At 61.1% G+C, this 55,897-nt stretch carries 55 protein-coding genes and 1 tRNA gene (1 of these 56 cut by a window edge); 28 read left to right on the top strand and 28 right to left on the bottom strand.

All coding sequences use genetic code 11. From position 1 onward, the window contains the following. The 8 genes from recF to mutM form a co-directional block, all read right to left on the bottom strand. Positions 1–844, bottom strand: partial view of a DNA replication/repair protein RecF gene (gene recF, locus MK745_RS12220; RefSeq protein WP_243613583.1) — the 5' portion only. 260 nt of this gene lie to the left of the window's left edge; 844 of the gene's 1,104 nt are visible here — the first part of the coding sequence; its start codon is at positions 842–844; the stop codon falls past the left edge of the window. Positions 845–905: 61 nt separating this feature from the next. After that, entirely contained in the window at positions 906–2,024 is a 1,119-nt protein-coding gene (gene dnaN / locus MK745_RS12215; RefSeq protein ID WP_243613582.1) for a DNA polymerase III subunit beta, read from the bottom strand. 214 nt (positions 2,025–2,238) lie between these two features. Beyond that, positions 2,239–3,612, bottom strand: a complete 1,374-nt coding sequence (gene dnaA / locus MK745_RS12210) for a chromosomal replication initiator protein DnaA (RefSeq protein ID WP_243613581.1) — start codon at positions 3,610–3,612, stop codon at positions 2,239–2,241. 527 nt (positions 3,613–4,139) lie between these two features. Beyond that, complete coding sequence (rpsT, locus tag MK745_RS12205; protein WP_243613580.1) at positions 4,140–4,403, bottom strand: 30S ribosomal protein S20; 264 nt, start codon at positions 4,401–4,403, stop codon at positions 4,140–4,142. Between the two features lie 170 nt (positions 4,404–4,573). Then, entirely contained in the window at positions 4,574–5,467 is an 894-nt protein-coding gene (locus MK745_RS12200) for a glycosyltransferase (RefSeq protein ID WP_243613579.1), read from the bottom strand. Then, entirely contained in the window at positions 5,468–6,391 is a 924-nt protein-coding gene (locus tag MK745_RS12195; protein ID WP_243613578.1) for a glycosyltransferase family 2 protein, read from the bottom strand. A 249-nt stretch (positions 6,392–6,640) separates the two neighbouring features. Beyond that, positions 6,641–7,417: an enoyl-CoA hydratase gene (locus tag MK745_RS12190; protein WP_243613577.1), complete on the bottom strand. Its 777-nt coding sequence runs from the start codon at positions 7,415–7,417 to the stop codon at positions 6,641–6,643. A gap of 64 nt (positions 7,418–7,481) precedes the next feature. Next, positions 7,482–8,333 carry a bifunctional DNA-formamidopyrimidine glycosylase/DNA-(apurinic or apyrimidinic site) lyase gene (mutM, locus tag MK745_RS12185; protein ID WP_243613576.1) on the bottom strand — a complete coding sequence of 284 codons (852 nt, stop codon included), beginning with the start codon at positions 8,331–8,333 and terminating at the stop codon, positions 7,482–7,484. 123 nt (positions 8,334–8,456) lie between these two features. Here mutM and ubiE point away from each other — a divergent pair, with 123 nt between their 5' ends. Both ubiE and ubiB read left to right on the top strand, forming a co-directional pair. Further along, positions 8,457–9,209, top strand: coding sequence for a bifunctional demethylmenaquinone methyltransferase/2-methoxy-6-polyprenyl-1,4-benzoquinol methylase UbiE (ubiE, locus tag MK745_RS12180; protein WP_243613575.1), 753 nt, complete (start codon positions 8,457–8,459; stop codon positions 9,207–9,209). Further along, positions 9,206–10,738 carry a 2-polyprenylphenol 6-hydroxylase gene (gene ubiB, locus MK745_RS12175; RefSeq protein WP_243613574.1) on the top strand — a complete coding sequence of 511 codons (1,533 nt, stop codon included), beginning with the start codon at positions 9,206–9,208 and terminating at the stop codon, positions 10,736–10,738. The genes ubiE and ubiB overlap by 4 nt, the downstream gene beginning before the upstream one ends. Before the next feature lie 115 nt (positions 10,739–10,853). On the opposite strand, the gene MK745_RS12170 is transcribed toward ubiB, so the two are convergent. Then, positions 10,854–11,837, bottom strand: coding sequence for an adenosine kinase (locus MK745_RS12170; protein WP_243613573.1), 984 nt, complete (start codon positions 11,835–11,837; stop codon positions 10,854–10,856). Then, positions 11,834–12,478: an endonuclease III gene (gene nth / locus MK745_RS12165; RefSeq protein ID WP_243613572.1), complete on the bottom strand. Its 645-nt coding sequence runs from the start codon at positions 12,476–12,478 to the stop codon at positions 11,834–11,836. The genes MK745_RS12170 and nth overlap by 4 nt, the downstream gene beginning before the upstream one ends. Positions 12,479–12,610: 132 nt before the next feature. Here nth and MK745_RS12160 point away from each other — a divergent pair, with 132 nt between their 5' ends. The 3 genes from MK745_RS12160 (at position 12,611) to MK745_RS12150 (ending at position 14,891) form a co-directional block, all read left to right on the top strand. After that, positions 12,611–13,459 (top strand): methylated-DNA--[protein]-cysteine S-methyltransferase, encoded by an 849-nt coding sequence (locus tag MK745_RS12160; protein WP_243613571.1) that lies wholly within the window; start codon positions 12,611–12,613, stop codon positions 13,457–13,459. 117 nt (positions 13,460–13,576) lie between these two features. After that, on the top strand, positions 13,577–14,227 hold the full coding sequence (locus MK745_RS12155) for an OmpA family protein (RefSeq protein WP_243613570.1): 651 nt from the start codon (positions 13,577–13,579) through the stop codon (positions 14,225–14,227). Positions 14,228–14,330: 103 nt separating this feature from the next. Then, positions 14,331–14,891 carry an NADPH-dependent FMN reductase gene (locus MK745_RS12150; RefSeq protein ID WP_317275171.1) on the top strand — a complete coding sequence of 187 codons (561 nt, stop codon included), beginning with the start codon at positions 14,331–14,333 and terminating at the stop codon, positions 14,889–14,891. Here MK745_RS12150 and MK745_RS12145 read toward each other — a convergent pair. After that, positions 14,888–15,286: a VOC family protein gene (locus MK745_RS12145; RefSeq protein WP_243613568.1), complete on the bottom strand. Its 399-nt coding sequence runs from the start codon at positions 15,284–15,286 to the stop codon at positions 14,888–14,890. The two genes, MK745_RS12150 and MK745_RS12145, sit on opposite strands and share 4 nt — an antisense overlap. Positions 15,287–15,348: 62 nt before the next feature. Here MK745_RS12145 and MK745_RS12140 point away from each other — a divergent pair, with 62 nt between their 5' ends. Further along, the gene (locus tag MK745_RS12140) at positions 15,349–16,131 is read left to right on the top strand and encodes an FAS1-like dehydratase domain-containing protein (protein ID WP_243613567.1); all 783 of its coding nucleotides are present in this window, start codon (positions 15,349–15,351) and stop codon (positions 16,129–16,131) included. 10 nt (positions 16,132–16,141) lie between these two features. Here MK745_RS12140 and MK745_RS12135 read toward each other — a convergent pair whose 3' ends face one another. Continuing rightward, positions 16,142–17,176, bottom strand: coding sequence for an NAD(P)/FAD-dependent oxidoreductase (locus MK745_RS12135; RefSeq protein WP_243613566.1), 1,035 nt, complete (start codon positions 17,174–17,176; stop codon positions 16,142–16,144). Between the two features lie 57 nt (positions 17,177–17,233). On the opposite strand from MK745_RS12135, the gene mnmD reads away from it, so the two are divergent. Both mnmD and MK745_RS12125 read left to right on the top strand, forming a co-directional pair. After that, positions 17,234–17,908: a tRNA (5-methylaminomethyl-2-thiouridine)(34)-methyltransferase MnmD gene (mnmD, locus tag MK745_RS12130; protein WP_243613565.1), complete on the top strand. Its 675-nt coding sequence runs from the start codon at positions 17,234–17,236 to the stop codon at positions 17,906–17,908. Continuing rightward, positions 17,905–18,771, top strand: a complete 867-nt coding sequence (locus MK745_RS12125) for a DMT family transporter (RefSeq protein ID WP_243613564.1) — start codon at positions 17,905–17,907, stop codon at positions 18,769–18,771. Before mnmD ends, MK745_RS12125 begins: the two co-directional genes overlap by 4 nt. Positions 18,772–18,773: 2 nt before the next feature. Here MK745_RS12125 and MK745_RS12120 read toward each other — a convergent pair whose 3' ends face one another. Next, positions 18,774–20,723 (bottom strand): lytic transglycosylase domain-containing protein, encoded by a 1,950-nt coding sequence (locus tag MK745_RS12120; protein WP_243613563.1) that lies wholly within the window; start codon positions 20,721–20,723, stop codon positions 18,774–18,776. A 164-nt stretch (positions 20,724–20,887) separates the two neighbouring features. On the opposite strand from MK745_RS12120, the gene dapA reads away from it, so the two are divergent. Next, complete coding sequence (dapA, locus tag MK745_RS12115; protein ID WP_243613562.1) at positions 20,888–21,760, top strand: 4-hydroxy-tetrahydrodipicolinate synthase; 873 nt, start codon at positions 20,888–20,890, stop codon at positions 21,758–21,760. 55 nt (positions 21,761–21,815) lie between these two features. On the opposite strand, the gene MK745_RS12110 is transcribed toward dapA, so the two are convergent. Next, positions 21,816–22,634, bottom strand: coding sequence for a sulfotransferase family protein (locus tag MK745_RS12110; protein ID WP_243613561.1), 819 nt, complete (start codon positions 22,632–22,634; stop codon positions 21,816–21,818). A gap of 148 nt (positions 22,635–22,782) precedes the next feature. Here MK745_RS12110 and MK745_RS12105 point away from each other — a divergent pair, with 148 nt between their 5' ends. Further along, complete coding sequence (locus MK745_RS12105; RefSeq protein WP_243613560.1) at positions 22,783–24,360, top strand: DUF5928 domain-containing protein; 1,578 nt, start codon at positions 22,783–22,785, stop codon at positions 24,358–24,360. Here the strand turns inward: MK745_RS12105 and MK745_RS12100 are convergent. Next, positions 24,357–25,289: an ABC transporter ATP-binding protein gene (locus tag MK745_RS12100; RefSeq protein ID WP_243613559.1), complete on the bottom strand. Its 933-nt coding sequence runs from the start codon at positions 25,287–25,289 to the stop codon at positions 24,357–24,359. The genes MK745_RS12105 and MK745_RS12100 overlap by 4 nt on opposite strands. Before the next feature lie 87 nt (positions 25,290–25,376). On the opposite strand from MK745_RS12100, the gene MK745_RS12095 reads away from it, so the two are divergent. Further along, positions 25,377–25,562, top strand: a complete 186-nt coding sequence (locus MK745_RS12095) for a zinc-finger domain-containing protein (protein WP_243613558.1) — start codon at positions 25,377–25,379, stop codon at positions 25,560–25,562. A gap of 82 nt (positions 25,563–25,644) precedes the next feature. On the opposite strand, the gene MK745_RS12090 is transcribed toward MK745_RS12095, so the two are convergent. Further along, complete coding sequence (locus MK745_RS12090; protein WP_243613557.1) at positions 25,645–26,304, bottom strand: histidine phosphatase family protein; 660 nt, start codon at positions 26,302–26,304, stop codon at positions 25,645–25,647. 171 nt (positions 26,305–26,475) lie between these two features. Here MK745_RS12090 and fdhF point away from each other — a divergent pair, with 171 nt between their 5' ends. After that, positions 26,476–29,247, top strand: a complete 2,772-nt coding sequence (gene fdhF, locus MK745_RS12085) for a formate dehydrogenase subunit alpha (protein WP_243613556.1) — start codon at positions 26,476–26,478, stop codon at positions 29,245–29,247. 122 nt (positions 29,248–29,369) lie between these two features. After that, positions 29,370–30,569 (top strand): hydantoinase/carbamoylase family amidase, encoded by a 1,200-nt coding sequence (locus MK745_RS12080; RefSeq protein ID WP_243613555.1) that lies wholly within the window; start codon positions 29,370–29,372, stop codon positions 30,567–30,569. Here the strand turns inward: MK745_RS12080 and MK745_RS12075 are convergent. From MK745_RS12075 to MK745_RS12050, 6 genes are all read right to left on the bottom strand, one after another. Then, a complete protein-coding gene (locus tag MK745_RS12075; protein ID WP_243613554.1) occupies positions 30,566–30,814 on the bottom strand; it encodes a WGR domain-containing protein in 249 nt (82 codons plus the stop codon). The two genes, MK745_RS12080 and MK745_RS12075, sit on opposite strands and share 4 nt — an antisense overlap. Positions 30,815–30,856: 42 nt before the next feature. Continuing rightward, the gene (locus MK745_RS12070; protein ID WP_243613553.1) at positions 30,857–31,375 is read right to left on the bottom strand and encodes a helix-turn-helix transcriptional regulator; all 519 of its coding nucleotides are present in this window, start codon (positions 31,373–31,375) and stop codon (positions 30,857–30,859) included. 12 nt (positions 31,376–31,387) lie between these two features. Beyond that, positions 31,388–31,903, bottom strand: coding sequence for a cytochrome b/b6 domain-containing protein (locus tag MK745_RS12065; protein ID WP_243613552.1), 516 nt, complete (start codon positions 31,901–31,903; stop codon positions 31,388–31,390). Positions 31,904–31,911: 8 nt separating this feature from the next. Then, complete coding sequence (locus MK745_RS12060) at positions 31,912–32,181, bottom strand: PepSY domain-containing protein (protein WP_243613551.1); 270 nt, start codon at positions 32,179–32,181, stop codon at positions 31,912–31,914. A 154-nt stretch (positions 32,182–32,335) separates the two neighbouring features. Then, positions 32,336–33,040, bottom strand: coding sequence for a response regulator transcription factor (locus MK745_RS12055; protein WP_243613550.1), 705 nt, complete (start codon positions 33,038–33,040; stop codon positions 32,336–32,338). A gap of 4 nt (positions 33,041–33,044) precedes the next feature. Next, entirely contained in the window at positions 33,045–34,952 is a 1,908-nt protein-coding gene (locus MK745_RS12050; RefSeq protein WP_243613549.1) for a hybrid sensor histidine kinase/response regulator, read from the bottom strand. Positions 34,953–35,147: 195 nt separating this feature from the next. On the opposite strand from MK745_RS12050, the gene MK745_RS12045 reads away from it, so the two are divergent. From MK745_RS12045 to MK745_RS12010, 8 genes are all read left to right on the top strand, one after another. Then, complete coding sequence (locus tag MK745_RS12045) at positions 35,148–37,118, top strand: AMP-binding protein (RefSeq protein ID WP_243613548.1); 1,971 nt, start codon at positions 35,148–35,150, stop codon at positions 37,116–37,118. Continuing rightward, the gene (locus MK745_RS12040) at positions 37,115–37,930 is read left to right on the top strand and encodes an ABC transporter ATP-binding protein (protein ID WP_243613547.1); all 816 of its coding nucleotides are present in this window, start codon (positions 37,115–37,117) and stop codon (positions 37,928–37,930) included. The genes MK745_RS12045 and MK745_RS12040 overlap by 4 nt, the downstream gene beginning before the upstream one ends. A 14-nt stretch (positions 37,931–37,944) precedes the next feature. After that, positions 37,945–38,946 carry a branched-chain amino acid ABC transporter permease gene (locus tag MK745_RS12035; protein ID WP_411028149.1) on the top strand — a complete coding sequence of 334 codons (1,002 nt, stop codon included), beginning with the start codon at positions 37,945–37,947 and terminating at the stop codon, positions 38,944–38,946. Positions 38,947–38,950: 4 nt separating this feature from the next. Next, positions 38,951–39,232: a hypothetical protein gene (locus MK745_RS12030; protein ID WP_243613546.1), complete on the top strand. Its 282-nt coding sequence runs from the start codon at positions 38,951–38,953 to the stop codon at positions 39,230–39,232. Positions 39,233–39,238: 6 nt separating this feature from the next. Then, positions 39,239–40,315, top strand: a complete 1,077-nt coding sequence (locus MK745_RS12025; RefSeq protein WP_243613545.1) for a branched-chain amino acid ABC transporter permease — start codon at positions 39,239–39,241, stop codon at positions 40,313–40,315. Between the two features lie 82 nt (positions 40,316–40,397). Beyond that, positions 40,398–41,678, top strand: a complete 1,281-nt coding sequence (locus MK745_RS12020; RefSeq protein WP_243613544.1) for an ABC transporter substrate-binding protein — start codon at positions 40,398–40,400, stop codon at positions 41,676–41,678. Between the two features lie 77 nt (positions 41,679–41,755). Continuing rightward, positions 41,756–42,574, top strand: a complete 819-nt coding sequence (locus tag MK745_RS12015) for an ABC transporter ATP-binding protein (protein ID WP_243613543.1) — start codon at positions 41,756–41,758, stop codon at positions 42,572–42,574. 171 nt (positions 42,575–42,745) lie between these two features. After that, entirely contained in the window at positions 42,746–43,966 is a 1,221-nt protein-coding gene (locus tag MK745_RS12010) for a phenylacetate--CoA ligase family protein (RefSeq protein ID WP_243613542.1), read from the top strand. A 250-nt stretch (positions 43,967–44,216) separates the two neighbouring features. Here the strand turns inward: MK745_RS12010 and ykgO are convergent, their stop codons facing one another. Next, positions 44,217–44,342, bottom strand: a complete 126-nt coding sequence (gene ykgO / locus MK745_RS12005; protein WP_012177066.1) for a type B 50S ribosomal protein L36 — start codon at positions 44,340–44,342, stop codon at positions 44,217–44,219. A gap of 76 nt (positions 44,343–44,418) precedes the next feature. Then, positions 44,419–44,493, bottom strand: a tRNA-Val gene (locus MK745_RS12000). Positions 44,494–44,758: 265 nt separating this feature from the next. Between MK745_RS12000 and MK745_RS11995 the strand changes: the two genes are divergently transcribed. Next, complete coding sequence (locus MK745_RS11995) at positions 44,759–45,619, top strand: N-formylglutamate amidohydrolase (protein WP_243613541.1); 861 nt, start codon at positions 44,759–44,761, stop codon at positions 45,617–45,619. A 2-nt stretch (positions 45,620–45,621) separates the two neighbouring features. Here the strand turns inward: MK745_RS11995 and MK745_RS11990 are convergent, their stop codons facing one another. From MK745_RS11990 to MK745_RS11980, 3 genes are read right to left on the bottom strand one after another with little or no spacing between them, the layout of a single operon-like run. Continuing rightward, positions 45,622–46,875 (bottom strand): DNA polymerase IV, encoded by a 1,254-nt coding sequence (locus MK745_RS11990; protein WP_243613540.1) that lies wholly within the window; start codon positions 46,873–46,875, stop codon positions 45,622–45,624. A gap of 27 nt (positions 46,876–46,902) precedes the next feature. Beyond that, positions 46,903–47,601 (bottom strand): orotidine-5'-phosphate decarboxylase, encoded by a 699-nt coding sequence (gene pyrF, locus MK745_RS11985; protein ID WP_243613539.1) that lies wholly within the window; start codon positions 47,599–47,601, stop codon positions 46,903–46,905. A gap of 27 nt (positions 47,602–47,628) precedes the next feature. Further along, positions 47,629–48,360, bottom strand: coding sequence for a phosphatidylethanolamine N-methyltransferase family protein (locus MK745_RS11980; RefSeq protein ID WP_243613538.1), 732 nt, complete (start codon positions 48,358–48,360; stop codon positions 47,629–47,631). A gap of 169 nt (positions 48,361–48,529) precedes the next feature. On the opposite strand from MK745_RS11980, the gene clpB reads away from it, so the two are divergent. Together clpB and MK745_RS11970 are read left to right on the top strand one after the other, a co-directional pair. Then, entirely contained in the window at positions 48,530–51,145 is a 2,616-nt protein-coding gene (clpB, locus tag MK745_RS11975) for an ATP-dependent chaperone ClpB (RefSeq protein WP_243613537.1), read from the top strand. A gap of 198 nt (positions 51,146–51,343) precedes the next feature. Continuing rightward, entirely contained in the window at positions 51,344–51,718 is a 375-nt protein-coding gene (locus MK745_RS11970; RefSeq protein ID WP_243613536.1) for an immunity 41 family protein, read from the top strand. A 103-nt stretch (positions 51,719–51,821) separates the two neighbouring features. Here the strand turns inward: MK745_RS11970 and MK745_RS11965 are convergent, their stop codons facing one another. Further along, positions 51,822–52,265: a DUF302 domain-containing protein gene (locus MK745_RS11965; protein WP_243613535.1), complete on the bottom strand. Its 444-nt coding sequence runs from the start codon at positions 52,263–52,265 to the stop codon at positions 51,822–51,824. Between the two features lie 127 nt (positions 52,266–52,392). On the opposite strand from MK745_RS11965, the gene MK745_RS11960 reads away from it, so the two are divergent. From MK745_RS11960 to MK745_RS11945, 4 genes are all read left to right on the top strand, one after another. After that, entirely contained in the window at positions 52,393–53,892 is a 1,500-nt protein-coding gene (locus MK745_RS11960) for an FMN-binding glutamate synthase family protein (RefSeq protein WP_243613534.1), read from the top strand. A 65-nt stretch (positions 53,893–53,957) separates the two neighbouring features. Then, positions 53,958–54,860: a protein-methionine-sulfoxide reductase catalytic subunit MsrP gene (gene msrP / locus MK745_RS11955; protein ID WP_243613533.1), complete on the top strand. Its 903-nt coding sequence runs from the start codon at positions 53,958–53,960 to the stop codon at positions 54,858–54,860. A 3-nt stretch (positions 54,861–54,863) separates the two neighbouring features. After that, positions 54,864–55,466, top strand: coding sequence for a protein-methionine-sulfoxide reductase heme-binding subunit MsrQ (msrQ, locus tag MK745_RS11950; RefSeq protein ID WP_243613532.1), 603 nt, complete (start codon positions 54,864–54,866; stop codon positions 55,464–55,466). A 242-nt stretch (positions 55,467–55,708) separates the two neighbouring features. Continuing rightward, entirely contained in the window at positions 55,709–55,879 is a 171-nt protein-coding gene (locus MK745_RS11945; protein WP_243613531.1) for a hypothetical protein, read from the top strand. Positions 55,880–55,897: the final 18 nt, after the last annotated feature.

Genomic DNA, 55,897 nt, shown 5'->3' with positions numbered 1-55,897 from the left:
CCTTCTGCTCGCCGGTGGAACAATCGCGGGCCGGGACACCCTTGGCCGCGAATGTGGCGTCAAGGTCGCTGCGATGCGGGCCAATGAGCGTCCGACCGGCCATGAGATCGCGGGGGCGGCTTTCGGCAAAGGCGGCGCGCAGGGCATCGGCGGTGTCGGGCATGTCACCCTCGGCATGGGTCAGGCCCAGGTCAGCGACGGGAAAAGCGGTCTCGGCATTGGCCTGTGCGGCGGCGAGATAGACGATGGTCGCGAGGCGATTTGCGTGAATAACCTCGGCGGCGTCGGCCATCTGCGATTCAAGCGCACCGTACCAAGCGGCATCGCGGACCTGATCCTTGAGGAGGCGATTGCGCTCGCGCATGGATTTCTCATAGGCGAGCGCGGCCTCGGCATGGGCCGGAAAGAAGGAGAGCGCCATGCGGTCGAGGAAACGGCGGCGTCCCTCGGCCCCTTCGATCCAGAGCCGGTCCATCGCGGGGATGAGCCAGAGGACGCGGGCGATGCGGCCAAGGGCGGTTTGCGGGGCGGTCTTGCCGTCGATGCGCAATTGCCGGGCCGCGCCGCTTTCGGACCAGATCTCGATCTCGTGCAGGCGGTCGAGGGAGTGAAGATGCCCCGTCAACTTCCATCCCAAGGCTTCAGGGCGGCGGGTCATGTCCTCGGCGCTGGCGCGGCGCAAACCGCGACCGGGCGAAAAGAGCGAGATCGCCTCGAGGATATTGGTCTTGCCCGCGCCGTTCGGCCCATGGATCGCCACTGGGCGCGCATCACAATCGATCGCGCCTTTGCGGTGCGAGCGGAAATGCGACAGCGTCAGATGGGTGATCGCGAGGCGGGTCATGGGCGCGTCCGTTTTCTTTCAAAGAAAACGGGCCGGAATTCTGGGAAAATTCCGCGCCCCGTCACACGCGCATCGGCATGACGACATAAACCGCGCTGGTGTCGTTGCCTTCGCGCATGAGCGTCGGGTCACCGGCAGAGTTGAACATGAAGACAGCGTTCTCGCGGTCGACCTGGCTCGCGATTTCGAGCAGGTACTTGGCGTTGAAGCCGATCTCGAGGCGCTCGTCGCTATAGGCCACGGCAAGTTCTTCCTCTGCCGCGCCGCTATCGGGGGCATTGACGGAGAGCACGAGGCGATCTTCATCGAGTTGCAGTTTCACCGCGCGGGAGCGTTCGGACGAAACCGTCGCGACGCGGTCCACGGCCTGCGCGAATTCGGCGGCGTCTACTTCGAGCTTGCGGGTGTTGCCCTGCGGAATGACGCGGGTGTAGTCGGGGAAGGTGCCGTCGATGACCTTGGAGGTCAGGGTGATGTCTGGGGTTGCGAAGCGGATCTTGGTTTCCGAGACGGAGACGGCGATCTGCATCTCGTCATCTTCGAGAAGCTTGCGCAGCTCACCAACGGTCTTGCGCGGCACGATCACGCCGGGCATGTCGGCGGCCCCATCGGGCAGGTCGGCATCAATGCGGGCGAGGCGGTGGCCATCGGTCGCGACGCAGCGCAGAACCTTGCCGCCTTCACCGTCGGAGACATGCATGTAGACGCCGTTCAGGTAATAGCGGGTTTCCTCGGTCGAGATAGCGAATTTCGATTTGTCGAAGAGGCGACGCAGCACCGGCGCGGGAGCCGAGAAGTTCGACGCATATTCCGACGAGGCCATGACCGGGAAATCTTCTTTGGGCAGAGTGGCCAGCGAGAAGTTGGAGCGGCCCGCTTCGACGGTCAAGCGACCGGAAGCGCCATCGTCGGTCAGCGTCACAAGTGCGCCATCGGGCAGTTTACGGACGATTTCATGCAGCGTCGTTGCGGCCACAGTGGTCGCCCCGGCGCGTTCGACCATGGCGGGCGCCTTGTCGACCACTTCGATGTCGAGGTCGGTGGCGCGGAACTGCACCGTGTTGCCTTCGGCCTCGATCAGGACGTTGGCAAGGATCGGGATGGTGTTGCGTCGTTCCACGACGGATTGCGCCTGGCTGACAGCCTTGAGCAGGATGGCGCGTTCGATGCTGATTTTCATACCGATATCCTCCGGTTGCCGGGAGGGGCAAACTAGCTGTTTCCCCTTCTGACGCAAGCTTTTTTGCTTTTGTCGGCTTAATCGTCGGGGGCGTCAAGGTGGATGGCGCCTCTGGCGGGAGTATTTGGGCCAAGAACAAGGGGGCAGGGGCCGAAACGGCGAAAGCCACGCCGTTTACGGGCGTGGCTTTCGCGTGTTTGTATCGGGGCGTTGCTCAGGCTTCGAGCGTCCGGCGCAGCATCTCGAGGTCTTCTGCAATCTGGCCGTCCTGCGTGCGCAGCTCTTCGATGCGCTTCACGCCGTGCATGACCGTTGTATGATCGCGCCCACCAAAGCGGCGGCCGATCTCGGGCAGAGAGCGCGAGGTCAGTTGCTTGCTCAGGTACATCGCGACCTGACGCGGGCGGGCCAACGTGCGAACGCGCTTGGGACCGATCATGTCGGACAGGCGGATATTGTAGTGCTCGGAGACCTGACGCTGGATCTCTTCGACGGTGATCTTGCGCTCGGAGGCCCGCAAGACATCAGACAGACAGTCCTGAGTCAGGTCCATGGTGATTTCACGGCCGACAAGCGAGGCGAAGGCGAAGAGACGGGTCAAAGCGCCTTCAAGCACACGCACGTTGGTCGAGATGCGATGGGCGAGGAATTCGAGCACGCCGTCCTGAAGCACGAGTTCGGGATACTGCGCGCGATATTGGTCGACTTTGGATTGCAGGATGCCGAGGCGGAGTTCGTAATCCGTCGGGTGCAGATCGACGACGAGGCCGCATTGCAGGCGCGATTTGATCCGGTCCTCAAGATCCTTGATCTCGCCCGGCGCGCGGTCGGCGGAGATGATGATCTGTTTGTTCTGATCCACGAGGGCGTTGAACGTGTGGAAGAATTCTTCCTGTGTCGAATCCTTGCCCGAGATGAATTGCACGTCATCCACCATGAGAACATCGACCGAGCGGAAAAGCTCTTTGAAGTCCATCATCTTGCGATCGCGCAGGGCCTGAACAAAGCGGTACATGAACTGTTCCGCAGAGAGGTAAAGCACGTTGAGATCCGGACGGCGCGATTGCAGCTCCCATGCGATTGCGTGCATGAGGTGCGTTTTACCAAGGCCTACACCGCCATAGAGAAAGAGCGGGTTGAACGTCACCGGACCGCCCTCGGCAACGCGGCGCGCGGCGGCGTTGGCAAGCTCGTTCGGTTTGCCGACCACGAAGGTCTCGAAGGTAAAGCGCGGATCGAGCGGTGCGCCCGGCAAATCCCCCCGCTTTGCGGCAGGTGCCGGTGTCTTGGAGTCTTCGGACGGAGCCGCGGAGGACACGACACGAGGGCCCGGACGCGCGGTCGAGTTGGCGGCGACGGTGAAATGGATGCGCTGAACCTGCTCGCCAAGGCTGGTCAGGCGATGCAGGATCAAATCCCCGAAATTCTGTGAGACGTAATTGCCGATGAAGTTGGTCGGAACATGGAACGTCGCGACGCCCTCGCTCACTTCGGCAAACTCAATCGGTGCGATCCATGTCTTGTAGTTGTTCTCGCCCACCGTCTTGAGAAGATCCTGTTGCAGTGCACCCCATTGTTCTTTCGTCATCTGTCCCCGTTCCCAGGCCTTAAGCCCTATATATACATGGGCCGCAGAAGCCCCGCGTGGTTGCCCACGATACCAGCAATTCCCGCGTGTCACGGTCTTGGGGCCTTCAACGTTTCAACCTGCACAGGCAAAGCCTTCTTGGCCCCGTCCATGTCCCCACATGGCGGGTAGGCTTAGCGTGCGCGCAGGTTGCGCTTGATGAAGAGAAGACAGACATGACGCCGATGGCGTCGCACAACAAGAACCTCTTGATCCGACTCGAAACTCCGAAGCAGGCATCGGTGCCGTATCGAATAGAGCGGTCTAAATCGACCGTTGTGTGAACCTGTCCCCCCAGGGCGAAGTGACTCGCAGGTCTGAAATTAGCAACTGGATTACGGCTCGGGCAACCGATCTTCGAACTTGACTCTGTGTTTTGTGGAAAAGAATCTCTCGCGCCCTGAAGATGCCTAAAAGATGCAAAAAAGGCGTCCCATGCAGGACGCCTTTTCTATCAACGAGTTGGCCGTAAAATCCGGCCGAACGCCTTAGCCGAGCGCTTTGACGCGCGCTGCGAGGCGCGAGATTTTACGCGACGCGGTGTTCTTGTGGTAAACGCCTTTGGAGACGCCACGCATCAGTTCGGGCTGAGCTGCGCGCAGAGCTGCGGTCGCTGCTTCTTTGTCGCCGGATGCGATGGCTTCTTCAACGCCGCGCAGGAAAGTACGGATGCGCGAGCGGCGAGCTTTGTTGACGGCGAAGCGGCGTTCGTTCTGACGCGCGCGTTTCTTTGCCTGGGGCGAATTTGCCATGAATCTAAGATCCTTGTCGTTTGTTCAGTTCGTTAAATGCGTGCCACGACCCGAACGGGATCTCTCCGTCTGGGGAGAATCGATTCAAGCCTGAGCGGGCTGCACGCGCATGTATGACGGCGGTCTATAGAGGTTTTTGCCAAGGATGCAAACAGGAAACTGTGGCGGTCCTAGTGGTCTGCATCACGGCTATAGAAGACATAGCGTTTGCCGAGACCGCTTAGAATCAGGCTGCGGGCGGTGGCAAAGTCCTTTCGGGCCTGAACAAGGTGCCAATAGCCGGTTGGGATGAGGAGCAGGTGATAGAGGCCGAAGGCAGTTTTTCGAGACGCGCGGGCCAAGATTCGTTGCCACATGCGCAGGGGCGAGACGCCACGGAAACGCATGGCGGCGACCGCGGTGGCGCCTTGGCGCAGGCCGTTGCGCACATAGCGGCTTGGATGAAGTCGACTTGGCGGCACGTGTTCATAGACGAGGGCCGCCTCGCAGTAGACAAACCGGGCACCTTTTGCGCGAATACGGCGGATCATCTCGTCATCCTCGCCACCGACGAGATTGCAATGATCGGAAAACCATTCTCCGCGCGGCGGTAGCGCGGCGGTCTCGATCAGGAGATTGTAGGTGCCGTAGTTGCCCGGTCCCTTGGCGAGATAATCGCCCTCATGAAGCCATTGCGGAATGGTGGCGTTCGGATCGGGCAGAGCCGGGCCACCGACGAGCTGGGCCTTTTGGCGTGTTGCGGTTTCAAGGAGCGCGGCGAGCCAGCCTGGCGCGGGCCATTCATCATCGTCGATAAAGGCAATATAGGCGTGCCCGCCAGATACAGCCATGTCGAGCGCTGCATTGCGGGACACCGAGATGCCCGGTGCGTCGATACGACGGTATTGTACGCCAAACTCGGCAGCGATCTCTTGCATCGATGCATGGCCATTGTCAGCGACGTAAATGACGATCTCGGGGCTGGTTGGATCGTTTTGCAGGGTTGCGAGCAAGTGGCGCAGATAGGCGGGTCTGTCACATGTGCTTAGGGCGACGCCGACGGATATGCGGGGGGGCGATTCCATTCAGGAGCGTGTCCGCTCACGGCCATAGAAGGCAAAGCTCTGTCCAAGCAGGGCCGGGAGAATCGCGGCGGCGGCGGAGAAATCCATGCCTGCGCGCACAAGGTGCCAGCGCGCGGTCGGAGAGAGGGCGATGTGATACAGCCCGAACCCGATCTTGCGCAGCATCTCGCGTAGGGACAGCAACACAGGGCGCAGTCTGCCCTTGTTTTGCAGGCGGGCGGCTTTGACGAAGGTGGTGCCTTCGCGCACACCGAGCGATAGGAAATAGCGGATCGTCTTGCGCCGTGCGGGCACATGTTCGTGCACCAGCGCATCAGGCGCATAGGCCAGCCGGGCGCCGGCCTTTTCCATCCGCGTAATGAATTCCCAATCCCCGCCGCCGCTATGGGCGAACTCATCCTTGAACCAGTCCGTCTCGGAGGGGGGCATGACGGCGGCGCTTAGCAGGATGTTATGGGTGCCGAACAAGAGGCCATAGCGGTCGAGCAGCGCGCCGTCGATGATCCAGCTTGGATCGTTCTGTTGCAGGTCGGCCTTGGACGGGCCAATGACGATATCGGCCTGCCCTGCAAGGCCGGGGGCGCTTAGGCTGGTGAGCCATTGCGGCGTTGGCCATTCGTCATCGTCGATGCAGGCGACAAAGGCATAGCCCGCATCAAAGGCGGCGCGCAGGACGGCGTTTCGGGCCGGTGAAACCCCGGATTGCGCGACGCGAAGATAGCGAATGTCGAACCGATCGCGGAACGGGTCGAGGGTCTTGGCGGCGCTGGCATTGCCGTTGTCGGCGACAAAGATCGTGACCTGCTGACCTTCGAAGCTGTGCGGCATATGCGACAGGAGTTTGTGCAGGTGGGCATGTCGATCACAGGTGCAAATCGCGACGCAGGTCGAGGACGGGGGGGTGCGATTTGGGGAAGGACTCATTGAGCGGTTCCGGCGACGACGATGACAGGACGGCCCGGCACGCGCCTGCATAGCGAGGTCGTTTCTTCCTTCTTACGAGTTTGAAAGCGCGAAAAACAAGGGTCTGTATCGCGTCGGTATCACGTCGGTATTGTGGTGGTGCGGGTTTTCGGTACCGGATCGGACCGAACCCGGAGGTTGCAAGGCCCTCCCGCCAACAAAAAGGGCAGGCCGAAGCCTGCCCTCATGATGGGATTGTCGCGCTTTGAGTTACTTGTCGCGGAATTGCGCGGTGCGCTTTTCCATGAAGGCGGCCATGCCTTCTTTCTGATCGTCGGTCGCGAACAGAGAATGGAAGAGGCGGCGCTCAAACAAGAGACCCTCGGCGAGCGTGGTCTCGTAGGAGCGGTTCACGGCTTCCTTGGCGGCGCGGGTCGCGATCATGGATTTCTCGGCGATCTTCTGGGCGGCGCCCATCGCTTCGTCCATCAGCTTTTTGGCGGGCACAACGCGGCTCACGAGACCTGCACGCTCGGCCTCTTCGGCGTCCATGAAGCGGCCGGTGAGGTTCATGTCCATCGCTTTGGATTTGCCAACAAGGCGGGTCAGGCGCTGGGTGCCGCCAATCCCGGCGATCACACCGAGATTGACCTCGGGCTGGCCGAACTTGGCCGTGTCGGAGGCGATGATGAAATCGCACGCCATGGCCAGTTCGCATCCACCGCCCAGCGCATAGCCGGAGACAGCGGCGATGATCGGCTTGCGGATCGCCACGATCCGATCATTGGTCGAGGCAAAGAGGTTCGAAACGTTCACCTCGGCGTAGGTCATCGAGGACATTTCCTTGATGTCCGCGCCAGCGGCGAAGGCCTTGTCCGACCCGGTCAGAACGATACAGCGCACCTTGTCATTCGCGTCTGCCTCTTCGAGCGCGGTCGCCAGTTCGGTAATGAGCTGTTGGTTGAGCGCGTTCAGAGCGTTCGGGCGGTTCAGTTTGATGAGGGCCACGTGGTCCTCAATTTCGACGATGATCGTCTCAAAAGCCATGAGTGAAGCTTTCCTTTGTTCCGGTCAGGGACGATTCCTTACCATTGTTGCTTCGTGGTTCAAGCTATCTTTGGCATTGCGGGCAGTAGAAGGACGACCGGCCCGATTGGGTGATTCGGGCGATCGTGCCGCCGCATCCCGACCGGTGACAGGGTGCGCCTTCGCGACCGTACACATCGAAACTATGCTGAAAATATCCAAGCTCTCCATCGGCTTGGCGGAAATCGCGCAGGGAAGAACCGCCCGCCTCGATGGCGTCCGAAAGCACCTCACGGATGATCGGGACGAGGGTGCGAATACGCTTTTCCGAGAGGTTCGCGGCCTTGCGACGTGGCGACACGCCGCCCCTGTAGAGGGTCTCGCAGACGTAGATATTGCCAAGACCGGCGACGATATGTTGATCCAGAAGGGCGGTTTTGATCGGCGTGCGCCGGTTCTTGAGTCGCTGGACGAGGTACTCTTCGTCGAATGCATTGCCGAGCGGCTCTGGCCCGAGCGACGCAAGAAGCGCGTGGGTGTCGGCCTCGGCGGTTGTCAGGAGATCCATCGCGCCGAAACGACGGGGATCGTTGAACGTCACCCGGGCGCCGTTCTCCATGTCAAAGATCACGTGGTCATGTTTCTCTTGCGCGGGGTGGTCATGGACGAATTGGCCCAAGGGATCGCCCGAAACCGTCATCCGCCCGGACATGCCGAGATGGATCAGGAGGGTTTCGCCCGTGTCGAGATCCGCGAGGATATACTTCGACCGTCGCCGCAGCATCAGCACCCGCGCCCCGGTCAGGCGCTCGGCCATGCGCTCCGGAAAGGGCCAGCGCAGATCGGGGCGATTGACCTGCGCCCGCGCAATCACCGCGCCTTCCATCGAAGGGGCAAGGCCGCGGCGGACGGTTTCAACTTCGGGCAGTTCGGGCATGAGGGCCTCGTGAGGATGAATTTCGAAAGGGTTTAGCGGCTTTTGAGCGCGCAGGGTAGAGCGGCGCATTGTATGCCTTTGTCCTGCGCTATATGTAGGGCGCGACAAAAGAAGGCGTCTGTCATGAGTGATCCCTCCTCCAACACAACCCATTTCGGTTTCGAGACTGTCCGCGAGGACGAGAAGGCAGGGCGCGTGCAGGGCGTGTTCGGCTCGGTGGCCTCGAAATATGACATCATGAACGATGTGATGAGCGTCGGGATTCACCGCGTCTGGAAAGACGCGATGATGGATTGGCTCGCGCCGCGCCCGGGGCAGAGGTTGCTCGATGTGGCGGGCGGCACGGGCGATATTTCCTTCCGCTTTCTCGACCGTGCGGGGACGGGCCATGCCACGGTGCTCGACCTCACGGAGCCGATGCTTGTCGAGGGGCGCAAACGCGCCGAAGCGGAGCAGATGGCCTCGAGCCTCGATTGGGTCGTGGGCGATGCGATGGCGCTCCCGTTCGAGGACAATACGTTTGATGTCTACACGATCTCCTTTGGCATTCGGAACGTGACGCGACCGCAGGAGGCTCTCAACGAGGCGTATCGCGTGCTGCGCCCCGGCGGACGGCTCATGGTGCTCGAGTTTAGCCAGATCCCCAATGACATGATGCAGAAGGCCTATGATCTCTACTCCTTCAACATCATCCCGCGCATGGGGCAGGCGATTGCCGGGGATCGCGACAGTTACCAATATCTCGTGGAGTCGATCCGCAAGTTCCCTGATCAGGAGACCTTCCTCGACATGGTGAAGGCGGCGGGCTTTGAGAACGCCAAGTATCGCAACCTCTCGATGGGGATCGCGGCGCTGCATTCGGGGTGGAAGATTTGAAGGGGCCGCATAATCTCTGGCGATTGATCCGGACGGGCGCAACGCTCGAGCGCACAGGCGCGATGCGCGCCGTCCTTGATGCGTTCGAAGCGCCCAAGTTGATCCGTATCGCGGCGCGCGCATTGGTCTGGCCGTTTCGTTGGCTCGGGATCAAGGGCGACCCGGCCATGCCGCCGATCACCCGCGCGCTGACGGCGCTTGGCCCGGCCTATATCAAGTTCGGTCAGGTGCTCTCGACACGGCCCGATGTGGTTGGCACGGAGCTTGCGACGCAGCTGCGCGTGCTGCAGGATCGCCTGCCGCCCTTCCCGGTTGCCACAGCCAAGCGCGCCGTCGAGGATGAGCTTGGCCGCCCAGTCGACGAGGTGTTCTCGGCGTTTTCCGAACCGGTTGCCGCCGCCTCCATCGCGCAGGTGCATAAGGCGCAGCTTGCCGAGACCGGCGAAGAGGTCGCGGTCAAGGTTCTGCGTCCGGGGATCGAGCGCGCCTTTCGTAAGGATGTCGATGCGTTTTATTTCGCGGCGGATGTGATCGAGTTTCTCTCTCCCGCCTCGCGCCGCTTGCGCCCTCGCGACGTGATCGAACATTTCGACGGGGTGGTGACGGGCGAGTTGGACTTGCGCCTCGAAAGCGCGAGTGCGAGCGAGTTCTCCGACAATACCGCCGGCGATCCCGGCTTTCAGGTGCCCCGGATTCAATGGGATCTTTCGGGCCGTCGGGTGATGACCATGAGCTGGGCCGAGGGCGTGTCGCTTGGTGACAACGCGGCGCTCGATGCAGCTGGGCATGACCGGCACGCCCTTGGGAGCCGTGTTCTGTCGCTCTTCCTGCGCCACGCGCTGCGCGACGGGTTCTTCCACGCCGACATGCACCAGGGCAATCTCAAGGTCGCGGCGAATGGCGATATCATCGCTTATGATTTCGGGATTATGGGCTATATCGACGAATATACACGCCGGGTCTATGCCGAGATCCTGTTCGGCTTTATCCAGCGTGATTACCAACGCGTTGCTGAGGTGCATTTCGAGGCGGGTTATGTCCCGGCGGATCGCGACGTGGATGCCTTTGCCCGTGCCCTGCGCGCCGTGGGCGAGCCGATCTTCGGCATGGATGCCACGCGGATTTCCATGGGGCGGCTGCTCTCCTACCTGTTCGAGGTGACAGAACGCTTTGGCATGGAAACCCGCACCGAGCTGATCCTCCTGCAACGCACGATGGTCGTGGTCGAAGGCGTGGCACGCTCGCTCGATCCGAGCCTCAACATCTGGGATGTCGCCAAGCCCGAGGTCGAGGCGTACATCAAGAAGAGCCTCGGCCCGCGCGCCCTTGCGCGCGATCTCCTGAAGACAGGAAGGGTCTTGGCCCGGTTCGGTCCGCGCCTTCCGGATCTCGTCGAATCCGCGCTCATCGCACAGGCGAGCCCGCCGCAGGATGAAAAGCGCCGCCTCTGGCCATGGATCACGCTTGGCGCGGCAGGGGGTGTTGCGGCCTCGGGGGTTGCGGTGGCGGTTGCGCTCTTGCTCCTTTGATCTTCCCCTTTGTGAAAATACTCCGGAGCGCGAGGCAGCGCCTCGCATCGGCAGGCCCCATTAGGGCCTGCTAAACCTGTGCGCGCCCTAGGGCGCGCTCCGCTTGAGACCAGCGTTAGACGAGGCCCTCGGCCTTGAACATCTCGAGCAGGTCCGCCTCGGGCCGCGCACCGTAATGCGAGATCACCTCGGCGGCGCAGAGACAGCCCATGCGCCCGGCAACCTCGAGGGTCTTCCCCGTGGCCACCCCATAGAGAAACCCGGCAGCGAATTGATCGCCTGCGCCGGTGGCATCGACCGGGGTGATCTCTGTCACAGGCACCACGGCCTCTTTGTCGCCCTGCACGAGGACAACATCGTGACCCGAGCGCGTGCAGACGACGATACCCACCTCGGCCGCCGCCTGTTCCAGCGCGCTGGAGAGGTCGGTTTCATAGAGCGACTGCCATTCATGTTCGTTGCCGATCACGAAATCGAGCTCTTTCACGAGGCGGCGGAAATCGGCGCGGTGACGCTCGACACAGAACGGATCGGAGAGGGCGATGCCGGCCTTGCCGCCGCCTGCGCGACAGGCGCGGGCCGCGGCCTCGAAGGCATCCTTGCCCTTGGGCTTGTCGTAGAGATAGCCCTCGAGGAACAGGAGGTCGGCTTGGCCCGCCACATCGTCCGGCACATCCTCGGGGCCAAGTTCGGCGGAGATGCCGAGATAGGTATTCATCGACCGCTCGCCATCGGGCGAGACAAAGATCATCGAGCGCGAAGTCGGCAGTTCGCCGCCCGGCACCGGCGGATTGACGAACACGGTGCCGTCCTCGGCCATGCCGTCGGCGTAAAACCGGCCAAGCTCATCGTCATGCACGCGGCCGATAAAACCGGTGGAGAGGCCAAGGCTGCCAAGCCCCGCGATGGTATTGGCGACAGAGCCGCCGGGCGATTGCGTGCGGTTGGTCATCGCGTCATAGAGCATCTCGCCGCGCTCCTGCTCGATGAGCTGCATGACCCCTTTTTGAATGCCGTTGCGGCTTAGGAAGGCGTCATCGGATTGCGAGATGACATCGACAACGGCGTTGCCGATGCCGACAACCTGGTACTTGCTCATAGGGTTTTTTCCTCGAATAGGCAGAGATCGCGGATGAGGCAGGTGCTGCACAACGGTTTGCGCGCCTTACAGACATAGCGCCCGTGCAGGATCATCCAGTGATGGGCGTGGAGTTGGAAATCCACCGGAATATGGTCTTCGATGGCGCGCTCGACGGCGACGACATCCTTACCGGGGCAGACGCCGGAGCGGTTGCCAAAGCGAAAGATGTGGGTATCGACAGCCTGGGCCGGATAACGCCACCACATGTTGAGCACGACATTGGCCGTCTTGCGGCCAACACCCGGAAGCCCTTCGAGCGCGGCGCGAGAACAGGGCACCTCGCCATCATACTGCTCGACAAGGATGCGCGAGAGCTTGATGACGTTCTTGGCCTTGTTGCGGTAAAGGCCGATGGTCTTGATATGTTCGATCAGTTGCTCTTCGCCAAGGTCGAGCATCTTCTGCGGTGTGTCGGCAATCTTGAAGAGGTCCTTGGTCGCCTTGTTGACGCCCGCATCGGTCGCCTGCGCCGAAAGCGCCACGGCCACGACGAGCGTATAGGCGTTGACGTGGTCGAGTTCTCCCTTGGGTTCCTGCTCGGCGGCTTGGAAGCGGGTAAAGATCTCGCGGATCGTGTGGTAATCAAGTTGCTTGGCCATGCGCACTTACATGCACGGGGCGACACGGGCGCACAAGCCCCGCAATGCCGCAGCTTTGCGCAATATTCGGGTCGAACCGTCGGGGGGAGGCGCGTATTGTCGATAGACACATGCCAGCAAGAGGACCGGACCATGAGCGACATGGAGCAGGGCTATCATTTCAATGTCATGCGCCGCGCGATCGAGAGTATCGATGCAGGTGACGAGGCGAAATCGCTCGAGGATCTTGCAGGGGAAATGGGGATGAGCCCGGCGCATTTCCAACGGCTCTTTACCAAATGGGCCGGGGTATCGCCGAAGCGGTTTCAGCAATACCTAACGCTTGGCCACGCCAAGGCGCTTTTGCATGATCATTTCACCACGCTCGACACGTCAAACGCCGTGGGGCTTTCGGGGTCGGGGCGGTTGCATGATCTGTTTTTGCGCTGGGAGGCGATGAGTCCGGGCGAGTTCGCGCGCAAGGGCGCGGGGCTCGTGATCTACTGGGGCTGGTTCCCGAGCCCGTTTGGCCTGTCGCTTGTTATGGGTACGGAGAAGGGCATTTGCGGTATCGGCTTTGCCGCCGAGATGGGCGAGGCCGAAGCAATGCAGGATCTGACGTCACGCTGGCCGGAGGCCGCATTCGTCGAGGCGCCGGAGCGGCTTCGGCCTTGGGTTGAGAGCGCCTATGCGGGTAAGGCTGGTGCGGAGGGCAAGACGCCGCTGCACATGATCGGCTCGCCGTTGCAGATCAAGGTCTGGGAGGCGCTCATGCGGATTCCCTCGGGCGAGGTCACGACCTATTCGGAAATCGCCCGGGCGATCGGCAAGCCCGCAGCGGTGCGCGCGGTTGGCACGGCGGTCGGGCGCAACCCGGTGAGCTGGCTCATCCCGTGCCACCGGGCGATGCGCAAGTCCGGCGGCTTGGGCGGCTATCACTGGGGCCTGCCGGTCAAGCGCGCGCTGCTCGCCTATGAGACCGCGCAGGCCGAGGCGGGGTAGGGTAGGCACCTTCCTGCCGACCAGTTCAGGCTTGCCTCTTGGGAGTTGGCGGGGATTTGCTTATATTGGGCCAAAACCACCGCAATGGTGGGCAAAACGAGCATATGAGGCCCTGTCATGAAGAAATCCATCCTGTCGATTTGTGCGCTGTCGCTTGCCGGTGTCACAGCCTGTACCGATCCGGCCTATGTGACCGGGGATGGCGAGGCGCGGGACGAATACCGCCAAGCCAAGCAGGGCGCGATCTTTGGCGGCATCCTTGGTGCCGGGATAGCGGCTGTCACCGATAGCAACGTCGCGGTGGGTGCGGCGGTTGGTGCCGGGGCCGGGGCGCTTGTCGGGAGTGCGCTCGACAAGCAGGAAGCGGAGCTGCGCGAAGACCTTGATGACGATGTGCAGATTGAGAACACGGGCGACCGCCTGATCGTGACCCTGCCGCAGGATATCCTTTTTGCCTCGGACAGCTACGCGGTGCAGCCGGGTCTGACAGATGACCTTCGCGTGGTGGCGCAGAGCCTGCAGAAATATCCGAACTCTATCGTGCAGGTCATTGGCCATACCGACAACACCGCTTCGGCCGAGTATAACCAGAACCTCTCGGAGCTTCGTGCCGAGGCGGTGGCGGACAAGCTCATGGATGCGGGCGTTGCCTTTGACCGGATCGAGACGATCGGGCGCGGCGAGAGCGATCCGGTGGCGTCGAACCTTTCGGAAGCAGGCAAGGCGCAGAATCGTCGGGTCGAGATCGTGATCCTGCCTCAGGGCTAATCTGCATATTTGCACAGGCACCCCTCATTTTGCGCAGTTGTGTTCGCAGGGCGGGGGTCTATTTTGGTATCAAAGCTAGGACACGCAGATCAGGATGACCAAAATGACCAAGATTGTTGGCCTCTCAGGGGCGCTTCGCAAAAGCTCGACCAACCGCAAACTCCTGCGCGAGGCGGTGCGGATTTACGGCGACGTGGACTTCGTCGAAGCGGACCTCGCGCTGCCGCTCTATGACGGGGATCTCGAGGACGCAGAGGGGTTGCCCGAAAGCGTGAAGACTCTTGTTGCCGAGATCGCTTCGGCGGATGCGGTGCTCATTTCGACACCGGAATATAACGGCGGTATTCCCGGCGTGCTCAAGAACGCGCTCGATTGGATCAGCCGTTCGGATGTGAAGCCTTGGGCGGGCAAGCCGGTTGCCATCATGAGTGCCGCTGCGGGCCGGGCCGGGGGGGCACGCGCGCTTCACAACCTGCGCCTTGCCATGGCACCATTCCCGGCGCGGATTGTGCATGGACCGGAGATCATGGTCGCGGCCGCGATGGATCAGTTCAATGGCGAGGGCCGTATTGCGGACAACTATGAGGTGCTTCTCAAGCCGCTCATGGAGAACCTGCGCGATGAGGTGCACCGCAACGCGGTTGCCAAGGCGACAGCCGCCTAAGTCACGTTGCTGATCTCGATGAGATTGCCGTCGGGATCACGAATATAGATCGACAGGATCGGCCCGGTTGCACCTGTGCGTGTGATCGGGCCGTCTGCTATCGGGATGTCCTTGGCTGCGAGGTGGTCTTGCCACTCGGAAACCGGCGTCTTGGAGAGGAAACAGAGATCGGCCGAGCCGGGCGTCGGAAAGGCGGCTTTGGGGTCGAATTCCGCCCCGGCCCTATGCAGGTTGATTTTCTGTGCCCCAAAGGAAAGAGCCCAGCGCGTACTGCCATCGGCGGGGGAAAAGCGCGTTGCGGTCATGCCAAGCACGTCTTCGTAGAACCGGCAAGTGGCCGGGATATCCGCAACGGTCAGGACGAGGTGATCAAGGGAGGCGAGAGAGGGTGTCATCCGGTCTTGTGCCTCCTGTGGGGCTGACTTAGCGTCTGGCCATGCACAATGCCGAGACTTCAATGCACCGTCAAACCGATCCCATGGATCCCGCCCGCGCGGCGGCCTGCCTGACCTCGCTCGACCTGCCCGCAGAGGTGGAGGCGGGCGACGCCCTGCCACCGTTTTTTCACTATCTCTATTTCTGGGATGCACAGCCGCCCGGCGCGCTTGGCCGGGATGGGCATCCGAAGGTTGGCGGGATCATCCCCGACATGGGATTGCCGCGCCGCATGTGGGCGGGCGGGCAGCTTGAGTTTCACGCGCCGCTGAAGGCCGGGATCGAGGCGGTGAAAACGACCACGGTTGCCTCGGCAGAGCATAAGGAAGGGCGCACAGGGCCGCTTGGATTCGTCAAACTACGTCATGATGTGGAGCAGGCGGGCGCGCTTTGCGTGACCGAGTTCCAAGACCTTGTATATCGCGAAGACCCGATGCCCGGCGCGCCAAAGCCCGTGCCACCCAAGGCGCGGAGAGACGAGATCCATGTTGAGGAGAGAGGGTTCGATTCGACCCTGTTGTTCCGCTACTCGGCGCTCACCTTCAACGGCCATCGCATCCACTATGACCTCGACTATGCGCGCGATGTCGAAGGCTATGAGGGGCTGGTGGTGCATGGGCCGCTCTTGGCGCAGCTTTTGATGCTCATGGCCGAAAAGCGGCTTGGCGGGCTGCGGCGGTTCTCTTTCCGTGCGACCGCGCCGGTCATGCATTTCGAGAAGGCCGAATTCTGTTGGGGCGATGACAATGCGGCCTGGGTCCGGGGGCCGGATGGGCGGCAGTGCATGATCGCCGAGGCGGGTTAGGGTCCTGACCCTAGAGCGACGCCTCGGGTTTGAAGGGCTCGGGGATATTGTCCTCTCCGTCGAGGATCAGGTCGGCCATGACCTCTCCGACTTTGGGGGCCATGCCAAAGCCGATCTTGAAGCCGCCATTGGCGATGAACTGACCCGGTTTGGTCGGGTGCGCCCCAAGCATCGGCGCACGACTCTTGGCGCGGGGGCGGACCCCGGCCCAACGCTCGATGACTTCGGCCCCTTCGAGGGCAGGCACGGCGGCGAAGGCGCGGGCGATCACCTCATCGAGTAGCGCGTCGGTCGTGTCCGGTGCGTCGAAGTCGCGCTCGGAGGTGGAGCCGATGGCGACGGTGCCATCCACATGCGGGATGATATGCACGGCGTCGGCGTAGAGTTGTGGTGCGTCAGGGCGCGAGAGGCGCAGAAGGGCGGATTGCCCTTTGACACCATTGCCGACCATGCGGCCCATCTCCTCGGAAAGATCGACCAACCCGCGCCAGCCGGTCGCCCAGACCACTTTTCCATTTTCAGGTGCGTTAGAGACGATTTCAGTGTCTTTCGCCCGCAGCGCCGCCGCCAGAGCGGTGCAGGCCATACGCGGGCTCATGCGGGCGGATAGCGTGTCGTGGATGAGGTAGCCTGTCGGCGTCAGGGGTGCCCAATCACCGGCTTCCGCAGCCTCGATCACGCGCCATGCCGCCTTGCCGCGCCATAGCTCTCGGGCGGTCTCTTCGCGGGCGCGGGCCAGCTCGAGGCCACGCGCGTTCATGACTGGCTGAAGCCGCCCAACGCGGCCGTAGCCCGAGTGCTGGCCGCTCACGTCTTCGATCTCGGACCAGTAGTCTTCGGCCATGATGAGGCTTTGAAACTGAAACTCTTTCTTGTCGTTCCAGTTCTCGGGCGTGTGCGGAGAAAGCGCGCCGACCGTGCCACCGGACGAGCCGGAGCCGAGGCCATAGGGGTCCACCACGCGTACCGAGGCGCCGCGTTTGACACAGGACCACGCGACCGAGAGGCCAAACGCCCCGGCGCCCATTACGGTCACATCCACCATTGCCAAACCCCTCGCCTTGGACCAATGCTCATCGCGGACGGTTTAAGGCATCCCGACATGAGCGACCAGAGAGCAAATCTGGAATGGCGCGATGGCGCTATCCCTGTATCGACGCGGTTTGACGACCCGTATTTCAGCCTCGACAACGGGCTTGCGGAAACGCGGCATGTGTTTCTTCAGGGCAATGATCTGCCGGAACGGTTCGTGCCGGGATTTCATATTGCAGAATTGGGCTTTGGCACGGGGCTGAACTTTCTGACCACTTGGGCGGCTTGGGAGGGTGCGGGCGTTGACGGGCCGCTTCGGTTCACGAGTTTCGAGGGCTTTCCGATGAGCGCCGATGAGATGGCGCGCGCGCTGGAGGCCTTTCCCGAGCTTGCGCCCTATGCCGCGCGCCTCGTGTCTGCGTGGGGGGAGGACCCGACGCTTGCCACGCTTGAGGGCGTCGAGGCACGGGTGGTGATCGGGGATGCGCGCGAAACGCTGGCAAGACAGGATTTTGTCGCGGATGCATGGTTTCTTGACGGGTTTTCCCCGGCCAAGAACCCGGAACTCTGGGACGCTGACCTCATGGCAGAGGTGGGGCGACATACCAAATCGGGCGGCAGCGCGGCGACCTATACGGCGGCGGGGTTTGTGCGGCGCGGGCTCGACGCGGCGGGGTTCGATGTCACGCGCGTTCCCGGCTTTGGTCGCAAGCGCCATATGAGCGTTGCGAGGAAACGCGGATGAGCGGCACGAACAACCGCCTCGGCATCCTGTTGATGTGCCTGACGACCTTTGTCTTTGCGATGCAGGACGGCATCTCGCGCTATATGGCGAGCGAGTATAACGCCTATCTCGTGGTGATGATCCGCTATTGGTTCTTTGCCGCCTTTGTCGTTGCGCTTTCGGCGCGGCGTCCGGGGGGATTGAGGAAGGCGGTAAAGACCAAGCATCTCTGGCTTCAGGTGTTTCGCGGTGCGCTACTGGCGGCGGAGATCGTCGTCACGGTGGTGTCTTTCACGCTTCTGGGTCTTACCGAGACCCATGCGATCTTTATCTGTTACCCGCTGATGATTGCCGCGCTTTCGGGGCCGATCCTTGGCGAAAGTGTCGGCTGGCGGCGTTGGGCGGCGATCGGGGTCGGGCTTATCGGGGTGCTGATTATCCTGCAGCCCGGTTATGGCGTCTTTTCGCCCGCGGCCATCGTGCCCATCGTCGGCGCGCTCATGTTTGCGGTGTATGGTCTAGCGACGCGCTATGTCGCGACGGATGACGGCTCGGCTGTGAGCTTTTTCTATACGGGCACCGTCGGTATGGTCTGCATGACCGCCGTGGGCGTGTTCTTTTGGGAGCCGATCATCGGCACGGATTGGTATTGGATGATCACGCTCTGTATTACCGGGGTGCTTGGGCATTGGCTCTTGATCAAGACCTATGACCATGCCGAGGCCAGCGCGGTGCAGCCCTTTGCCTATCTGCAACTGCCCTTTGCTTCGGCGCTCGGCATTTTTGCCTTTGGCGAGACGCTGCGCACCAACGTGGCCATCGGCGCGGCGATCATCGTGGCGGCAGGGCTATTCACCCTCTGGCGGGAGCGGCAGGCGAAGTAGGGCTACCGGGTGGCGCGGATGGTGCTTCCGACGAGTTCCTGGCTGAACGGCACGGGATGGGGGTTGCGCCCCAAACGCGCGCGGTAGACCGGCAGACTCTCGGCGACGCGCATGACGTAGTTGCGGGTTTCCGAGAAGGGGATGTGTTCAATCCAGTCGATTATGTCGACGCCGCGTCGGCGGGGATCGCCACGTTCACGCATCCAGCGTTCCGGACGGCTTGGTCCGGCGTTGTAGCCCGCAGAGATCAGGATCACGTTGCCATCGAATTCCCGCGCCAGCCCGGCGAGATAGGACGTGCCGAGGGTCACGTTGTACTCTGGGTTCGATGTCAGCCACGCGTGGCTATAGGGCTGGCCAATGGCGGCGGCGACCTGTCGTGCGGTGCCGGGCATCACCTGCATCAACCCGCGCGCCCCTGCGCCACTGACAACGGAGGGGTCGAATTCGCTCTCACGGCGGGCGATGGCGAGGGCCATTTCCGGCGGCACGGGAAGGCGGGCGTTCACCAGCGGGTGTAGCGCATAGTAGGGCCCCGGAAGGACGATGCCACGCTGGGCCATCTTCTTGCCAAGCATGACGGCAACGTGCGGTGCGCCGAGCTCTTGCGCCATGGTGCCCATCTGGCCAAGCGTTTCGCGGTCCTGTGTCTCGGAAAGGTGGAGCCAGAACCGCTCTGCCAGAGCAAGCTCGCCCCCCTCAAGGAGCAGGCGCGCGGCCTCATGGACCGAGCTTTGGGTGAAGGCGGCGGTTTTCCAATCGGGGAAAACCTCGTCTCCGCGCAGATCGCTGCTTGGGGGCATGCCGGCCTTCTCGGCGGCGAGGAGGCCGTAAAAGCTCGTTTGGTGCTCACCGCCTTCGCGGTAGGCGCGCTGGGCCGCTTCGGCGTCGCCCATCGCCTCATAGGCGCGGCCAAGCCAATACCCCGCGCGTCCAAGCGAGATCGGGGTTTCGACGGACTGTTTGAAGCGGACGAAATGTTGGGCCGCGACGCCGGGCTTGTTGAGGAAGCGCAGGGCGATATAGCCCGCGATCCACTCGCAATCGGAATAGGCATAGCCCACGTCCGGCGAAAGCCCATGCGTTGCGGCGATGCGATAGGCCGTGCCATAGGCACCGTCGCGCATCTTTTCGCGGGCGAGGCCTCGGCGGCGTCCGGCCCATTCCTCAGCACGGCCAAGTTTCCCGGCTTCGCTTTCGGACAAAAGAAGCTCGATGGCTGAGGCGTCGCGGTTCTTGCGCGCGCGCCACAGGAAGCGTTCGTAGTTCAGCCCCGGATGATCGCGCAGATTCGCGGGGACGGCGGCGATCAGATCATCAACGCCATTGACCTGCTGGCGCAGGCCGAGCCGCGCCTTGGCGAGGCGTTTCCAGCCGTCATTCACCAGCGGCATCATGCGACTGGTGTTGTTCTCCCAGCCTTGCCAGAGGACGAAATCCATCCGGTCCTCATGATGGGCGCGCAAGAGGCGGCCATAGCGATCGAGAAAGGCATCATGTGCACCGGGTCCGACGGCCATGCTTGTCCAGGCCTTGATGACAAGCGCCTTGGCCTCGTCTTCGCGGTTCTGTCGCTCAAGGAGACGCGCCTGCAAGAGCACGCCCTCGGCGGTCTGGGCCGGGCCATAGGCAAAGAGCGCGGCGAGGTCATTGGTACTTGCCGAGGCGAAAGCGTCTTCCGATTTCTCGCGCAAATAAGGAAGCCCGGGCCAGCTCGGACGGCGGGCAAGGAAGGCGAGCACCTCTTTCGGGCGGCCTTGTCCGGTGCGCAGGCGGTGCCATTCGACGATGTCACGCGCGACCGGTCCAGCGCCCTTCACTTCTTCGGCTGCGGCGGGCCAATCTCTGGCGCGTACAGCGTCGAGCGCGCGCGCAATCGGGGTCTCGGCGCTGAGCGCAACGGGGATTGCGGTCAGGAAGGTCACGAAAACAACGGGAAGAAGGCGCAACATGTCTTGCATTTTCCAATGTGACAAAGGATAGAACCGAACCATAAATCTGCGCGGGTCGTGCCACAAATCACAAACTTGGCAAGACCACCCCCCTAGGGGTAGGGTCCGCGCGGTTTGAAATCAACCGGGCGTTTCGCCAGTACACCGCAGAAAAGGAGCGTGTCATGTTCAAAGGGTCTATTCCCGCACTCGTCACGCCGTTCACGAACGGCGAGCTGGATATTGAGACGCTCAAGAAACTCGTGGAATGGCATATCGGCGAAGGCACGAGCGGATTCGTGCCGGTCGGCACCACTGGCGAGAGCCCGACGCTCACGCACCGCGAGCACGAGCAGGTGGTCGAGGAAGTCGTGCGCGCCGCAGCGGGCCGGGTGCCGGTCATTGCCGGGGCAGGATCGAACAACACGCTTGAGTCGATCCGCCTTGCTCAACACGCGGAAAAGGTTGGTGCGGACGCGATTCTTGTCGTGACGCCCTATTACAACAAGCCGACGCAGCAGGGCCTCATCGCGCATTTCACCGCGGTGCATGATTGCTGTGAACTGCCGATCATCATTTACAACATCCCCGGCCGGTCGGTCATTGACATGAGCCCCGAGACGATGGGCAAGCTTGCCGAGCTGCCGCGCATTGTCGGCGTCAAGGATGCGACGGGCGATCTTGCCCGCGTGCCGCAACAGCGGATCACCTGTGGCAAAGATTTCATCCAGCTTTCGGGCGAGGATGCGACTGCGCTTGGCTTTAACGCGCATGGCGGTGTGGGCTGTATTTCTGTGACCGCGAATGTTGCGCCGCGCCTCTGTGCCGAGTTCCAGGCGGCGACGCTTGCGGGTGACTACGCCAAGGCGCTTGAGTACCAGGACCGCCTGATGCCGCTTCATATCGCGATCTTCGCCGAGCCGGGGCTTGTCGGGGCGAAATACGCCATGTCGAAGCTTGGTCTTTGCAACGAGGAAGTGCGCCTTCCGCTTGTCGGGCTTTCCGACAAGGTGCGCGCACAGGTCGATGCCGCGATGGCGCATGCCGGCCTGATCTGAGGATCGCCGAAATCGAAGAAAAAAGCCGCGTCCCTAAGGGGCGCGGCTTTGTCGTTCAGTCGCCAAGCTTGGCGTGGATCTCGTCGAGGTCGATCTCGCCGATGGGCATCTTGTTGGACGGGTCTTCGAAATCGTATTTGAAGAGCTGGAAGTCGCGCTTGTAGATTTCATAGACGAGATGCATCGACAGGTCGTCGAAATAGTCTTCGACCGGGTGCGCGCGCTTGGGGCCGTGGCCCTCGGATTCGTTGAAACGCGGGATCTGCTCGAGATCGACGGAATGCGGCGTCTCGATCGCGTCGAGGACGGATTGCATGCCTTCGTTGAACTTCTCGGTCCAGAAGATGTTGTTGTAGCGTCCGCCATTGACGATGAAGGTCGAGACATGGCCCGACATGGCGGACCAATGAATGTCCGGATCCATCGGGCGGCGCCAGCGGATGGTGTCGCGGGCGAAGAGAAGGAAGCGGCGGAAGCTCTTGATCTGGTCGAACTCCTGCTTGCCATCGTCGCCGCCAACCTCGATCCCGTATTTCTGCACCAGCGTCGGCACGAGATTGCCGCGATAGCGGCGGCCGTTGCGCTGAATGCCGCAGATCTTGTCGAAGAAGGAGGACAGGATGCGCGTGTAGGGGTTGCGCACGCAGGTGAAGGCGTAGGATTCATGCCCCACGACGTTCCGCGTGATCGGCTCCTGGCTCGCCTCGATTGCCCACTTGTGGATACCGCCCTCGGCATCGTGGATATCGCCATCAAAGAATTCGCCATGATCGGAGTAGTACATGATCTGGCCGATGGTCGAGCAGGCGCATTTGGGAACGACCCGATACACGACGGTTTCGCTCTCGGTCATCCAAGTCCCGGGAAAGCCCATATAGATTGTCTCCGATTATCCTGTCGTCCGACAAAGCGGCCACAGTTTGATTTGGGGATAAAAAAGCAAAGAAATCCTGTTTATTCAACGTCCGTTCAGCATTATTGAGGTAAACAATCAATGTAAATCCGGGGTGCAGGTTTCCGTTATGGCAAAAATCGCCTTCATTCTACTCTGTCACAAAGACCCGGAGGCGATTGTCAAACAGGCCCAGATGCTCACATCGAAGGGCGACTATATCTCGATCCATTTCGATGCGCGGGCCAAGCGCGAGGCGTTTGAGACGATCCGCGAGGGGCTCAAGGACAATCCCAATGTCGCCTTTGCCAAGCGGCGGATCAAATGCGGTTGGGGCGAGTGGTCCCTCGTCGAGGCGACGCTTTACGCCGTTGAGGCCGCTGTCGAGACCTTTCCGCGGGCGACACATTTCTACATGCTGTCGGGCGATTGCCAGCCGATCAAGACCGCTGACTACATCCATAGCTATCTCGACGAGAACGATTGCGATTGGATCGAGAGTTTCGATTTCTTCGAAAGCGACTGGATCAAGACGGGGATGAAGAAAGAGCGCCTGATCTATCGTCATTGGTTCAACGAACGGACCCAGAAATGGCGCTTCTACGCGACTTTCAATTTTCAGAAACGCTTTGGTCTCACCCGCGAGATACCGGCGGATATCCAAGTGCAGATTGGATCGCAATGGTGGTGTCTGCGGCGAGAAACCATTGAAAAGGTTCTTGATTTCAAGCGCGCGCGCCGGGATGTGATGCGGTTCTTTCGGACCACGTGGATCCCGGACGAAACGTTCTTTCAGACCATCGTGCGCCATCTTGTGCCGGAAAAGGAAATCCGCACCCGGACGCTCACTTTCCTGATGTTTACCGACTACGGGATGCCGCTTACCTTTTACAACGATCACTATGATCTGCTTTTGAGTCAGGATTTCCTTTTCGCCCGCAAGATCAGCTCTGAGGCGGTCGAGTTGAAAGAGCGGCTTGGGTCGCTGTTTGGTGAAACTGGTGTGTCGTTCCAGATTTCGGCGGAGGGGCCGAGCCTGTTTCGTTTTTTGACCGGGCGGGGGCGGATCGGGAGACGGTTTGCAACGCGCTTCTGGGAGACGGAATCGACGCTCGGGCGCGACCGCGAGCTGATGATCATCGTGTGCAAGAAATGGCACGTCGCCAAGCGTCTTCTAGAGAGCATCCACGCCCAGACTGGCGTGCCGTCGATTGCCTATCTCTTCAACGAAGAAAGCACGCCGCTGCCCGATCTTGGCGGCATTCAGGGCACGCTTGGCAAACGCACACGACATCGCCGTGCCCTCATGCGGATGCTGTTTGACTATTACGATACGAACCGGCTCGTGGTCTGCCTCGACCCGTCCTCGCTTGACCTGTTGTACGATTTCTTTGGAGACCGGTCGCGGACGCGGCTTCTCGAGATTCAGTGCAAGTTCTCGGATGATTACCTCATCGGTCACGCAACGCGGATCGGGCTTGCCGGGTCACAGACGCCGCAGGAAACGATCGAACGCATCCTGCCGACGATCCGTCAGGATATGGTGCTCGAGAGCGACCGAATCCGCGATGCGAACTTCGAGAATCACGTGCGCATGCGCGAGATCGACAGCACCGACGATCACATCGGTGTTCTGATGGATTTCCTATCGGTTGATCGCGACAGCGCCGAAGCCATCGCCAGCACGCAACACCTTTTCGAGGATTAGTGCGAGGCGGTCAGCGACAGGAAGACATCTTCGAGGTCGGCCTGTTCGGTGCGGATATCGCGAATGCGCACCCCTGCCTCGCGCAACATCTCAAGCACATCGCCCGCGTTCTTTTCCTTGGCGTGGTAGGTCAGGGCCAATGTGCCGTCGCCTCGGGTCTCGACCGTGATTCCGGCAAGCTCCGGCAAGGCCGGAAGCGGCGCGGCGGGGTCAATCAGAAGCGTGCGCTGGTCGAGACGTCCTAGAAGGTTCGAGGTGCTGTCGCGCGCCACAAGCTCGCCGTGGTTGATGATCGCGATCTCGTCACACATTTCCTCGGCTTCTTCGAGGTAATGCGTTGTCAGGATGATGGTCATACCGCGTTCTTCGTTGAGGCGGCGGATATTGCTCCAGAGCATCTGGCGCAGTTCGATATCGACGCCTGCGGTCGGCTCGTCGAGGACAAGGATATGCGGCTCATGCACCAGCGCCTTGCCAAGCAGGAGACGGCGCCGCATCCCGCCTGAAAGCGTGCGGGCGTAGGCCTCGGCCTTGTCTGAGAGGCCTACCATCTCGAGGATGGCGTCGCTTTGGCGCTGGGCTTTGGGAACGCCGTAAAGACCGGCCTGCACCTCGAGCGTACCACGCGGGGTAAAGAACGGATCAAGGTTGAGTTCCTGCGGCATGACCCCGATCGCGGCGCGAGACTGGCGCGGGTTCTGATCCTGATCGAAGCCCCATATACGCACCGCCCCAGAGGATTTCACAACAAGGCCGGCAAGAATATTGATCATCGTGGATTTGCCTGCCCCGTTGGGACCGAGCAGGCCAAAGATCGAGCCTTTTGGGATGTCGAGGTCGACACCTTTGAGCGCCTCTTTGGGAGGTGTGCCCTTGTTGCCCCGATAGGTTTTGCGCAGGTTGCGAATTTCGATGGCATTCTGTGACATGGCTGCTCTTGCTCCGACGCTGTGCTTGCCGCATATTTGCGCATATCCAAGCCAGAGCGGAACGACAACCGGAAGGATCCAGCAAAGATGACAACCGAAGCCCCCGAGACCAAGATCGTAGACAGCTACAAGGTGGCCTGTGATGGCGGTGAAGGCGCGCTTGGGCATCCGCGCGTCTACCTGCAGATTCCGCGCGAACAAGGCTGGGTCGAGTGCCCCTATTGCGACTGCAAGTTCATCCACACGAGCATTGCCGACGACGCAGCGGCCTAATCCTCGCCAAGCGCCGTCGAAGGCGCGTCTGACGTGATTTCGACATCGCGTGAAAGGGCTTTCGCAGGCCCTTTTTTCTTTGTCAAAGATGCGTTTGCGCGTGGTGGCGATCTGGCGTCTCGAGATGCGGGACGCCGTTGAATTGCACCAGAAGCGGCTTATCCAGAACCATCTGCCAGCGATGCACCGAGGTGTTCATGATCGCGAGGCACATAGAGGCCCAGCCCGTCACATCAAGCGAAAGCGTCTGCCGCAATACCGTGCCAATGAGCCCGCCCGAGGTCACGACAAGCGCGCGGCCTTCTCCGGCGGCGATTTCTGCCATGGCGTCACGGATGCGGCCATAAAACGAATCAAAGCTCTCCGGCGCGCCCTCGATCTCGCCCCGTTCCCACGCGCCAAGCACCGCAGGCAGGTGGCGCACGAACTCTTCGCGCTCGGACGGGACTGAGAGGCCGTGTTGCTCTTCCATGAGCTGTGACAGGGTGAAATAGGCGAATTCGTTGAGGCGTGGATCGCGGATGATCGCGGCCTCGGGGGCGACATTCATGCCCTGCGCCGTTTCTTCGTGGCGTCGCATGGTGCCGCAATAGACACGCTGAAACCGATCCCCCGTCGCATCCATATGCGCGCCGAGCCAGCGGGCCTGCTGATGGCCGAGATCAGAGAGCCTGTCATAGCTGATTTCGTCGCGGGCCGCGGTATTGGCTTGGCCGTGGCGCACAAGGGTGATGTGGGGCATCGGGAACCTCTCAACTTGCCGCTTTTGCCTACTGTTTCGGGGCGTGAAGCGGAAGGGGGAAAACCTGTTCCGTCGCGTGCGCCTTGGCGCAAATCGGCATTGGCTTGTCGGATTGGACGACTCGCGTTCCGGCTATGCTAGGATAGAGTGGCCGCGAATAGGGAGTTTGTCATGTCCAAGACCATCACCTTCACGCTGGATGGAGAAACCGTCGAGGCTCAGGCCGGCGAGACCATCTGGGAAGTCGCCAATGGCCGCGGTCTCGTGATTCCGCATCTGTGCCACAAGCCCGCACCGGGCTATCGCCCCGATGGCAATTGCCGGGCCTGCATGGTCGAGATCGAGGGCGAGCGCACGCTGGCTGCGTCCTGCATTCGCGAACCCGCCGAGGGCATGGTTGTCACCACCAATTCCAACCGCGCCGAAAGCGCGCGCAAGATGGTGGTCGAGATGCTTGTCGCGGATCAGCCGCCGCGCGAGGACGCACATGACAAATCCGCCCATCTTTGGGACATGGCCGATCTCAACGGCGTCACCGAGAGCCGATTCCCCAAGATCGAAGAGGGGCGCATCCCGCTCTTGGACGATTCGCACGTGGCAATGAGCGTCAATCTCGACGCCTGTATCTCTTGTGGTCTTTGCGTGCGGGCCTGTCGCGAAGTGCAGGTCAATGACGTGATCGGCATGGCAGGCCGTGGACATGACGCCTATCCCACCTTCGACATCAGCGACCCGATGGGCGCTTCGACCTGTGTGGCTTGCGGCGAATGTGTGCAGGCCTGTCCGACGGGCGCGCTCATGCCCGCGACCGTGGTGGACGAGAATCAGGTCGGGGATCGCGCCGATTTCGATAGCGAGACCGAAAGCGTCTGTCCGTTCTGTGGTGTGGGCTGCAAGGTCAGCCTCAAGGTCAAGGACGGGAAGGTCAAATACGTTGAGGGCATCAATGGCCCGGCGAACGAAGGCCGTCTCTGCGTCAAGGGGCGGTTCGGGTTCGACTATATCCACCACCCACATCGCCTCACCAAGCCGCTTATCCGGCGCGAGGATGCCCCGGCGAAGGGGCTCAACGTCGATCCCGGTGATCTCTCGACCCATTTCCGCGAGGCGACCTGGGACGAGGCGCTTGATCTGGCGGCCAAAGGGTTCATGGACCTGCGTGACGAGAACCCGCGCAACGTCGCCGGGTTCGGTTCGGCGAAATGCACCAACGAAGAGGCCTATCTCTTCCAGAAGTTCATCCGTCAGGGCTTTGGCCATAACAACGTCGACCACTGCACGCGTCTTTGTCACGCGTCGTCGGTTGCGGCGCTGATGGAAAACGTCGGGTCGGGCGCTGTGACCGCGACGTTCAACGAGATCGAGAACGCGGATGTGGCGATCATCATTGGGGCCAACCCGATCGAGAACCACCCCGTCGCCGCGACCTATTTCAAACAGTTCACCAAGCGCGGCGGCAAGCTCATCGTGATGGACCCGCGCGGCGTTGGCTTGCGTCGGTTCGCGACCGAGATGGTGCAGTTCCGCCCCGGCGCGGATGTGTCGATGCTCAACGCGATCATGCATGTGATCGTCGAAGAGGGCCTTTACGATAGCCAGTATATCCACCGCTGGACCGAGAATTGGGACGCGGAGCGCGAGCACCTCAAGGGCTTCAGTCCCGAGGCGATGAGCGAGATCTGCGGCGTTTCCCCAGAGCAACTCCGCCGCGTCGCGCGGACCTTTGCGGAAGGCAAGGCCGGGATGATCTTCTGGGGCATGGGTGTGTCGCAGCATATCCACGGCACGGACAATTCGCGCTGCCTCATTTCGCTGGCGCTTATGACGGGCAATGTTGGCAAGCCCGGCGCAGGCCTGCACCCGCTGCGCGGTCAGAACAACGTGCAGGGCGCGTCGGATGCGGGGCTTATCCCGATGTTCCTGCCCGATTACAAATCGGTCACCGATGATGATGCGCGTGCGCTGGCCTCCGAGGTCTGGGGCATGGGGGATTTCTCGAACGAGAAGGGCCTGACCGTGACCGAGATCGTGGATCAGGTCTATGCGGGCAACATCAAGGGCATGTATATCCAAGGCGAAAACCCGGCCATGTCCGACCCCGATGTCGAACATGCGCGCGATGCCTTTGCCAAGCTCGACCTCCTTGTTGTGCAGGATATCTTCCTTACTGAGACGGCGAACTTTGCCGATATCATCCTGCCGGCCTCGGCGCTTTATGAGAAGAACGGCACGGTCTCCAACACCAACCGTCAGGTCCAGCGTGTGCGCCCCGCCGTCACGCCGCCGGGTGAGGCGCGCGAAGACTGGGCGATCACGGTCGAGCTTGCCCGCCGCATTGGTCTTGATTGGCCCTATGCGGACGTGAGCGAAGTCTTTGCCGAGATGAAGCGCACCATGCCGTCGCTCAACAATATCACGTGGGAGCGCCTCAAGACCGAGACCGTTACCTATCCGTCGCTCAGCCCGGAAGATCCCGGTCAGGCGATTGTGTTCGGCGATGGATTCCCGCGCTCTGAGGGCAAGGCGCGCTTTACCCCTGCCGCCGTCATCCCGCCGGATGAAGCGCCAGACGCGGAATTCCCGATGGTCATGACCACGGGGCGGCAGCTCGAGCATTGGCACACCGGGTCGATGACGCGGCGCTCGATGGTGCTCGACGCGGTCGAGCCGGAGGCCAACTGTTCCCTGCATCCCAAGACGCTGCGCCGTCTTGGGGTCGAGCCGGGCGGCATGGTGCGCCTGACAACGCGGCGCGGATCCATCGAGATCATGGCGCGGGCCGACCGGGCTGTGGCCGAGGACATGGTGTTCGTACCCTTCGCCTATGTCGAGGCGGCGGCCAACGTGCTTACCAACCCGGCCATCGACCCCTATGGCAAGATCCCCGAGTTCAAGTTCTCAGCGGTGCGGGTTGAGGCGGCAGAACAGATCGCGGCGGAGTAAGCCTTTTTGCAATTCGCCATCCGCGGGTGGTAAGGGAGTCGTATCCGTTCGGATGCGACTCCCGCTTCTTTTGGGGGCGTCTTCGTCGGGCGTATTTTCACAGAGTAGAAGGCAGGGGTGCTATGAAGATCAACGCAGAGCGGTTTCTCGCAGAGTTGCACGAATTGCGGAGCTTTGGTGCGGCGGGCGTTGGCAAAGGGGTCGTGCGCCCGGCCTATTCCGACGCGGACATCGCCGCGCGCAAATGGCTCATGGAGAGGATGGAGGCTGCGGGGCTTTCGGTACATGTCGATCCTGTCGGCTCTGTCTGGGGGCTGGCCGAGGGGCCGTCGCTTCTTCTCGGGTCGCATTCTGATAGCCAGCCCGAGGGCGGTTGGCTCGACGGGGCGCTGGGTGTGATGGCTGCGCTTGAGGTCGCCCGCGCGGCACAGGAGGCGGGCGGACCTGCGGTGTCTGTTGTATCGTTTCAAGACGAAGAAGGCCGGTTCGGCGTCACCACGGGAAGTACGGTTTGGTCCGGGAAGGTGCCGCTTGCCGAGGCGGATGGCTTTATCGACCACGCCGGGATCAGTTTTGCCGATGCCCGCGCGAAGATGGCCGATATGGCGGGCGATTTTGTCGACCCAAATCGGTTCACCGGATTCATCGAGATGCATATCGAACAAGGCCCCTGGCTCGACAAGGCGGGCGAGGCGGTTGGCGTGGTGACGGATATTGTCGGTATCCGCGACATGCGCGTCACGCTCACGGGCGAACAGAACCATGCCGGGACGACGCCGATGCACTTGCGCAAGGATGCGTTCCAAGGGCTGGCCGAGATTGCGACGCGGCTCAATGAGGCGCTGGCCGAGGTGGTGACGCCCGAGACCGTCTGGACCATCGGGCACGTGGCGTTGCGGCCGAATGCGAGCTCGATCGTACCGGGCGAGGCGGTGTTCTCTATGCAGTGGCGCGATGGGAGTTCAGAGCGGCTTGGCAAGATGGAAGAGATCATCCGCAGCACCATCGCAGAGGTGGCCGAGGCGCGCGGTCTTGCGCTTTCTTATGGTCCGATGCTCGGGCTTGAACCTGTGGCGATGGATCCCCGCCTGCGTGGTGCGCTGGCCGAAAGCGCCGGATCGGTAGCCGGAGAACGTTGGCGCGAGATGCCCTCGGGCGCGCTTCATGACGCGACGAACGTGGCGGTGCATCTGCCGGTTGCGATGCTTTTCGTGCCCTCGATCAACGGAATCAGCCATGCGTTTGAGGAAGACACGGACGAAGCGGATCTCGTCACCGGGCTTGAGGTCTTGGCCGGGGCGGTGGCGCGGCTGACGAATTAGACAGGGACAAGCGCGCGGTCGGTGCGGGAATAGCCGCGCCGCTGCGCGCGTGAACGATAGCGGTCGGCGGCGCTCGAGGCCTCGCGCAGGTTGCCGAAAAGGTCGATCCGCGTGCGGCCCTTGCCGCCGCTCACACCCCATTCGCGCAACACGGAAATCTCTTCGAAAAGGTTCATGGCGATCTCAACGCGGTAGTATCGCGGGCGGCGTTCGCCGGTCTTTCGATAGAGGATGCAGACAGCCATAAACAGAGACTAATCCACCACGATTCGCGCCGCAATAGGCTCTTAGGTGGTCTCGTTGGTGGGGGGTGAGTCCTCCATCAGGCTGTCGATCAGAAGGCTGAGCACCTCGCCGCGATTGTGGGTGCCCGACTTGCGATAGATCGCGTGCATATGTGCTTTGATCGTGCCTTCGGCGCTGCCGCGTAGGGCGGCGATTTCGGAGATGCTCATCCCCTTGACCATGAAGGTCGCGACATCCTGCTCCGAAGGTGTCAGCCCCCAGCTTTCGAAATGCGCCTCGATCACGTCATGCATGGCGGCCTGTGCGATGGAGAGGCTCGACTCAAGATGCGCCGTGCGGCGCAGCAGACCGAAGAACAGGCGGATTTCGAACAGGATCGCCATCCAGAGCAAAAACGCCGAGGCGCTCTCGATCAGGATATGTGTGTCGTATAGGGCCGTCGCGCCATAGCCGCGGAAATCGTCGATCACGTCGCTGAGGAAAAACACGGCACAGATGATCTGTGCCGCGATCAGGAGCAGCACGCCTTTCGGAGTTTTCGATTTGGGGGTCAGGCGCATGGTGTGGGTCCGTCACATGTTTTTATAGCCAGTGACCATCGCGCGCGCGAGGTTCACGCCGAGCCGCCGGGTTTCGAAGAAGACCGCGGCGATATGGGCGACCACGGAAATCTGGGCCCAGGCCACGGCAACCTCGTGCAGTTCTTCGGGCCATTCCGTTCCCCAGAACATATTGGTGGTCATCAGGTAGCCAGAGAGCGAAATGACAAGAAGCGTCAGGATCAGGTTATAGATCATGAGAGCGCCGAGCGGGCTATGCCCGGCATGGGCATGTTTGCGCCGCGTGGCCATCTCTGAAAGTTGCGCCATACCGCGCTTGAGGGACGGGGGAAAATCGGCAAAACGGGCATGGGGCGTGCCGACAAACCCCCAGACGATCCGCAGGCCGACAAGGGCGAGGATCGCGTAGCCGACCCAGATGTGCAGCTTGCTGTCGTCATCGACGAAAAGGGAATTCGCCGCAAAGAGGATCACAAGCGACCAGTGAAACAGGCGGATAAACGGATCCCAGACCTTGATACGTGCCATGATGTGCCTCAGTCGTCGGACTTAGTTTTGACGATCTTCAGATCCTTGTCGAGGTAGATCTCCAGGCGTGCGCCGTCCTTCAGGGCGTAGGCTTCGTAGTAGCCGTCATCCATCTTGATCTTGCGCACCTCATAGCCCTTTTCGGTAAGCTGGGCACGGATCTGGGCCTTGGTTTCGGGCGTCAAGCGGGCATAGTCATAGCTGTCGTCCGACGAGGCCTGAGCGCTGATCGGTGCGGCGAGTGCCATGCAGGCGGCGAGCGTGAGCGGTTTGAGCATGAGGTGTCCTTTCGTTGTCATGTTGCGGCAGGCGACAGGTGTGTCGTTGCTCAAGCGAACATGCGGCGGAAGGACGGGTCGCGCTATTGGACCAAGGTTTGGGGCGGGGCCTCTGAACCCGAGTTTGGGGGGCTAAACCGTGGTTGGGACCGTTTCAGGCCCAGTTCACATCCCCGAGAAAGATATATCCGGCGCCGTAGATCGTTTTGATAAGGCGGGGGTTCTTCGGATCTTCGCGCAGCTTCGTGCGCAGGCGAGAGATGCGCACGTCCATGGCCCGGTCAAAACTCTCGCCCGCCGCGCCACCGAGGATTTCCTGCATCTGGGACCGGCTTATAAGGCGCTTGGGGCTTTCGAGGAAAAGGCGCAGGACTTCGCCCTCGGCATGGCTGAACGGGGTTTCCGTGCCGGTTTCATCCTCGAGCACATAGCGATCGAAATAGGCCGTCCAACCATTGAACCGCGCGACCATGCCCGTCGCAGGCGTTGTCGTGGCTCCCTTGCGCAGGCGTGCGCGGACGCGGGCAACGACCTCGGCGGGATCGAAGGGCTTGATGATATAGTCATCGGCCCCAAGTTCGAGCCCCGTTACGCGATCCTTCACATGGGCGCGGCCAGATATGATGATGACGGCAGCGCCCTGTTCGAGGGCGAGGCGATGCACAAGGGTGAGACCGTCCTTATCCGGCAGGCCCAGATCGACGAGGCAGACATCCGGCACCGTGGTCTTGAGCATGGCTTCGAACTCTGTGGCGCGGCCAAAGCCCATGGTGCGAAAGCCCGCATCCTCAAGCGCATCGGCGAGCATCGAGCGGATTTCCGGTTCATCGTCCAGAATGGTCACAAGCGGGGCGGTCATCGCGTTACCTCGGATGCAGGAAAGCGGCCAAGCGGCCGGAATCGAAGGGTTTGGATAGCACCGGAGCCCGGGCCGCGCCCTCGATATAGAGCGGGTGCGTCTTCGGCAAGGACGTCATCAGGAATGTCGGAACGCCGTCGGCGGGCAAGGCTCGGATGAGATCGACGCCCGTAGCGGCGCCTTCGAGAGAGATATCCGACAGCACAAGAGAGATATCGGGCAGGTCGGCGATAAGCGTTTGGGCCTCGTCCACCGATGTGGCCTCGATCACGGAATGACCCATGCCGGTCAGCATTTCGCGGATCAACCCGCGCAGGTCGGCATTGTCTTCGACAAGGAGGACGAGGCCGGGGCTGCTATCGGTCTTACCACGCCGGAGCGGCAGGCGCAGCGTCACGCAGCCCCCGGTCTCGGTATTGCCGATACGGACCTCGCCGCCTGCAAGCTTGGTCATGTCATAGACCATGGCGAGACCAAGTCCGGAGCCTTCGGCGCCCTTGGTGGTAAAGAAGGGGTCGAGCGCATGTTTCAACGCTTCTTCGCCAAAGCCGGTGCCGGTATCGAAAATCTGAAACTGGACCCATGTATCCTGCACGGTGCAGGCCGAGATGCGAATTTCGCCCTCACCGTCACAGGCATCGCGGGCGTTGAGGATCAGGTTGACGAGCGAATCCTGCAACATACCGGGATCGACGAGGATCGGCGTGGAGGCGATCGTGTTGTCTATCTCGAGTGAAATGCCCGGTGGCAGGGTCGAATGGGCGAGCGTGTGCAAGTCGGTGAGGAATTGCGTGATGTCTGTTGGCTGCACCTCTGGCGCGCGATGACCGGTCATGTCAGCGATCTGATCGAGGAGCGTTCCGCCGCGTCGCGCCGCGGCAAGCGTCGCCTCGATCAACTCGCCTGCTTCTTTGTTGCGGTTGAGGCGCTGCAGTTTGCTTTGAAGACCGAGGATCACGGTCAGCAGATTTGAGAAATCATGCGCGAGGCCGCTTGTCATTTGCGCCGCAATCTCGCGACGGCGGGTCTGTTGCAGGGCGACGCGGGCCTGAGTTTCCTCGGTCACATCCATCGACAGGATATAGACGCCGCGGTCCTGTCCGGTGTTGCCATCGGGGGTAAAGGCCCCGCGGATTCGGCGGGTCGATTCGTGATCGGTAAACTCGAACACCGATTGCCGCCCGCTGAATGCTTCGTCGAGGTGGGGGCGAATGGCGCGGTAGGTGATCTCGCCGAGCACCTCACGGATCGGGCGACCGATGATATCGGACCCGCGCCCCGGCATCACAGCAGAGAGGCGGCGGTTCGAGTAGGTATAGTGCCGGTCTGGCCCGACATGAGCGATATGGGCGGGCATCATTTCCGCCGTGAGCCGGGTGCGGGCCTCTGATTCGGAAATCTGCCGCTTGGCTTCTTCGAGCGCCGTCACCGTTGATTCGAGCTGGCGGTTGGTGGCTGAGAGCTCTTCTGCGTAAAGCAAAAGCTGATCCGACAACTCCTCAGAGCGCGAGCGCAGGAGTTGTTCTTGTCGCTTGGTGCGGGTGATGTCGGTATAGACCGCGACCCAGCCGCCTTCGGGCAAGGGCGAGCCTTCGACACTGATCCAGCGGCCGTTCTTCATCCGACGCTCAAGGTAATGCGGCTCAAAGGCCATCGCCTGATCAACGCGGGACTGCACAAAGGCATCGATATCAGAGATATCGCCATATTCGCCTTGTTCCGCGAGATAACGGATCGTGGCGCCGAAATCGGCGCCCGGCGTATTGAACGGGTCGGGCAGGCGAAACATGTCGCGGAAGCGGCGGTTCGCAACCACGAGCTTTAGATCGCTGTCATAGATGGTCAACGCTTGCTGGATCAGGTTCAGACCCGCGTTGATCATCGTCTGTCGGCTTGCGGAGCTGGCCTCCATGGAACGTCCTCCCTCTTATTCGCTAGCACCCGGCGCGGGGGGCGGAAAGTCTCAAATCGATCCTGTTACAATTCGTAAGATTTGGGAAATGTTCAGGAAAAAGTTGACGACCAGTGTGATTCCCGCACCTTATTGGTCATAGGAATCGCTTCGGCGATTTGGCCCGTGGAGGCGGGCTTAAGGGAGGAATATAATTTGGCACAGTCGTCACAGGCGACCGGGGGACTTGCGTCCATTCCGGCGCTTTTGCAGCGGAACGCCACCCTCTATGCGGAGAAGTCCGCATATCGGGAGAAGGAGTTCGGGATCTGGCAGACCTGGACCTGGGCGGAAACCGAGAAAGAGGTCGAAGCTCTGGCCCTCGGTCTCATCAACCTTGGGGTAAACGAAGGCGATTTCATCGCCATCATCGGGCGCAACCGCCCGCATTTCTATTTCGCAATGACCGCGGCCCAATCTGTGGGCGCGGTTCCGGTTCCTGTCTACAACGACAGCGCGGCGGAAGAGATGGAATATATTCTTGGTCATTGCGGCGCGCGCTTCGCGATCGTCGAGGACCAAGAGCAGGTCGACAAGATCATCGAGATCCAAGAGCACCTGCACCAGTTTGAGCACATGATCTATATCGATCCGCGCGGCATGCGGAAATACGATCACCATGCGCTCCATGAATATAGCCATATTCAGAATCAGGGCCGTGCCGCCTATGACGAGTTCATCACCGATCTCAAGGCACGCCGTGAAAAGCTGACCTATGACGACACCTGTGTGATGCTCTACACCTCGGGCACCACGGGCAAGCCGAAGGGTGTGGTTCTGTCGAATCGCAACGTGATCGAAAGCGCCAAGAACTCGGCTGAGTTCGACAATCTTGGCGCGGGCGAAGAAATCCTTTCGTACCTGCCAATGGCATGGGTCGGGGACTTCATCTTCTCGCTCGGTCAGGCCTATTGGTGCGGGTTCTGCGTCAACTGTCCCGAAAGCGCGGACACGATGATGACCGACCTGCGCGAGATCGGGCCGACCTACTATTTTGCGCCGCCGCGGATTTTCGAGACGCAGCTGACCAACGTCATGATCCGGATGGAAGACGCGGGCAACTTCAAGCGCAAGATGTTCCATTACTTCATGGCCCACGCCAAGAAGGTCGGTGGCAAGATCCTCGACGGCAAACCCGTCGGCGCGATGGATCGCCTGAAATACGCGCTGGGCAATGCACTCGTCTATGGGCCGCTCAAGGACACGCTCGGCTTTGGTCGTGTGCGTGTCGGCTATACCGCTGGTGAGGCGATCGGGCCGGAGATCTTTGAGTTCTACCGCTCGCTCGGTATCAACCTCAAACAGCTCTACGGCCAGACCGAGGCGACCGTGTTCATCACGGTGCAGCCCGATGGCGAAGTGCGCGCCGATACCGTCGGTGTGCCTGCGCCGGACGTTGAGATCCGTATCGAGGACAACGGCGAGATCTACTACCGCTCGCCGGGCGTTTTTGTCGAATATTACAACAACCCCGAATCCACGGCATCGACCAAGGACGCAGAGGGTTGGGTTGCCACGGGCGATGCCGGTTTCTTCGAGGAAGAGACAGGCCACCTGCGCATCATCGACCGCGCGAAAGATGTGGGCAAAATGGCCGATGGGTCCATGTTCGCTCCGAAATATGTCGAGAACAAGCTCAAGTTCTATCCCGACATTCTCGAGGCGGTGCTGTTTGGCAATGGCAAGGAGAAATGCGTTGCCTTCATCAACATCGACCTGACGGCGGTCGGCAACTGGGCCGAGCGGAACAACGTCGCCTATGCATCGTACCAAGAGCTTGCCGGACACCCGCGTGTGCTCGAGTCGATTCAGCAGCACGTGGAAGCCGTGAATGAATCGGTCGCGCAAGACCCGATGCTTTCGGGCTGCCAGATCCATCGCTTCCTCGTTCTGCACAAGGAACTCGATGCCGATGACGGCGAGATGACCCGGACCCGCAAGGTGCGCCGTGTCATCGTGGCGGAGAAGTTCAAAGACCTCGTGGAAGGGCTCTATGACGGGTCCACGACCGTCTCGACCAAAACCGAAGTCACCTATGAGGATGGCCGCAAGGGCAGCATCAGCGCCACGCTCGAGCTGCGCGACGCCAAGGTCTTCCCCACCGCCAGCAAGGTAGCCGCAGAATGAGTACGCAGGAAAGCTACGTCACCGAGGACGGCCGCACCATCGGCCCGACCGTGATGGAAATGAAGAACATCACGCTGCGCTTTGGCGGTGTGAAGGCAATCACAGACATCTCCTTTGATATTCGCGAAGGCGAAATTCGTGCGATCATCGGCCCGAACGGTGCCGGGAAATCGTCGATGCTCAACGTGATCTCGGGGTTCTATGTCCCGCAGGAAGGCGAGGTTTGGTACAAGGGCAAGAAGCGCCCGCCGATGAAACCCTATCAGGTCGCGCAGCAGGGCATCGCCCGGACCTTCCAGAACATCGCGCTTTTTGAAGGCATGTCCGTGCTTGATAACGTGATGACAGGGCGTTTGCGCCAGATGAACGCCGGGCTTCTGTCTCAGGCGCTATGGAAGGGTAAGGCCGAGAAGGAAGAAGTTGAGAACCGCGAGTTCGTCGAGAAGATCATCGACTTCCTCGAAATCCAGGCCATCCGGAAAACCCCTGTGGGCCGTCTGCCCTATGGTCTCAAGAAGCGTGTGGAACTTGCGCGTGCACTTGCAGCGGAGCCTTCGATCCTGCTTCTCGATGAGCCGATGGCCGGCATGAACGTCGAGGAAAAGGAAGACATGTCGCGCTTCATTCTCGACATGAACGACGAATTCGGAACCACGATCGCGCTTATCGAACACGATATGGGCGTGGTGATGGACCTTTCCGACCGTGTCGTGGTCATGGACTACGGCAAGAAGATCGGTGACGGCACCCCCGACGAGGTGCGCAACAATCAGGAAGTGATCGACGCCTATCTCGGCGTGGCGCACGACTAAGGAGGACAGGCAATATGCCCGTAGCATTTCTAAACTTCATGGAAGTGACGATGAACGGCCTCATGGCTGGCGTCCTCTATGCACTCGTCGCTCTGGGCTTCGTGCTCATCTACAAGGCGTCGGGAATCTTCAACTACGCACAGGGCGTCATGGCGCTCTTCTCGGCTCTGACGCTTGTTGGGATCATGGAAGGGCAAGTCCCTTTCAGCCACCTCATCAACGCTGTTCTGGGCACTGAGATTCACCACTTTGGGTGGCATATCAATGCCTTCTTCGGCATCCTATTCACCATGGTGGTGATGGTGGCGCTGGCCTATTGTGTGCAGCGCTTCGTGTTCCGGCATCTCGTCGGGCAGGAGCCAATCATCCTTTTCATGGCGACCATCGGTCTGGCCTATTTCATGGAAGGTCTTGGTGACCTGATGTGGGGCTCGGACATCAAGACGCTTGATGTTGGTCTGCCGCAGGGTGGCTCCTTTGCCATCGAAGACCTGACGGCGGGTTGGGCTGCCGAAGGTGCGCGTTACTACGGGATGTATATCGATAACCTCGATATGGTGGCGACCGTCGTGGCGGCCATCCTCGTGATCGCGCTCGTTCTTTTCGCGCAATATACCAAGCAAGGCCGCGCCATGCGCGCCGTGGCTGACGATCACCAGGCCGCGCTGTCGGTCGGTATCTCGCTGAACTTCATCTGGGTTCTGGTGTGGTCGCTCGCAGGCTTCGTTGCCATCGTCGCCGGCGTCATGTGGGGTGCCAAATCCGGGGTGCAGTTCTCGCTCTCCCTGATCGCTCTCAAGGCGCTTCCGGTGCTGATGCTTGGCGGCTTTACCTCGATCCCCGGCGCGATTGTCGGCGGGCTCATCATCGGGGTGGGCGAAAAGCTCTTCGAATATCAATTCGGCCCGATGCTCGGCGGTGCAACCGAAAACTGGTTCGCCTACGTGCTCGCGCTCCTCTTCCTCGTCTTCCGTCCGCAAGGTCTGTTCGGCGAGAAGATCATCGAGAGGGTGTAGCATCATGAGCAAGCTGATTGCCGTTCTCAACGTGGTCGCGTGGTCTGGGTTTTGGGCCTTCGGATACATCGCCCTCACATCGGGTGATCTTGGCTCCGCCCAGATGACCACCGCTGCAATCCTGGCCTTTGTCGGCCTGATCGTTGGGATGCTTGCCTATTTCCGTCTTGTGCGCGCGGCAGAAGCCACCGGCTATGCCCGCCGCACCAACCAACTCAGCGCGGAAGAACGCAACCGCGCACACGAAATAAACGCCGAAGCGGTTGCCGAGGTCGAGGGGAGATAAGAAACAATGTTCTATCGTGAAGCGGGCGATTTCAAAACGTCCTATGCTGCTGACAACCAGACATTCCCGATCCGTTTCGACCGGTATCGCTATTACTTCGTGCTGCTGGTCTCGTTCCTGGTCATCCCGTTCATCATCAATGATTACTGGGCCAGCGCGATCTTCCTGCCGTTCCTGATCTACGCCATTGCGGCGATTGGTCTGAACATCCTCGTGGGCTACTGCGGGCAGGTGTCTCTCGGGACCGGGGGGTTCATGGCTGTGGGGGCCTATGCCTGCTACAAGTTCATGACCGGCTTCCCCGAGATCAATATCTTCTTCCACGTCATCTTTTCCGGGGGAATCACGGCGATTGTCTGTGTTCTGTTCGGTCTGCCGTCGCTGCGCATCAAGGGGTTCTACCTCGCGGTGGCGACGCTCGCGGCGCAGTTCTTCCTCGTCTGGCTCTTCAACCGGGTGCCGTGGTTCTACAACTACTCTGCCTCGGGTCAGATCAACGCGCCGGAACGCACGGTGTTCGGCATCGAGGTCACCGGTCCCAACACCGAAGCTTGGGCGGTTTACCTGTTCTGCCTTGTCTTCCTGGTCGGGAGCGCCATCATTGCCCGTAACCTGACGCGTGGCATGACGGGCCGGAAATGGATGGCCATTCGCGACATGGACATCGCCGCCGAGATCATCGGGGTGAACCCGCTGACCGCCAAGCTAAGCGCCTTTGCCGTCTCCGGTTTCTTTATCGGGATTTCCGGCGCGCTGTTCTTCTCGGTCTATCTTGGGGCCGTGGAAGTTGGCGAAGCCTTTGGCATCAACAAATCGTTCCTCGTGCTGTTCATGATCATCATCGGCGGACTTGGATCGATCTTCGGGAGCTTTGCCGGTGCGGCGTTCCTCGTCCTGCTGCCGGTGTTCCTGAAGAACGTGCTCGTCGGGAGCCTCGGCTGGCCGACGGATACAGCGGCGCATTTCGAATTCCTGATCGTGGGGGCGCTTATTATCGTCTTCCTGATCGCGGAACCCCATGGTCTCGCCCAACTCTGGCGCGTGGCTAAGGAGAAACTTCGGCTGTGGCCCTTCCCGCACTAAGGCGGGGCCGCGACCATACCATTCGGGGCAGGAGGAGGCCCCGGACCACAACATCGGACAAACCAAAGGGAGGATTAACCCGATGAAAAAGACAATTATCACTGCAGTTGCCGCCGTTATGGCCGCAGCCCCTGCGCTGGCTGACCTGACGTTCACGTCGCTTAGCTACCGCACCGGCCCCTACGCCGCGGGTGGTATCCCGTTTGCAGACGGGTATGCCGACTATTTCACCCTGCTCAACGAGCGTGATGGCGGCATCAACGGTGTGCCGACCCGCATGGTCGAGTGTGAAACCGGCTACAACACCGAAAAAGGCGTTGAGTGCTACGAATCGACCAAGGGCGAAGGCGCTCTGGTGTATCAGCCGCTTTCGACCGGCATCACCTATCAGCTGATCCCGAAAACCACCGCAGACGACATCCCGATGCACACCATGGGCTATGGTCGGACCTCGGCGGCAAACGGCGACGTGTTCAGCCACACCTTCAACTATCCGGCGAACTACTGGAACGGTGCTTCGGGCGCGATCAACTACCTGCTCGAAACCAACGATGGCAACATCGAAGGCAAGCGCATCGCGCTGGTCTATCACAACTCGGCCTATGGTAAGGAACCGATCCGTACCCTCGAAGAGCTCCAGAAGAAGCACGGCTTCGAGCTGAGCCTTCTGCCGGTCGACCACCCCGGTCAGGAACAGAAGTCGCAGTGGCTTCAGATCCGCCGCGAGCGTCCCGACTATGTCGTGATGTGGGGCTGGGGCGTGATGAACCAGGTTGCCATTCAGGAAGCCGCGAACATCCGTTTCCCGATGGAAAACTTCATCGGTATCTGGTGGTCCGGTGCCGAGCATGACGTGCTGCCCTCGGGCGCTGCGTCGGATGGCTACAAGGCTCTGACCTTCCACAACGTTGGCCGCGACTTCCCGGTCTTCGACGACATCCAGAAGTATGTTGTCGATACGGGTAAAGCAGCCGGTGCTGGCGATCAGATCGGTAACGTCCTCTACAACCGTGGTCTCTATGCCGCGATGCTCGCAGCAGAAGCCGCGAAAACCGCGATGGACATCCACGGCACCAAGGACATCACCCCGGCGATGATGCGCGACGGTATGGAAGCCCTCGAGATCACCGAAGAGAAAATGGCGGCCCTCGGCATGCCGAACTTTGGTCCGGCGTTCAACGTTTCCTGCGAAAACCACGGTGGCCCCGGCCTCGTTGGTGTGACCCAGTGGGACGCGGACACCAAGACCTGGTCGCTGATCTCTGACTTCAAACCGACCGACACCGAAGTCATCGGTGGCCTGATCGAAGCCGACTCGGCCTCGTATGCCTCCGAGAACAACATCGAGCCGCAGTGCAAGTAAGCACACGGTAGTGACTTTTCCCCGGCCGGGCCTGATCCGGCCGGGGGATCCCAAACGCGACAGGAAAGACAAGGCACATGCTCGACGCTGGTCACACTGAAGAGACCCTTCTCGAGGTCAACAACATCGAGGTGATCTACAACCACGTGATCCTCGTGCTGAAAGGTGTCAGCCTTTCGGTCCCCAAGGGCGGCATCACCGCGCTTCTCGGCGGCAACGGCGCCGGCAAGACCACGACGCTCAAAGCCATCTCCAGCCTGCTTCAATCGGAGCGTGGTGAGGTGACGAAGGGCTCGATCCAATATCGAGGTGAAAAGCTCGAGGGTTTTGACCCGGCTGGGCTTGTGAAGAAAGGCGTGATCCAGGTCATGGAAGGGCGCCATTGCTTCGAACACCTGACCGTTGAAGAAAACCTGCTGACCGGGGCCTATACCCGCTCCGGCGCCGAGGTCGCCCGCGATCTTGAGATGGTTTATGACTATTTCCCCCGCCTGCGCGAACGCCGCAAATCGCAGGCTGGCTATACCTCGGGCGGTGAGCAGCAGATGGTTGCCATTGGCCGCGCGCTCATGTCCCGCCCCGAGACGATCCTTCTTGACGAACCGTCGATGGGCCTCGCGCCGCAGCTCGTGGAAGAGATCTTCGGGATCGTCAAAAGCCTCAACGAGAACGAGGGCGTGACCTTCCTTCTCGCCGAGCAGAACACCAACGTCGCGCTGCGCTATGCGCATTATGGCTACATTCTTGAAAGTGGTCGTATCGTGATGGACGGCCCCGCTGCCGAACTGCGCGAGAACCCGGACGTGAAGGAATTCTACCTCGGCATGTCCGACGAGGGCCGCAAGTCGTTCCGCGATGTGCGTTCCTATCGTCGCCGCAAGCGTTGGCTGAGCTAAGCACGGGACCGCGGGTTGCCGGATGACCGCCTGACATATCCGGCCCAAGGTCTGACACGACCAAAGATATCACCGAGCAGGGCGATCCCGCCCTGTTCCCGAGACAGCTACGCCCAAAGGGCATAGAGCGACCCGCGTGATTGGGTCCGCGCAGATGAAGAGGACGGCCTGATGAGCCAGTATTTCGACACCCTGGAAACGCGCTCCGCGCAAGACCGCGCGGCGGATATCGCCAAGAAGCTTCCCGAGCAGATCGCCCGCGCCAAGGCGCTTCCGGGCTATGCCGAAGCCTTCGCCGACGTGGATCCCGCCAAGATCACGAGCGTGGAAGATCTTGTCGCGCTTCCGGTTCTGCGCAAGTCCGAAATCGGCGCGGCGCAGAAGGCGCATCCTCCGCTCGGGGGATATGCCGACATGACTCGCGAGAGCATTTCCCACGTCTTCCAATCCCCCGGTCCGATCTACGAACCCGGCAGCAACGGCGGCGATTGGTTCCGCTTTGGCCGCGCACTTCATGCTGCGGGGATCGGCAAAGACGATATTGTGCACAACTGCTTCGCCTATCACCTGACCCCGGCGGGGATCATGTTTGAAAGCGGTGCACGCGCTGTCGGCGCCAAGGTGCTTCCCGCGGGCATTGGCCAGACCGAGCTTCAGGTGCGCGCTGCCGCCGATATCGGCACGACCGCCTACGCCGGGACGCCCGACTACCTCAAGATCATCCTCGATAAGGCCGACGAGATGGGCGAGACGCTCAAGATCACCAAGGCCATCGTCGGCGGCGGGGCGCTCTTTCCCTCGCTGCGTCAGGAATATGCCGATCGCGGCATTCAGTGTCTTCAGGGCTATGGTACGGCCGATCTCGGGTCGGTTGCCTACGAATCTGAAGCCATGGAAGGCATGATCGTCGACGAGGGTGTGCTGATCGAGATCGTCACCCCCGGCACCGGCACCCCGGTCGCACCGGGCGAAGTTGGCGAGGTTCTGGTCACGACATTCAACCCCGATTACCCGCTGATCCGTTTCGCGACGGGCGATCTTTCGGCGGTGATGGAAGGCGAAAGCCCCTGTGGTCGGACCAACATGCGTATCAAGGGCTGGATGGGCCGCGCGGACCAGACTGCCAAGATTAAGGGCATGTTCGTGCGCCCCGAGCAGGTCGCGCAATTCGTGGCCAAGCATGAGGAAGTCTCGAAAGCGCGTGTGATTGCCACCCGCGACGGCGAGATGGATGTGATGACCGTCCAGATCGAGACAACGGCGGACGACGCCACCGCCTATGGCGCCTCTGTGGCGGACACGCTCAAGCTCAAGGGCAAGATCGAGATCGTCGCGCCAGATAGTCTTCCCAAGGATGGCATCGTCATCGAAGATCAACGGAAATACGACTAAAGCGTTTCACATTATACCTGAGGCACGAAGATAAGGTGAAACGCGTGCGACGTTCATATGTTGCACGCGTTTCGCGAAAAGCTGCGCCTCAGGTTTTTCTCGAAACGCTTTAACCACCTCTCCTCCAATGAGAAAACCCGCCCGCTGACCTCCCGGCGCGGCGGGTTTTTTCATGGCCGGTGATCGGCAGCAGACAAGAAAAAAGCCGCCTCGAGGGGCGGCTTTGATCGGGTCGCTAAGGCGTCTGGGCTTAGCCCTGACGTGCCTTGAAGCGGCGCTGCGTCTTGTTGATGACATAAACGCGGCCCTTGCGGCGCACAACACGGCAGTCGCGGTGACGCTGCTTGAGCGAGCGGAGCGAGTTCTTGACCTTCATGGCCTTTCTCCTCAATTGGGCGCGACATGCGCCGGGTTGAACGGGCACCCCCAAACATGGGAGCGGTGAATAAGAATGGTGGGCGATACAAGGATCGAACTTGTGACCCCTTCGATGTCAACGAAGTGCTCTACCGCTGAGCTAATCGCCCACTCTAACCAACTGAAAAACTTGCCCCCGAACAAACAGGGGCGCGGAATTCCGCGCCGGTAGCGGGGTCTTTAAAAGGAATCGCGGCAGGGTTCAAGGGCTTTTGGTTCCTTTCTTTTTCAGGCTATATATTTTTTTAACAAAGCGTCCCGCCCAAAGCCTGAGACATGGCGTCTGGCGGGATGCGGAGACACTGAAGAGCGTTGCATGCGCCCCGCCATGAGCCCGCTATCACTGGGCAAACGCCGGTCGCATCAGGAGAACCGATGCCGAAGCGCCCGTTTACACTTCTGCGCCCGTCCGAGAGGACCTCTGCGGTGGTTTTTGCGTCGCCTCATAGTGCTTGTGACTATCCGGAATGGTTCGTGCGCCGCTCGCTTCTTGATGCCCATACGATCCGAAGCTCTGAAGATGCCTTTGTCGACAAGCTCTTCGAGAGTGCACCGCAATACGGTGCGCCCTTTCTCGTTGCCGGGGCGCCACGGGCCTTCCTTGATCTCAACCGCGATTCCAACGAACTCGACCCGGCCCTGATCCGGGGGGTTTCCAAGGCGCCACACAATCCGCGCGTCGCCTCCGGGCTCGGCGTGATTCCCCGCGTGGTCTCGAACGGGCGGCCGATCTACGAGGGCAAGATGCCCCTCTCCGAGGCCGAGGCGCGAATCGAGAAATACTGGCGCCCCTACCACACGCAGCTTCAGGCGCTTCTCGATGAATCGCGCGAAACGTTCGGGCGGGCGATTCTCATTGATTGCCATTCCATGCCGCACGAGGCGGTGAACAGTGTCGCGCGCTCGGGCCTGTCGCGCCCGGAGATCGTCCTTGGGGATCGCTTTGGCGCGTCTGCCGAGTCGGAGATCGTGGACCAGATCGAGGCGATCTTTGCCGGGGCGGGCCTGCGGGTCGCGCGCAATGCACCTTTTGCCGGGGCCTATGTGACGCGCCATTATGGGCGTCCCGCCCGCAAGCAGCACGCGATCCAGATCGAGATCGACCGCGCGCTGTATCTCGATGAGAAAGAGATTCTCCCCAATAGCAACTTCGACAGCTTCAAGGCCCTCATCGACACGGTGGTGTCCGAGCTTGTGGGACTCGGCCTTCCGCGCCAAAGCCTCGCGGCGGAGTAGCGTTAGCGCATGGAGCGCCCCTTGAGGATTGCGTCGCTTCCGAACCTTTTGCGAATCTCGTCCGTGGCGCGTTCGGCCTTGCGCCGTTGTGCGGCCTTCGGGTCGAGAAGGTCGCCATAGAGGTCTGCCGCCTCCGCCGACACAAGATCGGAGAGGCCAACACCGAGAAGGCGATAGGGCCCTTGATCGCCCACATGGTCAAAGAGCGCGCGTGCCTCGTGATACACGGTGTCGGCCATTTGCGTCGCGTCCCTGAGGGCAATGCGGCGCGAGATCAGGCTATGATCGGCGCGCTTGAGTTTGAGCGTGACAACCCGGCCCGCCTTGCCTTTGGCCTTGGCCCGGTCCGAGACTTTTTCCGCCATCCGCCAGAGATGCCCGTCGAGGATATCGAGGTTGCCGGTATCCTCGAAAAAGGTGGTCTCGTTGGAGATAGATTTCATCGGTGCGTTGGCCGAGACGCGGCGCCGGTCCTCGCCCCGCGCCAAATGCCAGAGCCGGGTTCCCATCGAGCCGAACCGCGCCGTCAGGTCGCGTTCGTCCCAGCGCAGGAGATCAGCAAAGGTATGGATGCCTGCGCGGTCAAGAGAGGCCTGCGTTGCGGCCCCCACGCCCCAGATCATGCGCACCGGTTTGTCATGTAGGAAATCCGCGGTTTCCGTCTTGCCAATAACAGAGAACCCGCGTGGCTTTTCGAGGTCCGAGGCCACTTTGGCGAGGAACTTGTTGTGGCTGAGACCGATCGAGCCGGTGAGGCCGAGCTCCTCCTTCATGCGCTTGGTCAGTCGCGCAAGCATGACCGCCGGTGGCGCACCGTGGAGTTTCGCCGTGCCAGAGAGGTCCATGAATGCTTCATCGAGCGAGAGAGGCTCTATGATCGGGGTCATCTCGTCCATCATCGCGCGGATCTTGCGCGAGATATCGGCATAGACTTCCATGCGCGGACGGATCACCACGGCATCAGGGCAGAGCTTGAGCGCCTGAAACATCGGCATGGCCGAGCGCACGCCTCGGATGCGCGCCACATAGCAGGCGGTTGAGACGACGCCGCGCCGCCCGCCGCCGATGATGACGGGCTTGTCGCGGAGGTCGGGATTGTCGCGCTTCTCGACGCTCGCATAGAACGCATCGCAATCCATATGCGCGATGGAGAGGTCGAATAGTTCTGGGTGACGCACGACGCGCAGGCTACCGCAGGAGGGGCAGCGCCCCTCCGTGTCAAACGAGGTCAGGCAATCGCGGCAAAGTGCTTGCATGAACACAGCCTAACACAGGGCAGTGCCTTAGAGAGCGGCCAACTCAACGACAATCGCGCGGGCGGCGTCGCGCGGGCTCGGTGCTTGCCAGACCGGGCGGCCCACGACGATATGGTCCGCGCCATCCGAAATCGCGCTGGCCGGGGTGGCGACGCGTTTCTGATCGCCAAGCGCCGCGCCGGTCGGACGCACGCCGGGGGTCACGATGAGGCGGCCTTCTGCTTCGGGCAGGGCGCGGATGAGTGCCGCTTCTTGCGGCGAGGCGATGACGCCATCGGCCCCGGCCTCGAACGCCTTGCCCGCGCGTTCCTGCACGAGATCGCGGATATCGCCATCCTTGATAAGCGCGCCATCAAGGTCATTCCGGTCAAGCGAGGTCAGGATGGTCACGCCAAGGATTTTCAAATCCTTGCCCGCCGCGCCTTCCTTGGCGGCCTTCACGACATATGGGTCGCCATGCACGGTCAGGAAATCGAGATCAAACTGCGTCAGTCCGCGCACCGCGTTCTCCACCGTCGCACCGATATCGAAGAGCTTCATGTCGAGGAAGATGCGCTTGCCATGATCCTGCTTGAGTTCGTTGGCGAGCGCGAGGCCCCCGCCGGTCAGCATGCCAAGGCCGATCTTGTAGAAGGACACGGCATCGCCGATCGTCTCGGCAAGCTTCAAGCCCTCAAGCGCGTTGGGCACGTCGAGGGCGACAATCAGGCGGTCATCTGCGGTCATGGGAAGGCTCCTGTGGCTCGCCGTTGCTTAGCCCTGTTCCGATTCCGCTTCAACCCTGTCTCCATAGATCCACGCCATGTCGGGGCCTTCGACCGTATACATATGCACCCAGATATAAGCGTGTTGAAACGCGGCGAGGATGAGGGCGTTCCAAGACCCGAAGAGAAGCGCGATTCCCCATAGCCCAAGGAAGACGACCCCGTACATTGCATTGTCCACGTAGCGGAACACGCCCTTGCTCACGAGCGGTAGGGCGGCGATCTCGTCACGAAAGTGATCCCCGCCAAAGGCGCGAGGGATGGTGAAATGCACCAGAACCGAATGCATCCCCCAGATCGCCGGGGCCAGGAGCGCGAGGCCAAGCGCGATCTCGACGCCACGCGACTCGGTGATCGGGACGGAATCGGTCCATCCCACCAGACTGACAAAGACCGGTCGCGCCACAAGAAGCGGCATGAACAGGGCCGCCCAGATCGCCATGTCCCAGCGCCCGAAAAGCCGCGACAGCAGGTTGCAATGTAGTTGCAGGCGAAAGCCAATCGCCACGATCACCTGATGCAGGATCGCGAAGGCAATGCCGATCATCGCCCATCGCGCCGCATCGAGGCCGAGCGGGGTGTATTGATCCGGGCCAAACCCTTCGCGCAGGAGAAACACCGCGCCGCAGGCCATGAAGACCGCCATGCCGATATGCTGCGGCTGGCCCTCGAGGATGTCACGAAGACGGCTCTTGGCTCGGATATCAGCTAGACGGGACATAAGGATTAGTCTGCGTCCACGCCCCGGCGCTTGTCTAGTGGGACGGTTTTGTCGCATGGGTCTTGAACCCACGTGACGCATTGCCCAAATGAGATACGAGGCCCAAACAAGGGGCGTGCCGCAAAGCGGGCGCTTCAGGACGCGGGCGCTTGTAAAAAGGAGAGAGACCATGGACTTGAGCAAGTTCACGGAACGGTCGCGCGGGTTTATTCAGGCAGCGCAGACCATTGCAATGCGGGAAAGCCATCAGCGGCTTGCACCCGAGCATATTCTAAAAGCACTGATGGACGACGAGCAGGGGCTCGCGGCCAACCTTATCAAACGCGCTGGCGGTGCGCCCGAGCGGGTCCGCGAAGCGGTTGACCTTGCCATTGGGAAGATCCCGCAGGTGAGCGGCGATGCCGGGCAAACCTATCTCGACAACACAACCGCCAAGGTGCTTGCCGAGGCCGAGACCCTCGCCAAGAAAGCGGGCGACAGTTTCGTGCCGGTGGAGCGTATCCTCATGGCGCTCGTCATGGTCAAATCCAAGGCCAAGGACGCGCTTGAGACGGGCGCGGTGAACGCACAGGCGCTCAACTCTGCGATCAACGATATTCGCAAGGGCCGCACCGCCGACTCGGCCAGCGCCGAAGAGGGCTATGACGCGCTCAAGAAATACGCGCGTGACCTGACCGAGGCCGCCGAACAGGGCAAGATCGACCCGATCATCGGCCGCGACGACGAGATTCGCCGCGCCATGCAGGTTCTGTCGCGCCGGACCAAGAACAACCCAGTCCTCATTGGTGAACCGGGCGTCGGTAAGACCGCGATTGCCGAAGGTATGGCGCTTCGGATCATCAATGGCGACGTGCCCGAATCCCTGCGCAACAAGAAACTCCTCGCGCTTGATATGGGCGCGCTCATCGCTGGTGCGAAATACCGCGGTGAATTCGAGGAACGCCTCAAGGCCGTCCTCACCGAAGTGACCGAGGCCGCGGGCCAGATCATCCTCTTCATCGACGAGATGCACACGCTTGTGGGCGCGGGCAAATCCGATGGCGCGATGGATGCGGCCAACCTCATCAAACCGGCGCTTGCGCGGGGGGAATTGCATTGTATCGGTGCGACGACGCTCGACGAGTATCGCAAATATGTCGAGAAAGACGCCGCCCTTGCCCGCCGCTTCCAACCGGTGATGATCGCCGAGCCGACGGTCGAGGACACGATCTCGATCCTGCGCGGCATCAAGGAGAAGTACGAGCTTCACCACGGTGTGCGCATCTCCGACTCGGCGCTTGTGTCGGCGGCGACGCTCTCGCACCGTTATATCACCGACCGTTTCCTGCCGGATAAGGCGATCGACCTCGTGGACGAGGCCTCGTCGCGCCTGCGCATGGAGGTGGATTCCAAGCCGGAAGAACTCGACGCGCTGGACCGCGAAATCCTGCAGAAACAGATCGAGGCTGAGGCGCTTCGGGTCGAGGACGACACCGCGTCGAAAGACCGGCTCGAGAAACTCGAGAAAGACCTCGCCGATCTTCAGGAGAAATCCGCCGAGATGACGGCACAATGGCAGGCCGGGCGCGATAAGCTCGCCTCCGCGCGTGATCTCAAGGAAAAACTCGACCAGGCGCGCGCCGAACTCGACATCGCCAAGCGCGAAGGCAATCTCGGCAAGGCGGGGGAGCTGTCCTATGGCGTGATCCCCGAGCTTGAGAAACAGCTCTCCGAGGCCGAGGCGCAGGAAGATGGCGTCACGGTCGAAGAGGCCGTGCGCCCCGAGCAGATCGCTGCCGTGGTGGAGCGTTGGACGGGTATCCCGACCTCCAAGATGCTCGAAGGCGAGCGCGAGAAACTCCTGCGCATGGAAGACGACCTTCATGCTCGCGTGATCGGCCAAAATGCCGCCGTGACCGCCGTCGCCAATGCCGTGCGCCGCGCACGGGCCGGGCTTAACGACGAGAACCGCCCGCTTGGGAGCTTCCTGTTCCTCGGGCCGACGGGTGTTGGCAAGACCGAGCTGACCAAAGCCGTGGCCGAGTTCCTCTTTGACGACGACAACGCGATGGTGCGTATCGACATGTCCGAGTTCATGGAGAAACATTCGGTTGCCCGCCTGATCGGCGCGCCTCCGGGCTATGTCGGCTATGACGAGGGTGGGGTGCTCACCGAAGCGGTGCGCCGTCGCCCCTATCAGGTCGTCCTTTTCGATGAGGTCGAAAAGGCGCATCCGGACGTGTTCAACGTGCTGTTGCAGGTCCTGGACGATGGTGTGCTGACCGATGGTCAGGGCCGCACGGTCGATTTCAAGCAGACGCTCATCATCCTGACCTCGAACCTCGGGGCACAGGCGCTGTCGCGGCTGCCGGATGGGGCCGATGCGAGCGAGGCCAAGCGCGATGTGATGGACGCCGTGCGCGCCCATTTCCGCCCGGAATTCCTCAACCGCCTCGACGAGACGATCATCTTCGACCGTCTTGGCCGTGGGGATATGGACGGTATCGTGGATATTCAGCTTGCCCGCCTCAAGAAGCGTCTCGCATCGCGCAAGATCGAGATCTCCCTCGACGCGGACGCGCGCAAATGGCTGGCCGATGAGGGCTATGACCCGGTCTTCGGTGCCCGCCCGCTCAAGCGCGTGATCCAAAGCGCCTTGCAGAACCCGCTGGCCGAAATGCTCCTCGGCGGCGAGATCCTCGACGGCGACACCGTCCCCGTCAGCGCCGGCGCCGATGGCCTCATCATCGGCGACCGCATCGGCGCGAGCAATCGCCCCAAACCGGACGATGCCGTGGTGCATTAAGAGAAGATAGGTCGCTTGAGGCCTGAATCTAGAACACCCCCGCAGGGTTCTGCGGGGGTGTTTTTGTTTGGGGGGCGGGGTGGCATGAATGAGTTTGAATGGGCTTGAGCGGCCCTGTGAATGCAACGCAGCTTGTGGTGGTTCCTAGCCCATTGCGCGGTCGTTGCCGGGAAAACTCCATTGCTCTAACGTCCGAGCATGGACACGCATGAAGCACTAATCATTATCGGCCAGAATTCAGTTACTAGCCCACATTACTCGGCTGGTTCGTTCGTGGGCCGGCTGCACGAGGAGGGTGTCTGGGACCACTATCTCTTCCACGAGCTTTCCGACGCGCTAAACGCACTCGCGGTGGAGTCGGCGAGCCAAGATATCAAAGGCATAGCCTTTGATATCTATTCGTATGTGGTCGGTGTCAGCCTTCTGGCACACGCCGATCCCAACGACGGCTTCAAGATCAACAACATCAGCATGGAAGAGTTCTACGACCTTCGCGACAAAGTTGAAGTGGCTTTCCGGCGGCTCTTAGGCTCTCGAAAGTTCCTACCTACGGAAAGAATGACCGTGTGGTGAACCCTTACCTCGTGTCTAAAGCCTGCTATTTCCTTGCTCCGTAAAAAAACGCCGCTGATCGTCTCCGACCAACGGCGCTTTCTAACGGGCCTACTCCCCCGCCTCACATCTCAATCGCGCCCTGCACGATCTTCTCAAGCAGAGCCTCGACCTCTTTCATCGGCCCTTCCGGCATGATGCGGTAGCCGATGGTGGTTTGCTCGGGGTTTTCCGGGGTCTGCATGACGAAGATGCCATAGGGGCAGAACTGGAGGTTCATCGGGTCCGCTTCCATAACTTTCCGCGAGAGCGTGGCCGAGCAGAAGCTAAAGACCTCTGCCTTGAGGAATACGGTCTGTGTTCCCCCGACATCCTCCTTAGTGCGTTCGAGCATCGCGCCGACATGGTTCACGGCGTCGATCAGAAGCCCCTCATCGGTGATCGCGCTTTCAAGGCCGAAGATGACGTCGTCATAGTCTTGGTCGACCGTATAGGTCACCGCGGTCTCCTCCGCCGCAGCAAGCGTCGCGCCAATGGCCAGCGCGATGGCCAGGAAAAATGTCTTCATGTGGTCCTCCCGAAATACTTTCCCTTGCGGCGCGCCAATAGACACCGCACTCTTAACACATACAGGTTTGCGCCCTTGATACATGGGACAGGGCTGCGGATCAAACAAAACATCAGGAGTTTTGAATATGTCTGTCGGCGGCGCCTTTCATATCGTCGAGTTTCTCGGTCTGATTTTCGTGGGTCTGGTTGGGCTGCTGCTGATGGTGGCGCTGGCGCTCTTCATCATCGACCGGGTCCAGAAAGGCGACGCGATCCGCCGCAACTACCCGCTCATCGGGCGCTTCCGACATTGGTTCTCGACGCTCGGGGAATTCTTCCGTCAGTACTTCTTTGCCATGGACCGTGAGGAACTCCCCTTCAACCGGGCACAGCGCGACTGGGTCACGCGGGCGGGCGAGGGCAAGGGCAATACCGTGGCTTTCGGATCAACCCGCAACCTGAGCGTCGTGGGCACGACGATCTTCGTCAACGACCCCTTTCCGCCGCTCGACGATCAATTCGCCTCGACCGAACCGCTTTTGATCGGGCCGACCGCGCGCGCGCCTTTCCTCGCGCCGTCCTTCTTCAATATCTCCGGCATGTCTTATGGGGCGATCTCGCGCCCCGCTGTCGAGGCGCTGGCCCAAGGCGCGAAAGAGGCGGGCGTCTGGCTCAACACGGGCGAGGGTGGGGTGTCACCGTTTCACCTCGCTGCGGGCTGTGACCTCGTGTTTCAAATCGGCACCGCGAAATTCGGCGTGCGCGATGAACACGGCGGCCTTTCGGATGAGAAACTGCGCGCCGTCGCGGCCCATCCGCAAATCCGCATGTTCGAGATCAAACTCGCCCAAGGGGCCAAGCCCGGCAAGGGCGGTATCCTGCCCGGCGCCAAGGTGACCGAAGAGATCGCCGAGATCCGCGGCCTGCGCGTTGGACAGGACGGTATCTCGCCAAACCGCCACAAGGAGATCGACACCTTCGATCACCTGCTCGACATGATCGCCCATATTCGCGAGGTCACAGGCAAGCCGGTCGGCATCAAGACGGTCGCGGGTTCCGAAGACGCCATGCGTGGATTGTTCGAGACGATTGACCGGCGTGGCTCGGATATGGCGCCGGACTTCATTACCATTGATGGCGGCGAAGGCGGCACCGGGGCCGCGCCCATGCCGCTGATTGATCTGGTGGGGATGCCCGTGCGAGAGGCGCTGCCGCTGATCGTCGATCTGCGCGATGAATTCCACCTGCATGACCGCATCCGCGTCATCGCCTCGGGCAAGCTGGTCAATCCCGGCGATGTGGCATGGGCCATCGCGGCGGGAGCGGATTTCGTGACCTCGGCGCGTGGTTTCATGTTCTCTCTCGGCTGTATCCAGGCGCTCAAGTGCAACAAGAACACCTGCCCGACAGGGATCACCACGCATGACGAACGTCTGCAAAAGGGGCTCGTGGTCGAACGTAAATACAAGCGGGTCGCGCGCTATGCCAAGGCGGTCATCAAGGAAGTGGAGACCATCGCTCATTCCGTTGGCGTATCCGAACCGCGCCAGATGCGCCGCCGCCACGTGCGCCTCGTGCAGCCGAATGGTCGGTCCGTGCCGATGAACAAGATCTATCCAAGTTACAATTCCCTCCCGCCAACGTGAGAACCTGTGCTTTGGCTTTGGCGGGCTGGGGCGATACCTCTTTTAGAAACCAAAGAGGATAGACCATGGCCAAACGCTGGACCCCCGACCTGACCCAAGAGGATGTGACGCCCGAGTCGCTCTTCATGAATCGACGCCAAATCATCGCCGGGCTGGCCGGTGTCGGGCTTGCCGGGCTGGCCGCCCCAGCTGCGCGCGCCGAAACGCTCGAGCCGTCGGACGAGAAAGCAATCACGAGCTACAACAACTTCTATGAGTTCGGCACCGGCAAGGGCGACCCGCTCAAATATGCCGACCGCCTGACCACTGAGCCGTGGAGCATTGAGATCGACGGCATGGTGGAACGGCCCGGTTCGTATGCCTTGGGCGACATTCTCGCGAAGATGACGATCGAGGAACGCATCTACCGCTTCCGCTGTGTCGAGGCGTGGTCGATGGTCGTGCCGTGGAACGGGTTCGAGCTTGCCGATCTTCTCGATATGGCCGGGGTCAAAGAGGGGGCAAAGTATGTAGCCTTTGAAACCCTCGTGCGCCCCGAGGAAATGCCGGGCCAACGCTTCCCGGTTCTTGAATGGCCTTATGTCGAGGGATTGCGCCTTGATGAGGCAATGCACCCGTTGACCCTCATGGCGACGGGTATCTATGGCAAACCGATCCCGAACCAGAATGGCGCGCCGATCCGTCTCGTGGTGCCGTGGAAATATGGTTTCAAGTCGATCAAGTCGATTGTGCGTATCACCCTGACGGATAGCGAACCGCCGACAAGCTGGAACAAGGCGAACGCCGCCGAGTATGGCTTCTATAGTAATGTGAACCCGGAGGTGGATCACCCGCGTTGGTCGCAGGCAACGGAACGGCCCATCGGCGGCGGCTTCTTTGCCAAGCGCAAACCGACCCTCATGTTCAATGGCTACGAGAAAGAGGTCGCATCTCTCTATAGTGGCATGGACCTGACCAAGAACTTCTGAGCCATGATTGACCACCTGAATCTCTGGCTGAGGCGCGTGCCGACATGGCCTCTCTATATACTCGGTGTGCTTTATCCGGTCTGGCTTCTCTATCAGGGGATGACCGGGGCGCTTGGCGTTGATCCGGTCAAGGCGCTGGAGCACGCAATCGGTAAAGCCGGGCTTCAGCTCCTGTTGGTGACGCTGCTGGTGACGCCGCTACGCCGTTTCGTCGGTTTGAACATCCTGAAGTTCCGCCGCGCGCTCGGTCTGCTGACCTTCTTCTATATCGCGCTGCATCTGCTCGTGTGGTTCGTCCTCGATGTGCAGATCGCCTCGCAGGTCTGGGCCGACATCGTGAAGCGTCCCTATATCACCATTGGCATGGCCGGGTTCCTTCTCATGGTGCCGCTTGCAATCACGTCAAACAACACATCCGTCCGGCGGTTGGGGCGAAAGTGGATCACGCTGCACAAACTGACCTACCTCGTCGCGATCCTAGGGGCGGTGCATTACGTGTTGCTGGTGAAGGGCTTTCAGATCGAGCCGCTCCTCTATCTCGGCGCGGTGCTTCTTCTTCTGTCGCTGCGCCGTATTCCCCGACGCCGGCGCATGCGCGCTGCCTGACTCGGTCCGTGGGGCCCTTGATCGGGCCCCACACCCGAGTCGCCTCGATCTGTCGCCCCGAATCCGCCACCAACGCGATACAGACGCAATACCGACGTGATACCGACACGCGATTCCGGCGGATTCCCGGTCTGACTCGGGCGTCTGAGGCGCTCATTCCCGAGCAACCCTGTGGATAACTGCACCTGCAGCATTTCTGGCCCATGATAGGCGGTAACATTCTTGCGTGATGGCGGCCGGTTTTGAAACGCATTGCGTGCAACCCCCTCAAAACATGGGAAAAATCAGAAAATTCAAAAAAAGATGACGAAATTGCGAAAAAGGGGTTGCGGGTGTTTGGTGTTATCCGTAAATACCCCCTCACCGGCGGCGCTGAGGCGCACAACGGGACGCCAGACGGGGCGACGGACTGAGGTTCGGGAGTTTCGGAA

It is taken from the genome of Shimia aestuarii (genome assembly GCF_022814865.1).
Classification (GTDB): domain Bacteria; phylum Pseudomonadota; class Alphaproteobacteria; order Rhodobacterales; family Rhodobacteraceae; genus Shimia; species Shimia aestuarii_A.
Note: the sequence above shows the minus strand (reverse complement) of the source record. Positions and strands in the feature narration are given on the sequence as shown.

Coding starts and splice junctions, on each gene's coding strand:
- dnaN (WP_243613582.1), bottom strand. CDS start 2,024: ATGAAAATCAGCATCGAACGCGCCATCCTGCTCAAGGCTGTCAGCCAG.
- dnaA (WP_243613581.1), bottom strand. CDS start 3,612: ATGACGAAAGAACAATGGGGTGCACTGCAACAGGATCTTCTCAAGACG.
- rpsT (WP_243613580.1), bottom strand. CDS start 4,403: ATGGCAAATTCGCCCCAGGCAAAGAAACGCGCGCGTCAGAACGAACGC.
- MK745_RS12200 (WP_243613579.1), bottom strand. CDS start 5,467: ATGGAATCGCCCCCCCGCATATCCGTCGGCGTCGCCCTAAGCACATGT.
- MK745_RS12195 (WP_243613578.1), bottom strand. CDS start 6,391: ATGAGTCCTTCCCCAAATCGCACCCCCCCGTCCTCGACCTGCGTCGCG.
- MK745_RS12190 (WP_243613577.1), bottom strand. CDS start 7,417: ATGGCTTTTGAGACGATCATCGTCGAAATTGAGGACCACGTGGCCCTC.
- mutM (WP_243613576.1), bottom strand. CDS start 8,333: ATGCCCGAACTGCCCGAAGTTGAAACCGTCCGCCGCGGCCTTGCCCCT.
- ubiE (WP_243613575.1), top strand. CDS start 8,457: ATGAGTGATCCCTCCTCCAACACAACCCATTTCGGTTTCGAGACTGTC.
- MK745_RS12170 (WP_243613573.1), bottom strand. CDS start 11,837: ATGAGCAAGTACCAGGTTGTCGGCATCGGCAACGCCGTTGTCGATGTC.
- nth (WP_243613572.1), bottom strand. CDS start 12,478: ATGGCCAAGCAACTTGATTACCACACGATCCGCGAGATCTTTACCCGC.
- MK745_RS12160 (WP_243613571.1), top strand. CDS start 12,611: ATGAGCGACATGGAGCAGGGCTATCATTTCAATGTCATGCGCCGCGCG.
- MK745_RS12155 (WP_243613570.1), top strand. CDS start 13,577: ATGAAGAAATCCATCCTGTCGATTTGTGCGCTGTCGCTTGCCGGTGTC.
- MK745_RS12150 (WP_317275171.1), top strand. CDS start 14,331: ATGACCAAGATTGTTGGCCTCTCAGGGGCGCTTCGCAAAAGCTCGACC.
- MK745_RS12145 (WP_243613568.1), bottom strand. CDS start 15,286: ATGACACCCTCTCTCGCCTCCCTTGATCACCTCGTCCTGACCGTTGCG.
- MK745_RS12140 (WP_243613567.1), top strand. CDS start 15,349: ATGCACCGTCAAACCGATCCCATGGATCCCGCCCGCGCGGCGGCCTGC.
- MK745_RS12135 (WP_243613566.1), bottom strand. CDS start 17,176: ATGGTGGATGTGACCGTAATGGGCGCCGGGGCGTTTGGCCTCTCGGTC.
- mnmD (WP_243613565.1), top strand. CDS start 17,234: ATGAGCGACCAGAGAGCAAATCTGGAATGGCGCGATGGCGCTATCCCT.
- MK745_RS12125 (WP_243613564.1), top strand. CDS start 17,905: ATGAGCGGCACGAACAACCGCCTCGGCATCCTGTTGATGTGCCTGACG.
- MK745_RS12120 (WP_243613563.1), bottom strand. CDS start 20,723: ATGTTGCGCCTTCTTCCCGTTGTTTTCGTGACCTTCCTGACCGCAATC.
- dapA (WP_243613562.1), top strand. CDS start 20,888: ATGTTCAAAGGGTCTATTCCCGCACTCGTCACGCCGTTCACGAACGGC.
- MK745_RS12110 (WP_243613561.1), bottom strand. CDS start 22,634: ATGGGCTTTCCCGGGACTTGGATGACCGAGAGCGAAACCGTCGTGTAT.
- MK745_RS12105 (WP_243613560.1), top strand. CDS start 22,783: ATGGCAAAAATCGCCTTCATTCTACTCTGTCACAAAGACCCGGAGGCG.
- MK745_RS12100 (WP_243613559.1), bottom strand. CDS start 25,289: ATGTCACAGAATGCCATCGAAATTCGCAACCTGCGCAAAACCTATCGG.
- MK745_RS12095 (WP_243613558.1), top strand. CDS start 25,377: ATGACAACCGAAGCCCCCGAGACCAAGATCGTAGACAGCTACAAGGTG.
- MK745_RS12090 (WP_243613557.1), bottom strand. CDS start 26,304: ATGCCCCACATCACCCTTGTGCGCCACGGCCAAGCCAATACCGCGGCC.
- fdhF (WP_243613556.1), top strand. CDS start 26,476: ATGTCCAAGACCATCACCTTCACGCTGGATGGAGAAACCGTCGAGGCT.
- MK745_RS12080 (WP_243613555.1), top strand. CDS start 29,370: ATGAAGATCAACGCAGAGCGGTTTCTCGCAGAGTTGCACGAATTGCGG.
- MK745_RS12075 (WP_243613554.1), bottom strand. CDS start 30,814: ATGGCTGTCTGCATCCTCTATCGAAAGACCGGCGAACGCCGCCCGCGA.
- MK745_RS12070 (WP_243613553.1), bottom strand. CDS start 31,375: ATGCGCCTGACCCCCAAATCGAAAACTCCGAAAGGCGTGCTGCTCCTG.
- MK745_RS12065 (WP_243613552.1), bottom strand. CDS start 31,903: ATGGCACGTATCAAGGTCTGGGATCCGTTTATCCGCCTGTTTCACTGG.
- MK745_RS12060 (WP_243613551.1), bottom strand. CDS start 32,181: ATGCTCAAACCGCTCACGCTCGCCGCCTGCATGGCACTCGCCGCACCG.
- MK745_RS12055 (WP_243613550.1), bottom strand. CDS start 33,040: ATGACCGCCCCGCTTGTGACCATTCTGGACGATGAACCGGAAATCCGC.
- MK745_RS12050 (WP_243613549.1), bottom strand. CDS start 34,952: ATGGAGGCCAGCTCCGCAAGCCGACAGACGATGATCAACGCGGGTCTG.
- MK745_RS12040 (WP_243613547.1), top strand. CDS start 37,115: ATGAGTACGCAGGAAAGCTACGTCACCGAGGACGGCCGCACCATCGGC.
- MK745_RS12035 (WP_411028149.1), top strand. CDS start 37,945: ATGCCCGTAGCATTTCTAAACTTCATGGAAGTGACGATGAACGGCCTC.
- MK745_RS12030 (WP_243613546.1), top strand. CDS start 38,951: ATGAGCAAGCTGATTGCCGTTCTCAACGTGGTCGCGTGGTCTGGGTTT.
- MK745_RS12025 (WP_243613545.1), top strand. CDS start 39,239: ATGTTCTATCGTGAAGCGGGCGATTTCAAAACGTCCTATGCTGCTGAC.
- MK745_RS12020 (WP_243613544.1), top strand. CDS start 40,398: ATGAAAAAGACAATTATCACTGCAGTTGCCGCCGTTATGGCCGCAGCC.
- MK745_RS12015 (WP_243613543.1), top strand. CDS start 41,756: ATGCTCGACGCTGGTCACACTGAAGAGACCCTTCTCGAGGTCAACAAC.
- MK745_RS12010 (WP_243613542.1), top strand. CDS start 42,746: ATGAGCCAGTATTTCGACACCCTGGAAACGCGCTCCGCGCAAGACCGC.
- ykgO (WP_012177066.1), bottom strand. CDS start 44,342: ATGAAGGTCAAGAACTCGCTCCGCTCGCTCAAGCAGCGTCACCGCGAC.
- MK745_RS11995 (WP_243613541.1), top strand. CDS start 44,759: ATGCCGAAGCGCCCGTTTACACTTCTGCGCCCGTCCGAGAGGACCTCT.
- MK745_RS11990 (WP_243613540.1), bottom strand. CDS start 46,875: ATGCAAGCACTTTGCCGCGATTGCCTGACCTCGTTTGACACGGAGGGG.
- pyrF (WP_243613539.1), bottom strand. CDS start 47,601: ATGACCGCAGATGACCGCCTGATTGTCGCCCTCGACGTGCCCAACGCG.
- MK745_RS11980 (WP_243613538.1), bottom strand. CDS start 48,360: ATGTCCCGTCTAGCTGATATCCGAGCCAAGAGCCGTCTTCGTGACATC.
- clpB (WP_243613537.1), top strand. CDS start 48,530: ATGGACTTGAGCAAGTTCACGGAACGGTCGCGCGGGTTTATTCAGGCA.
- MK745_RS11970 (WP_243613536.1), top strand. CDS start 51,344: ATGGACACGCATGAAGCACTAATCATTATCGGCCAGAATTCAGTTACT.
- MK745_RS11965 (WP_243613535.1), bottom strand. CDS start 52,265: ATGAAGACATTTTTCCTGGCCATCGCGCTGGCCATTGGCGCGACGCTT.
- MK745_RS11960 (WP_243613534.1), top strand. CDS start 52,393: ATGTCTGTCGGCGGCGCCTTTCATATCGTCGAGTTTCTCGGTCTGATT.
- msrP (WP_243613533.1), top strand. CDS start 53,958: ATGGCCAAACGCTGGACCCCCGACCTGACCCAAGAGGATGTGACGCCC.
- msrQ (WP_243613532.1), top strand. CDS start 54,864: ATGATTGACCACCTGAATCTCTGGCTGAGGCGCGTGCCGACATGGCCT.